The following is a 55,607-nucleotide window of genomic DNA, read 5'->3' on the forward strand; positions in this document are numbered from 1 at the left end:
TGGCCTGGGCGAGCGCGCGCTGGCTGCTCTCCGGGCCGCGCCCCGTACTCACCGAGCCCGCCTCGCACGAGGAGCACCGCCGGCTCATCAGGGCCGCCCTGCACAAGCGGCTGCTGCTGGTGGCCGAGCAGGAGCTGTACCGCGTCGGGCGGGGCAGGATCGGCTCGGGCGAGATGTCGATGACCGACTTCGACGAGCGGCGCGACGCCCTGGAGCAGGCGCTGCGGCAGCACGGCCGGCACCCGGAGACCGCCTTCGCCACGGCCGCCGGATGCCCGCCCTGGCACAACGGCGTGCACGCCTTCGCCGCGAGCCTGCTGCTGAGCCTGCCTTTCGCCATCGTGTACGGGTGGCCGGAGGGGGTCGACCTGACCAGCTTCATCTTCGACGCGCGCTACCTGATCACGCTGCCGGCCTTCGGCTTCCTGTTCGGCTACTTCTACCCGCGCCTGCGCGGCACCCAGCCGATGACCAAGGCCCTCCACCTGATCGCCGCGGCCCTGCTCACGGAGCTGTCCGGCTACCTGTCCACCCTGGTGGAGCCGGACATCGGGGCCTTCGACAAGGTACAGGTGGTGGGGATCGTGGTGGGCCAGGTGACCATGGTCTGCGTGGGGCTGGGGCTGTACTGGGAGTGGCGCCTCATGCACCTGGCCGGGGAGCCGTGGGCCCGGGTCCGCAACCTACGCAGCATCCGCAGCCTGGCGGCCCCCGCCCTGGCCATCGTCGTGGCGGCCGGCACCACGGCCGCCACCTCCGCTGCCGGCCAAACCGTCGACCGCATCCTCAAGGGCGACCAAATCACCACCACCGCCCCCCGCTAACCGCGCAACACCCCACCGGCCCGGGTTAGCGGCGGGGGAGTTCGGTGCCGCGGACGTGGGTGCAGAGCCACGCGACCAGGGGGCCGTAGGCGCGCCACGTACGGGAGACGCGCTCGCGCACCTCCACCGTGTGCACCCACGGCTCCGGCTCCCACCGCACCCCCGCATAGAGGGACTTGTGCCGCAGCAGGTCGATCCGGGGATGGTCCTCCGAGAAGCCCCGCGGCTTGGTCTTGAGGCGCTCCCCGCCCAGCTCGTAACCGGCGGACACCAGCTCCCCCGTGATCGACTCCAGGGGCTTGCCCGTCAGGTCCTCGTCCACCGCGGCGCGGTAGCGGGCCACCTGGTCGGGCGCCTGGGTGTAGAAGCCCCCAGCCGTGTATAGCCCGGCCGCGCTCAGCTCCACGTAGAGCCCGATCCCCGGCTGGAGGTCCACGAACGCGCCCTGATGGGTCTTGTACGGCGATTTGTCCTTGGAGAAGCGCACATCACGATAGGGCCGGAAGAGCTGCGCCGCCCCGAACTCGGAGGCCAGCTCGTCCGTGAGCGCGAGCATCGGCTCCCGCACCGCCTCCTCGTAGAGGTGCTTGTGCCGCGTGAAGTAGGTCTTCGAGTTGTCCGCCTCGAGCCCTTCGTAGAACAGGAAAGCCTCATCAGGGAAGCCGCTGAAACCCATGCTCCCCAGGGTGCCACGCCGCACCGACAGCTCGGGTCACCGCTCGGTGTACGTCCGCCCCGGCGACGGCGTCCTGCCGTAGAGCTCCGAGACCGTGACGAACGTGAAGCCCTTCCGGTCAAGGAAGTCGAGAATGGCGGGCACGGCCTCGACCGTCGTGCGGTGGATGTCATGCATGAGGACGATCGATCCGGGCTTGGCCTCACCGGCCCGCCGGGCCACGGCCGCGGGGACCCGGTGCAGCCAGTCGAGGGTGTCGACGCTCCAGAGGATCTCCGCCAGCCCCTCGTGGCGCGCCTCCGCGGCGACGGCGGCGTTGGTCGACCCGTACGGCGGCCGCATGATGTGCATCCGCACCCCGGTCAGCTTGAACACGAGGTCGTTGGTGTGCTGGAGCTGCCGCCGCACGTCGTCGTGCGACAGCCCGGCGAGGGCGGGGTGGCTCCAGGAATGGTTGCCGAGCTCGTGGCCGTCCTCGACGATGCGCCGGACCAGCCGGCCGCCCTTGTCGGCCGCCACCATCTGCCCGATGACGAAGAACGTGGCCTTGACGTCACGCTTGCGCAGCATGTCGAGCAGCCGCCCGGTGTACTCGCCGGGCCCGTCGTCGAAGGTCAGGGCCACGCACTTGAGCTTCGCGCAGTCGAACCTGCGGCTGCGCGGCCAGCCGGAGCCGTACTGCATCGACACCAGCCGCTTGGCGAGCACCGCCGGATCGACGACGGCCGCCTTGTACGGCACGATCGGCGGCTCGGGCTGATGGCGGCGCGCCACCGAGTAGGTGATGCAGATCGCCAGAGCGAGCAGGGCCAGCGGCAGAGCCCATACGCGCATGGTTCCCCCCGAAACGCCGCGCGCGGGGGCCTACGGATAGTCCTGGACCGGTTTCCCCCGCAATTCCCTGGCCAGGTCGTCCCACCAGAGTGGGATATCGGCCTGCAGTTCCTTGTAGCGGCGCGCCACGCGCATGGCACATCCGACCGGATCCGTACCCAGATGCCGACGTTTCACCGGTCCTTCCTGCCAACGGTAAAAACCATCTCTATACCGAACGACCAGGCCTATCCATACCGAGATGGTCGCTCCGTCCCCTACGTCGTACGCGCTGGTGACGCCCAGAGCGCGAAGCTCCGACTGGAGCTTCTCCGTCGCCGCGAGGGCCTCACTCACACGCCACCCCCTGCCCACATTCCGCCACACCAGAGATGTACCCAACAACGGGTATCAGCCGTCCAAAGCATGAAGTACTCGTCACCGACCGCCGGTGGCGGGTGCCCGGTTGACGGCAGCCCGGCCCCAGGGGGCGACCGCAAACATTACTGGCTGTTACCAAGGTTTTCCATGCCGTTGCGGGAAGGAGAAGCAGCGGTTATCGATCATCGGTGTCGCGCGGCTCCGCGACGACCATCACGAACCTGAGGTCCTCGGCGCCCCGGTTGGCGTAGCGATGCGGCCGGTCGGCCGTGAAGAGCACCGCGTCGTCCTTGCCGATCACGTAGCTCTTGCCGTACACGGTGAGCGTCAGCTCCCCGTCCAGGACGGTCAGCATCTCGCGGGTGCCCGGCGGGTGGGCGTCGCCGTCGTGGTGCTCGCCGGGCGGCAGCCGCCAGTCCCACAGCTCCAGGATCATCGGCACGTCGGCGCCGACCAGCAGCCGCGCCCGCACGTCCCCCTGGTCGAACGTGACCACGTCACTCTTGCTCACGATCCGCACCGTCGGCACGTCGGCGACCTCGACGAGCCGGGCCACGGTGACGCCCAGGGCGGAGGCGATCCGGGTGAGGGTGGAGACGCTCGGGTTCGTCCTGCCCTGCTCCACCTGGACCAGCATGCCCCTGCTCACCCCCGACCTGGCGGCGAGGGCGTCGAGCGTCAGCCCTCGGTGTGCCCGCTGGGCCCGGACGTTGTTGGCGATGGCCTGGTTGATCAGGTCGGGATCTTCCACGCAGTGCAGTCTAGTGAAGTGGATTTGCAATGGAATGTACTCTATGTGTTGTACTGACAGTGCAACCTGTTGAACCAGAGGAGGCTACCGGTGACCGTGATCCTGGCGACCGCCTGCGCGGTGGTGTACGGCACGGCCGACTTCTTCGGCGGCCTGGCCACCCGCCGATCCCAGGTGCTGTCGGTCGTCGTGCTGTCGCAGATCGCCGGCCTGGTGCTGATCCTGGCCCTGCTGCCGGTGCTGCCCGGCACGGCCGGCGCCGCCGCACTGTCGTGGGGCCTGGCGGCGGGCCTGTCGGGCGCGGCCGGGCTGGTGCTGTTCTACCGGGCGCTGGCCACGGGCGTCATGTCGGTGGTCGCCCCGACGACCGCGGTCACCTCGGCGGCGCTGCCCGTGGTGTTCGGGCTGGCGGCGGGCGAGCGGCCGGCGTTCTGGGCGCTGGTGGGCGTGGCGCTGGCGCTCTGCTCGGTGCTGCTGGTCAGCCAGGACAGGTCCGCCGAACGCCGGGGCTCCCGCGCCTCGGTGCTGACCGCGCTGGCGGCCGGGGCCGGGTTCGGCGGGTTCTTCATCCTGCTGGCCATGGCGCCGGACGATGCCGGGCTGTGGCCGCTGGTCGGCGCCAGAGTGTCGTCGATCACGACGGTGGCGCTGCTGGCCCTGGTCACGCGGCGCGCGCTCAGGCCCGGCCCGGGCTCGCTGCACATCATCGTGGCGGCGGGCGTGCTGGACATGGCGGCCAACGTGCTCTACCTGCTGGCCCAGCAGGACGGCCTGCTCAGCCTGGTCGCCGTGCTGGTGTCGCTGTACCCCGCGAGCACTCTGCTGCTGGCCAGACAGGTGCTGGGAGAGCGGCTGCGGGGCATCCAGGTGGCCGGTGTGGCCTGCGCGCTCGGGGCGGTGGCGCTGATAGCCGTTGCGCAGCACCTCTAGCGCTTGCTAGGTTTCGCCCGTGCGCCCTGACCGGGCACGTTCGGACGGCGAGTCGCTACGGCACATCGCGGTGCCGCACGACTCGGACGAGACCTTTGTGAGGCTCGCCACCCCGCGCGTGCGCTTCGCCCTCGACGAGGGCAGGCACGTGCTGGTGATCACGTGCGCGGACAAGCTCGCGCTGCTGCACGACGCCCTCGGCCGCGACGCCGGACGCATCGACAGCCGGGTCTCGACCGGCTGGTACGGCCACCCGTACCGCACCCTGGCCGCCTACCACGAGTACACCCGCGACCGCCGCACCCTCGTCATCGGCGAGCCCGACTGGGAGGGCAGGAGCGAGCGCGACATCAGGGAGCTGATCCGCTACGAGTCGGTGGTCAACGCCGCGCTCCGCCCGGCGGCGACGATCATGATGTGCCTGTACGACGTGCGCCGCGCCCCCAGGGCCGCGCTCGACTTCGCCCCCGTCAGCCACCCGCTCCTGCTGGGCACGGATGGCGAGGTGGCCAGCGCCCGCTTCGTCGAGCCCCACGAGCTGGTCCTCAACGGCGACCGCGCGCCCCTGCCCGCGCCCGCCGATGACGCCGAGGCCATCCCCTTCACGGCCCGGGAGCTGAAACGGCTGCGCCAGAGCGTGGGCGACTACGCCAGAGCGGCCGGCATGGACCGCAACCTGATCACCTCGCTCGTGATCAGCGTGTCCGAGATCGCCGCGAACAGCATCGAGCACGGCGCCGGGCACGGCATGGTCACGATGTGGGTGAGCGGCGGGGAGCTGGTCTGCGAGATCGCCGACCCGGGCGGCGCACTGGACGACCCGTTACCCGGCTACATACCACCCGAGCCCGAATCCCCTCGGGGATACGGGCTCTGGATCAGCCGGCAGCTCTGCGATCTCGTGCAGCTGCGTAATGAAGGCGGCGTGTTACGCGTCCGCCTTCATTTCATGATGGGGTCATAGGGGGCTTTCAGGCGGCGCGCTGGGCGGGGAGCCGTACGGCGCCTTCCTCGCGGGCGTACTCCTCCAGCATGCCGCGCAGCTGCCGGCGGCCCCGGTGGAGGCGGGACATCACGGTGCCGATGGGGGTGCCCATGCGGTCGGCGATCTCCTTGTACGCGAATCCCTCCACGTCGGCCAGGTAGACGGCCACGCGGAAGTCCTCGGGCAGCGAACGCAGGGCGTTCATCACGACGCTGTCGGGCAGCCGGTCGAGCGCCTCGGTCTCGGCCGAGCGCAGGCCCGTCGAGCTGTGCGACTCGGCGGCGTGCAGCTGCCAGTCCTCGATGTCCTCGGCGGCCGACAGCTTGGGCGAACGCTGCTTCTTGCGGTAGTCGTTGATGAAGTTGTTGGTGAGGATCCGGTGCAGCCACGCCTTGAGGTTGGTGCCCTCCCGGAACTGGTGGTACGAGGTGTACGCCTTGGCCACCGTCTCCTGCACCAGGTCCTCCGCGTCAGCGGCGTTGCGGGTCAGGCGCATGGCGGAGGCGAACAGCTGCGACGTCACGGGCACGACATCGCGCTCGAACCAGTCCTGACGCTGCTCATCGGTCATAGTGATCAATTCATTCCCCCTTGCGCTATCCCCCGTTTCGGCACAAGCCGCCTGCGGGCGGTTTCCATCATGGCAAGTCCCAGGTAAGGGACGCGTTAGAGGATCCGCCTTGGTCAGAGGGGGTTTCCGTCCATCTGCTCGCGGCGTGTGTGGTCACGTCCACGGCCGGACAAGTCTCAGTATCATAACACTACCCACCCAATTTCGCAGGAATAGTGGCAAGAGTCACATGGGATAGCGTATGGGCATGAGTTTTGTGGACCGTCACGACCTCGCCTCGCGCCACTGGGTGACAGACGCCATACGCAAGGTCGAGGCCGATGCCAACCGTAGTTGCGACACACATCTGCACGTCTTTCCGCTTCCCTCGCACTGGGGTGTAAACCTCTACTTGAAAGACGAATCGGTACACCCGACGGGTTCACTCAAACATCGACTTGCTCGGTCCTTGTTCCTCTACGGCCTGGCGAACGGCTGGATCGGGCCCACCACGACGATCGTGGAGGCGTCCAGCGGGTCCACCGCCGTGAGCGAGGCGTACTTCGCGCGCCTGCTGGGCCTGCCGTTCATCGCGGTCATGCCCGCGTCCACGTCGCCGGAGAAGTGTCACCTCATCGAGTTCTACGGCGGGAAGTGTCACCTCGTGACCGACCCCGGCGCGATCTATGAGGAATCTCACCGGCTGGCCGCCGAGACCGGCGGCCATTTCATGGACCAGTTCACCTACGCGGAGCGGGCGACCGACTGGCGCGGCAACAACAACATCGCCGAGTCCATCTATTCCCAGATGTCCATGGAGCCCCACCCGGAGCCCTCCTGGATCGTGGTGGGCGCCGGCACCGGCGGCACGTCGTCGACCATCGGCCGCTACATACGCTACCGCCGCCACCCCACCCGCCTGGCCGTCGTCGACCCCGAGGGCTCGGCCTTCTACCCGAGCTGGGTCTCCGGCGACACCACGGTCACCGCGCGGGGCTCCCGCATCGAGGGCATCGGCCGGCCGCGCGTGGAGCCCTCGTTCCAGCCGTCCGTGATCGACCGCATGATCGCCGTCCCCGACGCCCGCTCGATCGCCGCCATGCACTGGACGCGCGAGGTCACGGGCCTGGACGTCGGCGGCTCCACGGGCACGAACATGGCGGCCTGCGTGGACCTCATCCAGGAGATGCGCTCGGCGGGCGAGCAGGGCAGCATCGTCACCCTGGTCTGCGACAGCGGCGACCGCTACCGGGGCACGTACGGCAACCCCCAATGGCTCGCCGACCAGGGCCTGGACGTCGAGCCCCACCTGGACGAGCTCCGCGCGTTCCTCAGCGCCTCATAGCCGGATCAGGCCCTGGCGGGGTCGACGGAGAAGAGCTCGGCCACGTCGTCCAGGATCGCGTGCGCCCCCTGGATGCCCACCGCGGTCATCCAGGTCAGGTCGGCGACCTCGTGCTTGTCGCCCTTGAGCTTGCCCCAGAGCGGGTTGTTCACGAACTTCTCCTTGGGCCCCTCCGCCGACGGATCCTGATATGTCGAGACGAAGATGTGGTCGGCGTCCAGGTCCGCGATCCGCTCCTGGCTGATGTCCACCGCGATGGCGTCCTGCTCGGTCGGCTGCCCCTCGGGCCGCGGGAACCCGACGTCCTTCAGCACCAGCCCGGAATAGGACTTCTCCACATAAAGCCTCACTGTCGGCTCGCCGGCGAACCGCACCACCGAGATCGTCGGCAGCTCGCCGTCCTTCGCCTTGATGGCCGCGCCGATCTTGGCCGCTCGCCCCTCGTACTCCTTGATCCTGGTGTCGGCGAGCTGCTCCTTGCCCAGGGCCTGTCCCATGAGCCGGAGGTTCTCCTTCCAGATGGCCCCGGTGGTCTCGCTGAAGACGGTCGGCGCGATCTTGGACAGCTTGTCGTACAGGGCCTCGTGCCGGACCTTCGCCGAGACGATCAGGTCGGGCTTCAGCGCCATGATCTTCTCCAGGCTCGGCTGCTCCAGCGAGCCGACCGGGGTGGCCTCCTTGCCGTACTGCTCGGCGACGGTCCCCAGATAGGCGGGCAGCTTGTCGTCGAGCGACCGGTACGTCGTGTACCCCACCACCGGCGTCTCCAGCGTGAGCACCGCGTCGACGAAGCTCTGGTCGAGCGCCACCACCCGCTTCGGCTGAGCGGGGATCACGGTCTCGCCCATCGCGTGCTTGACGGTCCTGAACGCGGAAGAGGCGGCCTCCGGCGGTTTCCCGGCGGAAGAACCAGCGGAAGAACCAGCGGAAGAACCACAGGCGGCGAGCCCCGCCATCAGGACAGCACCGGCCAGCACGCGCAACGATCTCATCAGATCCCTTTCCCGGACCCCAGAACTTAGGCAAACCTAAATTAGGTTAGCCCTGCCTAAGCTGGCATACTTCACCAGGACCGATCAAACATTGAGGAGGACGTGGGTGAGTGCGACCGCCGTGGCCCCGCGCCTCCATGGCATCCGGCACAGGCGGCTCACCGTTCTCCTCGCCCTGCTGGCCGCCGTGCTGGTCGCGATCGTGCTGAGCATCACGGTCGGCTCCAAGTCCGTGCCGCTCGCCGACGCCTGGCACGCCCTCACGGCCTCCACCGGGACCGAGAACGACATCGTCATCCGCTCCCTGCGCGTCCCCAGGACCGCCCTGGGCGTCCTCGCCGGGATCGCGCTCGGCGTGGCGGGCGCGCTCATGCAGGGCCACACCCGCAACCCGCTCGCCGACCCGGGACTGCTCGGCGTCACGCAGGGGGCGGCGTTCGCGATGGTGTCCTCGATCATCCTGCTCGGCACCTCCAGCCTGCTCGCCTACATCTGGTTCGGCCTGGCGGGCGCCCTGATCGCCAGCGTCGGGGTGTTCGCGCTGGGCATGGTGGGCGGCAGGGGCGGCCCCACCCCGGTCACGCTGGCGCTGGCGGGCACCGCCGTGAGCGCCCTGCTGTACGCGCTGACCTCGGCCATCGTGCTGCTGGACGAGCAGGCGATGGACGTCTTCCGCTTCTGGCAGGCCGGCTCGATCGCGGCCAGGGGCTCGGAGGTGGTCTGGCAGGTGCTGCCGTTCATCCTCGTGGGCCTGGTGCTCGCGATGGTCAACGCGCCGGGCCTGAACGCGCTCTCCCTCGGCGAGGACGTGGCCAGGAGCCTCGGCCAGAACATCTCCACGACCCGCGCCGTCGGCGTCGCCGCGGTCACCCTGCTGTCGGGCGCGGCCGTCGCGGCCTGCGGCTCGCTGGCGTTCGTGGGCCTGATCGTGCCCCACCTCGCCCGCTCGCTGTCGGGCACCGACCACCGGTGGCTGCTGCCGTTCTCGGGGCTGATCGGCGCGGCGCTGCTGCTGCTCGCCGACGTGATCGGCCGCGTGGTGGCCCCGCCGGGAGAGCTGGAGGTGGGCGTGGTGCTCGCGCTGCTCGGCGCGCCGTTCTTCGTCGCGCTCGTCAGGCGCAGGAAGCCCGTGCGACTGTGATGACCACTCTCTCCCTGCGCGTCGGCACCCTGTCCTGGCGGCTACGGCTGCGCGGCGTCGCCGTCTCCCTGATCGGCCTGGCCCTGATCGTCCTTCTCATGGCCATGAACATGCGCATCGGCGAGATCCCGATGACGCTTCCGGAAGTGATCTCCGGCACGTTCGACGTCAACAGCGCCGCCCACTTCGTCATCATGGAGCTGCGCCTGCCGCGCGCCCTCACCGGCGCCCTCGTCGGCGCGGCGCTCGCGCTGTCCGGCGCGATCATCCAGTCCATCGCGCGCAACCCGCTCGCCAGCCCCGAGATCCTCGGCGTCACCACCGGCGCCTCGGTCACGGTCGTGGCCGGCGTCGTGGCCGGCGGCAGCGTGTACGGCGGCGCCAGCGGCCTGCTGGCCACCGTCGGCATCCCCGCGCTGGCCCTGCTCGGCGCCCTGGTCGGCGCGGCCGTCGTGTACGGGCTGGCGTGGCGGCGCGGCCTGGACGGCTACCGGCTGGTCCTGGTCGGCATCGGCGTGGCCGCCGTGTTCACGAACATCAAGTTCTGGCTCCTGACCGTCGGCGACGTCAACGACACCGGCCGCGCCATGGTCTGGATCAGCGGCTCGCTCAACGGCCGCGGCTGGGAGCACGTGCTGCCCACCGCGCTGGCCCTGGCCGTGCTGGTGCCGCTGACCCTGCTCGGCACCCGCTCCCTCGACGCCCTGCGCTTCGGCGACGACACGGTGACGGCTCTCGGCGTCCGCACCAACCTGGCCCGCGCGCTGATGATCCTGGCGGCCGTGCTGCTGGCCGCCGTGGCCACCGCCTCCGCCGGCCCGATCGCGTTCGTGGCCCTGTCCTCGCCGCAGATCGCGCTCAGGATCACCCGCTCGGCCCAGCCGCCGCTGCTGTGCTCGGCGGTCGTGGGCGCCGTGCTCACCACCGCCGCCGACCTGATCGCCAGGACCGCGTTCTCCCCGCTGGAGCTGCCGGTCGGCATCGTCACGGCCGTGCTGGGCGCCCCTTACCTGATCCACCTGATCTGGAGGTCACGCAAATGAGGCTGCAGGCCGCCGGCGTCAAGCTCGGGTACGGCGAACGCCTGGTGGTCGACGGGCTCGACCTCGGCATCGAGGCGGGCACGGTGACCACGATCATCGGTCCGAACGGCTGCGGCAAGTCCACGCTGCTGCGCGCGCTCGGCCGCCTGCTCAAGCCGCAGCGCGGCGAGGTGCTGCTGGACGGCAAGCGCATCGACAAGATCCCCACCCGCGAGGTGGCCAAGATCCTCGGCGTGCTCCCCCAGGCGCCCAGCGCCCCCGAAGGGCTGACCGTGGCCGACCTGGTGGCCAGGGGCAGGCATCCGCACCAGACGTGGTACCGGCAGTGGTCCTCGGACGACGAGGGCGCCGTCGCGGCCGCCCTGGACATGACGGGCCTGGCCGACCTGGCGGAACGGCCGCTGGACGAGCTGTCGGGCGGGCAGCGGCAGCGGGCGTGGATCTCCATGGCCCTGGCCCAGGGCACCGACCTGCTGCTGCTCGACGAGCCGACCACGTTCCTGGACCTGGCGCACCAGGTGGAGGTGCTGGAGCTCGTACGGCACCTGCACCAGGAGGCGGGCCGCACGGTCGTCATGGTCCTGCACGACCTCAACCTGGCCGCCCGCTACGCCGACCGGCTGGTGGCCATGCGCGCCGGGCGGGTGGTCGCCGCGGGCACCCCGCACGAGGTGCTGACCGAGGACCTGCTGGGCGAGGTGTTCGAGCTGGACGCCAAGGTCATCGAGGACCCGGTGGCGGGGACGCCGCTCGTGGTCCCGATCCGGCCGCGTTCGCACCCCGCCGAATAGCGTCCGCCCGCCAGGTCACGCCTCTGCCAGCGCCCGCCCGATCTCCTCGTCGTCGGGAGCCAGCTCCGCGGCTCTGAGCAGGTCGTCCCTGGCCTTGTCCGCCAGCCCCGCGGCCCGGTAGACCACGGACCTGTTGAACAGCAGCTCGGCCGTCTCCGCCAGCTTCAGCGCGTGGGTCAGGTCGGCCAGCGCCGCGTCGTGGTCGCCGCCCTCGAAGGCCAGCTCGGCCCGGCCCGCCCAGGCCGCCACCAGCTCGGGGTCGGCCTCCAGCGCCCCGTCGAACGCGGTCCGCGCCTCCGGCCGCCGGCCCTCGGCCAGCTCCACCTGCCCGAGCACGCACAGCAGGTGGGGGTCGCGGGGCGTCAGCCCCAGCCCGCGCACCACGTCCTGCCTGGCACTCGCGTAGTCCCCCATGACCACGTCGATCCCGCTGCGGTTCACGTACGCGGGCGCGAACTCGGGGTCCAGCTCCAGCGTGTGGTCCAGGTCGGCGCGGGCCCCGTCGAGGTCGCCCGCCGCGAACCGGACCTCGGCCCGGTTGTAGTACGCCTCGGGGAAGGGCGGGCTGAGCCGCATGACCGCCTCGTAGTCGGCCAGCGCCTTCTCCGACCGGCCGAGCCGGTGCAGCAGGTTGCCGCGTTCGAGGTAGTAGTCGGGGTAGCCGGGATCGGCCTCGACGGCCCGCGTGTAGTCGGCCAGCGCCTCCTCCGTCCGGCCCGCCATGGCCAGCAGCTGCGCCCTGTTGGCGTGGAGCACGAGCCGGTGGATCGGGTGCTCGCCGGCCAGGTCCGTCTCCGCCAGGTCGATGGCCTGCCGCACGAGCTCCATGGCCGCCTCGGGACGGCCCCTGCGTACCTCGACCAGGGCCTTGCCGTTGAGGTCGAACCCGAGGTGGAAGGCCCGCTCGCGGCGGTCAGGCAGCAGCGACGTGATCGTGATCGCCTCGTTGATCCAGGCCAGGGCCTGCTCGGGGTCGCGCCGGGCGGGGTCGTGGTGGCGTACGAGGATCATGGCGGTCGCGTACGCGACGGTGGCGCGGTGCTTGGGGTCGGTGCTCACGCGCCTGGCCCGGTCGTAGAGCTCGCGGGCCTCGTCCTCGCGCTCGATGGCCTCCAGGGCGCCGGCGACGCGTTGCAGGAGGAGCTGCCAGCCCTCCGGGTCGTCCTCGTACGCCATCCCGCGCAGCACGGCCAGGCCCGACTCGGCCATGGCGTGGTGGAAGCCCTCGTCGCGGTAACGGTCGAAGTCGGCGCACAGCGGTCCGGCGCTCGGGGCCGGCGGGCCCTCGTCGATGCGCAGCAGCCCCGGGTCGAGCCTGCGCCGCAGCACGGCCACCAGCTCGGTGTCGGTGTGGTCGGCCGTGCCCAGGTTCGTCACGGTGAGCACCAGCGGGCCCGCGTCGCGCAGGTGGTCGCGGACGAACTCGGCCAGCCCGTTCGCGATCCTGAGGCTGCGCCGGGCGCCGGGCACGAGGATGCGCTGCCCTCGGGGCAGGCGGCCGGCCAGCGAGCTCCGGCGCTCGGGGACGGACCCGCGCAGCCGCGGCGCGGCGGCGCGGATCTCGATGTCGTGCGCGGCGACCAGCTCGGGCCGGCGCTCCAGCGCCCGGGGGACGAGGTGGCCGAGGAGCCCGGCCGCGAGAGTGTAGGGGCCGCCGATCCGGCGGTCGGCGTCAAGGGAGATCGTGTCCACGAAAGGCCTTTCCGTGCTGGCCGGCGCCCCACGAGACGCCGGCCGGGCGGCTCAGGCGCTGTGCCTCGGCGCGGCCGCGGCGGTCGGCTTCACGGTTCCTGGCCGGTGAACGACGATCTTCTTCATGGCGCCCCTTTGCGCGGAACGAGCGATCATTTGATGACCGCTACATGTCAGCACGGGACAGCCCTTCGAACAATTGTTTATCTGGTAATGGCTATTCCCCGGACAATTACCGCGCGCCCGAATCGTTTCGCATCACTCCCCCAGGATCGCGTCCACGAACACCTCGGGGTCGAACGGCGCCAGATCGTCGGGCCCCTCGCCGAGCCCCGCGAGCTTGACCGGCACCCCCAGCTCCCGCTGCACGGAGATCACGATGCCGCCCTTGGCGGTGCCGTCGAGCTTGGTCAGCGCGATGCCTGTGATGTTGACCACCTCGGCGAACACCTGGGCCTGGCGCATGCCGTTCTGGCCCGTGGTGGCGTCGAGGACGAGCAGGACCTCGTCGACCGTGGCCTTCTTCTCGATGACCCGCTTGACCTTGCCCAGCTCGTCCATGAGGCCGGTCTTGGTGTGGAGGCGGCCCGCGGTGTCGACGATGACCACGTCGACCTTCTCCTCGATCCCCCTGGCGACGGCGTCGAACGCCACGGAGGCCGGGTCGCCGCCCTCGGGGCCGCGCACGACGTCGGCGCCCACCCGCTCGCCCCAGGTCTGGAGCTGGTCGGCGGCGGCCGCGCGGAACGTGTCGGCCGCGCCGAGCACGACCTTCTTGCCGTCGCCGACGAGCGAACGGGCGAGCTTGCCGGTGGTGGTGGTCTTGCCGGTGCCGTTGACGCCCACGACGAGGGCCACCGCGGGCCGCTCGCCGTGCTTCTGGATGTGGAGCGTGCGGTCGAGGTCGGGGTTGACCTGGGCCAGCAGCTCCTCGCGCAGCAGGCCGCGCAGCTCCTCGGGGGTGCGGCTGCCCAGCACCTTGACCTTGGTGCGCAGGTCGTCGACGATCACGCGGGTCGGCGCGACGCCGACGTCGGCGGTGATCAGCTTCTCCTCGACCTCGTCCCACACGTCGTCGTCGAGGCGGTCGCGGGAGAGCAGCTCCAGCAGGCCGCGCCCGAGGGCGCTCTGCGAGCGCGCCAGCCGCGAGCGCAGCCGCACCATCCGGCCCGCGGACGGCGGCGGCACCTCGATCTCGGGCGTGACGACGGCCGGCTCGGCGGGCTTGACCGGTGGCGGCAGCGTGGTGGTCGCGCCCTCGCCCTCCTCGCCCGCCACTCCCGCGGGCCGCTCCTCCTGCTCGGGAAGCACGGGCTGCTCTGGCGGTTTGACCGGCGGGGCCGCCTTGCGACCCGGCTTGAAGTACAGCAGAAGACCGCCGGCCGCCAGCAGGGCGACGACGGCCACGATCACTATGACGCCGAGGTAACCATCCACAAGATGTCAGTTTTCCAGATCGACCGGCATGGTCATGCCCAAGGCACCACCGATCAGGCCCAACTCGCGCCCGCGGACCGGCTGTCCGGCGCGCCGCCACCGCTCGCTGAGCCGCGGTGTCAGGCGGGCTCGCGTTCGCGCAGCCGCTGGCTGACGACCTGCGTCACGCCGTCCCCGCGCATCGAGACGCCGTAGAGCGCGTCGGCGATCTCCATCGTGCGCTTGTTGTGGGTGATGACGATCAGCTGCGAGCTCTGCCGCAGCTCCTCGAACAGCGTCAGCAGCCGCTGCGTGTTGGTGTCGTCGAGCGCCGCCTCGACCTCGTCCATCACGTAGAACGGCGAGGGCCGCGCCTTGAAGATGGAGATCAGGAACGCCACGGCGGTCAGCGAGCGCTCCCCGCCCGACAGCAGCGACAGCCGCTTGACCTTCTTGCCCGGCGGCCGCGCCTCGACCTCGATGCCGGTGGTCAGCATGTCGGCCGGCTCGGTCAGCACCAGCCGGCCCTCGCCGCCCGGGAACACCCTGGTGAAGATCTGCTCGAACTCCCGGGCCACGTCCTCGTACGCCGAGGCGAACATCTGCTCCACCCGGTCGTCGACCTCCTTGACCACGGTCAGCAGGTCGCGCCTGGTCTTCTTGAGGTCCTCCAGCTGCGAGGTGAGGAACGCGTGCCGCTCCTCCAGCGCCGCGAACTCCTCCAGGGCGAGGGGGTTGACCTTGCCGAGCTGGTTCATCTGTCGCTCGGCGGCCCTGGCCCGCTTCTCCTGCTCCTCGCGCACGTACGGCACGGGCGGGTCGCCGGGCACCGGGACCTCGGGCCCGTACTCGGCGATCAGGGCCTCGATCTCGACCCCGAACTCCTCCAGCGCCCGCTGCTCCATCTGCTCCAGCCGCAGCCGCTGCTCGGTGCGGGCGACCTCGCTGCCGTGCACGCGGTTGACCAGCTTGTCCAGCTCCTGGCCGAGCTCGCGGACGCGCAGGCGCACCTGCTTGAGCTCGGCGTCGACGGCGACCCTGGCGAGGTCGGCCTCGTCGCGCTCCCTCGACGCGAGCCGGATGGAGGACTCGAGCTCCCTGAGCACCTGCTTGGCGCCCTTGCTGACGGCCTCGGCCACGGCGGCCTGCTGCCGGCGCCTGGCGCGCTGGGCGGCGGCCTGGGCGCGGTCCTGGCGCTCGCGCTGGGCGGCCCGGACGAGCCCGTCGGCGCGGCCCTCGATGCCCTTGACCCGCTCCTCGGCGGTGCGGACCTGGAGGCGGGTGTCCATCTCGCGCTGCCGGGCGGCCTCGCAGGCGCCGGCCAGGTCGTCGCGGAGGTCGGTGGTGGGCTCGGACTCCAGCTCCTGGGCGTATTCGGCCTCGGCCAGGCGGATCTCCAGCTCGGCCAGCTCCTCCAGCCCTTCGGCGCGGGCCTCCTCCGCCTTGGTGACGCTCACGGCCAGGCGCTCGGCCTCGTCGTGGGCGGCGGTGGCGGCGGCCTCGAGCTGGGCCAGCCGCTTGGCGGCGGCGGCGTTGCGCTGGTCGGCCTCCCGCTGGCGGCCCCTGACCTGGTCGAGGGCCCCCTGGGCGGCGCTCACGCCCGCCTGGGCGGTGGTGACGGCGGTCTGGGCCTCGTTGACCTTCGCCTGGGCGGCCTCCAACGCGGCCTGGGCCGCCTGCTCCTGCTCGACCGCCTGGTCGAGTGCGACGGCCGTCTCCTCCGCCCGGCTCTCGGCCTCCTCCAGGTCCCTGACGGCCTCGTCGAACGCGGCCCGCACCTGCAGCACGGAGGTGCCGCCCTCGGAGCCGCCGCTGGCCAGGTGCGTGCCCACCAGGTCGCCCGCCCTGGTGACCGCCCTGAGCCCGGGGTGGCGCTCGACGACCGCGCGGGCGGCTTCGAGGTCCGCCACGACCACGACGTCCGCGAGGACGTGGTCGAGGGCGGGCCGCAGGTGGTCGGGGACCGTGACGAGGTCGGCGGCCCACTGGCCGCCCTCGGGAGCCGCCGTACGGGCGCGCCGGGCCCTGTCCTCGTCCGCCCCCACCAGGAGGGTCGCCTGGCCCGAGCCCTGGGTGCGCAGCAGGTCGAGGGCCTCGACGGCGGTGTCGAGGGTCTTGACCGCGATGGCCTCGGCGATCGGGCCCAGCACGGCCGCCACCGCCGGCTCCGCGCCGGGCGTGACCTGCATCGAGGCGGCCAGCGGCCCCAGCACCCCGGCCAGGTCGGCCTCCAGCAGGGCCGCGCCGCCGTCGCCCTTGGCGAGCCCCAGCTCCAGGGCGTCCCGGCGAGCGATCAGCGCGGCCACGGACCGCTGGGCCTCCTGGTCGGCGGCGCGTGCGGTGGTCATCGCGGACTTGGCGGCCTGCAGGGCGGCACGGGGCGCGTCGAGGCCGGCCTTGGCCTCCTCGGCCGCCGCGCGGGCCTCGTCGGCGACCGCCTTGGCCTCCTCCACCAGCGCCTGCGCCGTGGCCAGCTCCTCGGCGAGCGCGGGATCGACCGCGGGCTCCTCCAGCCGCTGCGCCTCCAGGTCCTCCCTGGCCCGCCGCTCGCGCCCGGCCGCGTCGGCCACGGACTGCTGGAGCCGCCCGATCTCCTCCTCGGCGGCCCGCGTGCGGCTCCGTACGGAATCGACCTGGCCGCGCAGCTTGGCCAGCCCTTCGCGGCGGTCGGCGGCGGCCCGGGCGGCCAGGGCGAGGCGGTGCTCCTCGGCGCTCAGCTCGGCCTCGGCCTCGGCCCGCCGCTGGACGGCCTCCTCCAGCAGCTCCTGGGCCTGCTCCAGCTCGGCCCTGAGGATCAGCTCCCGCTCGCGCACCTCGGCGGCCTCGCGCTCGAGGTCCTCGGGGTCGCGGCCGCGGCGCTCGATGGCGGCGGCGTCGAGCGCGTGGCGGTGGCGCTCGGCGGCGAGCTGCGCCAGGCCGGTGATGCGCTCGCGCAGCGACGAGAGCCGGAAGTACGTCTCCTGCGCGGCGCTCAGCCGCGGCTGGGTCTCGGCCTCGGCCGTCTCCAGGGCCGCCTCGCGCTGCTGGCCTTCGGCCAGCTCGGCCTCCACTTGGTTGCGCCTGGTGGTGATCGCGGCCTCGTCGGCGGCCTCGCGCTCCAGCGTCGTACGCAGGATGCACACGTCGTCGGCCAGCAGCCGCAGCCGGGCGTCACGCAGGTCGGCCTGGATGACGGCGGCCTTGCGGGCGATCTCCGCCTGCCGGCCCAGCGGCTTGAGCTGGCGGCGCAGCTCGGTGGTGAGGTCCTGTACGCGGGTCAGGTTGGCCTGCATGGAGTCGAGCTTGCGCAGCGCTTTCTCCTTGCGCTTGCGGTGCTTGAGCACGCCCGCGGCCTCTTCGATGAACGCCCGCCGGTCCTCGGGGCCCGCGTGCAGGACGGCGTCGAGCTGGCCCTGGCCGACGATCACGTGCATCTCGCGGCCGATGCCGGAGTCGGACAGCAGCTCCTGGATGTCGAGCAGGCGGCAGGTGTCGCCGTTGATCGCGTATTCGCTCTGCCCCGACCGGAACATCAGCCGGCTGATCGTGACCTCGGTGTAGTCGATCGGCAGCGCGCCGTCGGAGTTGTCGATGGTCAGCGTCACCTCGGCGCGCCCGAGCGGCGGCCTGGAGGAGGTGCCGGCGAAGATGACGTCCTCCATCTTGCCGCCGCGCAGCGACTTGGCGCTGTGCTCGCCCATGACCCAGGCGAGGGCGTCGACGACGTTGGACTTTCCCGAGCCGTTGGGGCCGACGACGCAGGTGATGCCCGGCTCGAGACGCAGGGCGGTCGCCGAGGCGAAGGACTTGAAGCCGCGCAGGGTGAGGGTCTTCAAATACAAGCGCGGCCCCCTTCTGCCTGATGCGGACTCCGGAAAGCCTACTGGTCCTCACTGCCCGACGCGGGCCGGTGCCGTCCACGCCGGCCCGACCTGGGCAAAGGAAGCTTTCCGAAGATGCGCAAATAACAAGGGACGCCTCTTCGAGACGTCCCTGGGGTCTTGCGCTCCGATCACTCTCAGGTGAGTGCCGGCTCGCGCTCTTGCATGCGGCTTAGTGCCTCGTCGCGGGTTTGCGCCGCAAGAGCGTCATTGGTGGCCTGAAGTCGGATGAGTTCTGCCTCCAGATCCCGGATACGCTGCTGCAGGCGGCGCATCTCCGAGACCATCCGAGGGTCAGGACCGCCGACGTGGCCGAGTAGAGCCTTCGCCATGGTAAAGGGTCCTCCACGCTGAGTGACCAGACTGGTTCGCGCACTTCTATTCCGCGGGAGGGGTGCGCGTGGTACCTAACAAGAGTCGCACCGGCAGTGTGGGCGGTCAAGTCGAACGAACCGCTGAGCCCTACTGATGGGCACTCCCGACATACAACTATACCCTATTTGGGCGGTTTAACGGAAGCCGCTACCGCTCCACAAAGCCGCCCAAACTACCTCGGGGTTCACTCCAACGTTCCACTACTCCATCGACCCTGCCCGGCGTGTCGCAACCTCTGAGCAGCGCCAGCAGCTTGACGCACGCCTCGCGCGGGCCCTCCGCGACCACCTCCACCCGTCCATCCTCGGTGTTGCGCGCCCATCCCACGAGCCCCAGCTCCAGTGCGCGCGCACGGGTCCACCAGCGGAACCCCACTCCCTGGACTCTGCCCCGTACCCAGGCGGTCAGCCGTGAGTTGTCATTGTTTTCCGGCATTTCATCTCCCCTCAGGCCACCAGGGACTCCGCCCGGTGTGCGTGCCCCGCGGCCGCCTCCCCGAACGCCAGCACGGCGGCGGTCTCGGCCGCCTTCACCCAGGCCAGGCCCATGATCGACGGGCTCAGCCCGGCGACGGGGACGAAGCTCACGTCGGGCCGCCGGTGGTGGGCCGCCGTCGGCGTGCAGAACAGCATGCCACCCCGGTCGAGCGCCACCTGGGTCAGGCCCTCCTGGCTGGTCGCCACGGTGCCGGCGCGGGGAATCGGACGCCCGGAAGGGGTTACGGACGGTGCGATCAGTTCGCGGTAGGCACGCGGGGCGGGGCCGTCCAGGCCGATCAGGGGCACGTTCGCCAGCTCTTCCGCGGCGATGCCGGCGCGGGCGGCCAGCGGATGGCGGGTGGAGACGCCCAGCTGGTAGGAGACCTCGTTCAGCCCCTCGCCGCTCGCCAGGTCCGGCTCGTTCACCGGGAGTAGCGTGAACGTGAGATCCACCTGACCGGCCCGCAGCTTGCCGAAGGGGTCGGAGAGCGGGATCTCGACCAGCTCCACCTCGCACTCCGGATACCGGCGCTCGAAGGCCCGCACGCTGCCGGTGACGACCTCCGTGGGCGTGGCCAGGAAACCGACCCTGAGCCGGCCGGTCACCTCCCGGGCGGCCGCCTTGGCCCGGTGCACCGCGTTCGCCAGGCCGTCGTAGGAGGGGCGCAGGTCGGCCAGGAAGCGCTCGCCGAGGGGCGTGAGGCGCACCCTGCGGCTGGTTCGCTCGAAGAGCCTGCCGCCGATCCTGGTCTCCAGCGAGCGCATGAGCTGGCTCACCCTGCCGGGCGACAGATAGAGGCGCTCGGCCGTACGCGCGAAGTGCAGCTCCTCGCTGAGCACCACGAAGCACTCCAGTTCCCTGAACTCCATCCCCATCACCCCGGATCGCTTAGCCTGCCTAAACCAAGCCTTCGGACTTCGTCATTGTTCCCGCCCGCCGCCGGACCCGAGGCTGAGGGGCATGACCATCACTGATGTCTCCCCCGCCACCCGGGCGCGCTGGCTCGCCGTGTCGTCGGTGGCGGTGGGCACCTTCACCGTCGTGACCAGCGAGATGCTGCCCGTCGGCCTGCTGACCTCGATCGCCGCCACCCTTGAGGTGTCCGACGGGACGGCCGGGCTGATGATGTCGGCCCCCGGTCTGGTGGCCGCCGTGTCCGCGCCGGTGCTGGCGCTCACCGCCCGCCGGCTCGACCGGCGGGCCATCCTGATCGGGCTGATGGCGCTGCTGGCGGTGGCCAACCTGGTGGGCGCGTTCGCGACCGGCTATCCCGTCATCCTGGCCGCCCGGGTGCTGACCGGCGTGAGCATCGGCGGGTTCTGGGCGTTCGCGGCCGGCCTCGGGACGCGGCTGGTGCCGGAACGGTCCGTCGGGCGGGCCACGTCGATCATCCTGTCCGGGGTGTCCGTGGCGTCGGTGCTGGGGGTGCCCGCGGCGACGTTCGTGTCGTCGTTCGCGGGTTGGCGCAGCGCGTTCGCCGCGATGGGGGTGGTGGCGCTGGCCCTGGCCGCCGTCCTGTACGCGACCCTGCCGCCCCTTCCGGGCCAGGCCCCTGCCCAGACCCCGGGATCCCGGCGCGGATGGCTCTCCGGGCCGCTCAAGACCGTCCTCGTCATGACCGTGCTCGTCGTGTCCGGCCACTTCGCGGCCTACACCTACGTCCGGCCGTTCCTGGAGCAGGTCTCGCACGCCGGCCCCGCGCTCGTCAGCACGATCCTGCTCATGTACGGCGCCGCGGGCGTGGCGGGCAACTTCGCCGCCGGCGCGTGGGCGGCCAGGAACCCCAAGCCGGTCCTGATCGCTCTGGCCGCCCTCATCGCGCTCGCCACGGCGGCCCTGGCCTCGATCGGCCTGCCGCTGGTCGTGCTGCTGGTGTGGGGCTTCGGCTACGGAGGCGTCGGGGTGACCCTGCAGCTGTGGATCATGCGCTCGGGCGGCGGGGAGCTCGGCACGGCGCTCTTCGTCGGCGCCTTCAACGTCTCCATCGCGCTCGGCGCGTTCGCCGGCGGCCGGGTCGTGGACGGGGTCTCGATCTCCGCGGTGATGTGGCTGGGCTCCGGGCTCGCCGTGCTCACCGCGGTCGTCGCTGGCATCTGGGGCAGAAGTAGGACGAGCGGTTCATGAACGGCTCGCGCCTGATCGCGGTGCCGCAGCGGGAGCAGGGCAGGTCGCGCCGGCCGTACGCCTCCAGCGAGCGCTCGAAGTAGCCGCTCTCGCCGTTGACGTTGACGTACAGGCTGTCGAACGAGGTGCCGCCCTGCTCCAGCGCGGAGGACATGACGGCGCGGACCCCGGCCAGCAGCTCGGCGACCTTGGGACGCGTGAGCGTCTGTGTCTGCCGGGCCCAGTGCAGGCGGGCGATCCACAGGGCCTCGTCGGCGTAGATGTTGCCGACGCCGCTGATCAGCGACTGGTCGAGCAGCGCCCGCTTGATCTCCGTGCGCCTGGCCCTGAGCCTGCGGGCGAACTCCGCGTCGTCGAACACCGGCTCGAACGGGTCGGGGGCGATGTGGGCGATCGGCTCGGGGACGCCCTCGGCCAGGCCGGTCAGCATGACGTGACCGAACGTCCGCTGGTCGACGAAGCGCAGGTCGGGGCCGCCGTCCTCGAAGCGGAGGCGTACCCGAAGGTGCTTCTCCGGCGGCGAGTCGGGCTCGACGACCAGCAGCTGGCCGCTCATCCCCAGGTGGGCCAGGAGGGCCTCCTCGGCGCCCGACATCGGGAGCCACAGGTATTTGCCGCGCCGCTCGGCGGACAGCACCGTGCGGCCCTTGAGGCGCGCGGTGAACTCGTCGGCCCCGGGCGCGTGCCGCCTGATGGCGCGGGGATGCAGCACCTCCGCCGCGGCGATCTCGCGCCCGGTGACCCACTGCGCGAGGCCGCGCCTGACGACCTCGACCTCCGGTAGCTCAGGCACCTCTGACCCTTTCGTGTGGCTCGCGCCGGGCGGCCGTTCAGCCCGCGGGCTGGCTCTCGCGCTGCTCCCGCCGGGCCCTGATCCGGGTCCAGGCCGCCTCGGCCGCCTGCTGCTCGGCCTCCTTCTTGCTGCGCCCGGTGCCCGAACCGTACGACTCGCCGCCCACCCGCACCATGGCCGTGAACGACTTGGCGTGGTCGGGGCCGCTCTCCTCGACGTGGTATTCGGGCACGCCGAGCGCCTCGGAGGCGGTCAGCTCCTGCAGGGAGGTCTTCCAGTCGAGCCCGGCGCCGAGCGAGGCCGAGCGGACGATCAGCGGGTCGAACAGCAGGTGCACCACCCGGAACGCCTCGTCGAGCCCCTTGTCGACGTAGACCGCGCCGATCAGCGCCTCGAGGGTGTCGGCCAGGATGGAGGACTTGTCGCGCCCGCCGGTGCCCTCCTCGCCCCTGCCGAGCCGCAGGAACCGGCCCAGGCCCAGGTTGCGGGCCACGTCGGCCAGCGCGCGCATGTTGACCACCGCGGCACGCAGCTTCGCCAGCTGGCCCTCGGGCAGGTCGGGGTGGTTGCGGTAGAGGGTGTCGGTGACCACCAGGCCCAGCACCGAGTCGCCCAGGAACTCCAGGCGCTCGTTGGTGGGCAGGCCGCCGTTCTCGTACGCGTAGGAGCGGTGCGTCAGCGCCCGCTCCAGGATGTCGGGGTCGAGGCCGACCGCCAGGACCCGCTCCAACTCGTCTCGGGCGACCTCTACGGCCACCGGCTTAGGACCTGTGCCCACGTGCTTTCCTCCTCGGACATCTTCGCAATGGTGCGCGACTGCGGAAGATGCCCGAAAACGTGGTGGGCGTCGGGGTAACGGTGTAGCCCCGGCGTCCACCACGGCCGCGGGCGAACCGCCGCCGCACGCATCTGAGACGGTAACGCCGACCGAGGCACCATCGCACCCGGTCGGCATCACGTCAACTGCTGACGGATCAGGCGGACGGCTCGATGACCTGACGCCGGTTGTAGGTGCCGCAGGTGGGGCACGCAATGTGCGGCTGCTTGGGCGAACGGCACTGCGGGCAGCTCACCAGGGCGACAGCAGTCGTCTTCCACTGGGAGCGACGGTGGCGGGTGTTACTCCGCGACATCTTTCGCTTCGGGACGGCCACGTCACTTCTCCTGATCGTTATCTTTGTCGGTAATCAGACCTTGCAACGACGCCCAGCGGGCATCGATCTTCTCGTGCCGGTGATCCTCGCCGGCCTCGGCCAGCTTGATCCCGCACTCCGTGCAGAGCCCTTCGCAGTCCTCACGGCAGACGGGGCTCAACGGCAGTGCGAGCACCACCGCGTCACGGAACGTCGGCTCGAGGTCGAGCAGCTCGCCGTCGAGCAGCGAATCCTCCTCCGAGGCGTCCTCGTCGGAGTAGAAGAACAGCTCCTGCAGGTCGACCTCGAGGTCCGAGGCGACGGGGTCGAGACAGCGAGCGCACTCCCCGGCGAGCGGGGCCTGCGCCGTGCCCGACACGAGCACGCCTTCCATCACTGCTTCGAGCCGGAGGTCCAGCTCGACTTCGGCGTCTTTGGGGACACCGATCATGTCGACGCCGAGATCCGCCGGTGCCGGGAGGGTCAGAGTCATCCGCCGCATCGTGCCCGGCCGCTTTCCCAGGTCATGAGTGGAGATCACCCACGGGGAGCGGGGGTCGAGGTGCTGAGTCATCCTGCTCTCGCTAGGCATGGCGAGACGATCGCCGTCGTACAAGGCCGAAATGAAAGGATAGCAGGTCGCGCTCAGCCCCTGAGCCGCTCGATGAGGAGCTTGTGCACGAGATCGGGTACGAGGCCCGAGACGTCGCCACCATACCTGGCGATCTCCTTCACCCTGCTGGAGGACAGGAACGAGTATTCGGGGTTGGTCGGCATGAACAGCGTCTCGACCCCCGACAGGCGGTAGTTGAGCTGCGCCATCTGCAACTCGTAGTCGAAGTCGCTGACCACCCTGATGCCTTTGACGATGGCGGGGATGTCGTTCTGCCTGCAGAAGTCGACCAGCAGCCCGTGGAATTTCCGCACCTTGACGTTCGGATATTCCTTGGTCACGGTCTGCAGGATCTCAATTCGTTCGTCCACCGTGAACAGGCTGCTTTTCTCGACGTTGATCAGGACTGCCACGGTCACCTCGTCATAGAGCCGGGCGGACCGGCCGATGATGTCGAGGTGGCCATTCGTGATGGGGTCGAACGACCCCGGGCAGACTACGCGGCGCAAGACGCCTCCCAGGTCTACGGGTTCCCGGCGGCGCGACCGTACCAAACGGACGCTTCGCCATAACGACGGACCCTCTCCTCAACGTAGCCTTCCGGCCACATCAGTGCCTTTCCCCTGCTTTCCCTCTCGAATGCCACCAACGCCTCATCCAGCAGCCAGCCGTTGTCGCGCAGCGACTCCAGCGTCCGCTGGACCTCCTCGTCGGACACGGCGTAGGGCGGGTCGGCGAAGACGATGTCGTACGGCTCGGCGGGGGGCTTGGCGAGCACGCGCTCGACCTTGTCCGCGATCACCGTGGCGCCGTCGAGACCGAGTGACCGGACGTTCTCCTTGATCGTCCTGACGGCCTTGGGGTCGGACTCCACCAGGACGGCCTCCTTGGCGCCCCTGGACAGCGCCTCCAGGCCGATCGCCCCGGACCCGGCGTACAGGTCGAGCAGGCGGGCGCCGGTGAGGCCGTACAGGGAGTCGAGCGTCAAGAAGATGCCTTCTCTGGCCCTGTCGCTGGTCGGTCTCGTCCCCCGCCCCGACGGCACCGCCAACCGCCTGCCACCCGCGCTGCCTGCGATGATCCGCGTCATGTGACCCATTGTTCCGCATGTTCGCGCAGGTCAAGAGTGGACAAGTGTCTGCCTCGAGTGCGCAAGGGTGATTCACATCGGCGAGACGGGCCCGCATGATGAGTTCTGCGGCCTTCAAGGTGACCCACATGAAGGCCGACCGGCGTGATCGTGAGCCCTTCCGCACGCCGGTTCCCTCGGCACCTGACCCGAGGGTGGGCCCAGCCGGGGACGGCATTCGGGGGGAGGCCGTCCCCGCGGCTGGGCCTTTCAACTGCGCCGTGGCTACCCACCGCGCCCCCGCCCCCGCCCCAGGCATCGCGTCGAGCACCACCATGCCACCCCGCCGCACGCATTGCGCCGAGCACCGCCACACGCCACCCCGCCGCACCGGCGCCCGAAACCCCCAGCGCGCCCACCGGACGACTGCAAGCACCGCACCGACGCCGCACGGACCGCGTAGGCGAAGCACCCCACACCGCTCACGGCCCCCGGCCCCCGGCCCCACCCCGCCGCACCGATGTCCGAAATCCCCCTGCGCCACCGGACGGCCGAAATGCGCCTGGCGCCGCACGCCGCGGACGGCCGTAACCCCCACCAGCCCCGGATGGCCGTAACCGCCGCACGCTGCTCCCCGGGCCGGTGCGTCAGGCCGGCCCCACAAGCGGGGTCAGGTCTTCTCCAAGTACTCCGCGCGTTCATCCGCCAGCAGCCGGGCGATCTCCGCCCGCAACCCCTCGTACGACGTCAGGTCCGGATCCTCCTCCAGAAGGGCGGCCGCCTCGTCGCGGGCCGTGGCGATCACGTCCTCGTCCCGCAGGAGCTGCAGCAGCTTGAGCGACGACCGCTTGCCCGACTGCGCCGCCCCCAGGACGTCGCCCTCCCGCCGTTGCTCCAGGTCCACGCGCGACAGCTCGAAGCCGTCCAGGGTGGTCGCCACCGCGTCGAGGCGGGCGCGGGCGGGGGTGCCCTCGGAGAAGTCGGAGACCAGGAGGCACAGCCCGGGGAGGCCGCCGCGGCCGACGCGGCCGCGGAGCTGGTGGAGCTGGGAGACGCCGAAGCGGTCGGCGTCCATGATGATCATGACGGAGGAGTTGGGGACGTCGACCCCGACCTCGATGACCGTGGTGGCCACCAGGACGTCGAGCTCGCCCCGCGTGAAGGAGCGCATGATCGCGTCCTTCTCCTCCGGCGGGAGCTTGCCGTGGAGCGTGCCGACCCGCAGGTCGTGGAAGGGGCCGCTCTTCAGGAGCTCGGCCACGTCGAGGACCGCCAGCGGCGGGCGGCGGTCGTCGCCGGCCGCCGCGGCCGCCAGGTCGCCCTCGTCGCCTTCCAGGTCGCCGATGCGCGGGCACACGATGTACGCCTGCCGCCCCAGCGCCACCTCCTCCCGCACCCGCTGCCAGGTGCGTTCGAGGTAGTGGGGCTTCTCGGCGGCCGGGACGACGTGCGTGGTGATGGGGGCGCGGCCCGCCGGGAGCTGGGACAGCGTCGAGACCTCCAGGTCGCCGAAGACGGTCATGGCGACCGTGCGCGGGATCGGGGTGGCCGTCATGACCAGGACGTGCGGCCGGCCGCCGGCGGCCTTCTCGCGCAGGGCGTCGCGCTGCTCCACCCCGAACCGGTGCTGCTCGTCCACCACGACCAGCCCCAGGTCGGCGAACTGCACGTGCTCCTGCAGCAGCGCGTGCGTGCCCACGACGATCCCGGCCGTGCCCGAGGCGGCGTCCAGCAGGGCCGCGCGGCGGGCGGCGGCGCCCATGGAGCCGGTCAGCAGCGTGACCGACGTGCCCCCGAACATGCCCCCCTGCGCCAGATCCCCGAGCATGCCGGTGATCGAGCGATGGTGCTGCTGGGCCAGCACCTCCGTGGGGGCCAGCAGCGCCGCCTGGCCGCCCGCGTCGACCACCTGGAGCATCGCCCGCAGCGCCACCACCGTCTTGCCCGCGCCGACCTCGCCCTGCAGCAGCCGGTGCATCGGGTGCTCGAGCGCGAGGTCGGCGGCGATCTCCTCGCCGACCTGCGCCTGCCCCTCCGTCAGCGAGAACGGCAGCCGCGCGTCGAAGTCGGCCAGCAGTCCGTCGTCGCGCCTTGGCCGGGCCTTGGCGGGCAGCGCGGTGGCGGCCCGGCGCCGCTGCAGCAGCACGGCCTGAAGCACGAACGCCTCGTCGAACTTCAGCCGCTTGCGCGCCCGCCCCACCTCGGCGAAGTCCTTCGGCCGGTGGATGCCCACCAGCGCCTCGCCCAGATCCTGCAGCCCGTGGCGGGCCCGCAGCTCGGCGGGCAGTGGGTCGTCGAGCGGGCCCAGCGTGTCGAGCACGACGCCGACCGCCCGCCGGATCGCCCACGGCGTGACGTCCTTGCCCGCCGGATAGATCGGCACCGGCGCCGCCGCGAACTCCTCCGCGCTCGCCTCGCCCTCCTCGAACAGCTCGAACTCCGGGTGCGCGAGCTGCCAGCGCGGCTTAGCCCGCGCCCCGAACAGCCCCACCTTGCCCGCGAACATGCCCCGCTGCCCGGGCTTGAGCCGCGACTCGGCCACGTGGGAGCCCTTGCCGAAGAACGACAGGTAGAGCTTGCTGCCGTTGCCGTCGACGACCTCGACCTCCAGCCAGGTGCCGCCGCGGTTGCGCATGGGCTTGCGCATGAGCCGGGTCACCTCGCCGACCACGGTGACGTGCTCGTCGACCTCGAGCGCGTCGAGCGTGGTCAGCTCGCCGCGCTCGGCGTAGCGCCGGGGATAGTGGCGCAGCAGGTCGCCGACCGTCTCCAGGTCGAGCACGCTGTGCAGCAACTTGGCGGTCTTCGGGTCGAGCGCCTTCGTCAGAGGCTCGTCGAAACGGCTCACGGCATTAAGTTCTACCGCGTCGGCCCGACAGGAATCCCGTCCATCGGCCTCACTCCACGCCGATCAGGAGCGGATAGCCGCCCTGCTCGCCGTCGTACACGACCAGATCCACGTCGGGCCGCGTGCCGCGCAGCTGCTCCGCCAGCCGCGCGGCGAGCCCCGGCGGCGCCTGCGCGCCCGTGACCAGGGTCACCAGCTCGCCGCCGCCGGCCACCATCCGGTCCACGACCATGGTGGCCACGCGGTCGAGGGAGCCGCCGATCACGGCGACGTCCCCGTCGATCATGCCGAGCACGTCTCCGGGACGGCACAGCCCCGCGCTCGTCATCGCCTCCCGGTCCGCCACCGTCACGTGCCCGTAGCGCGTGTGCCCCGCGGCGTCCGTCATCGCCACCACGTCGTCGTCGAAGCGGCGCAGCGGATCGTGTACGGCCAGCGCCGCCAGCCCCTGCACGGTCGCCTTCGTCGGCAGCACGCTGACCACGGCCCCGTCCTCGCGGGCGATCTCCGCGGCCGCGGCGGCGACCGACCTGACGCCCTCGTCGTTCGGCAGGACCGCGACCTCGCTGCCCGCCTGCCTGATCGCGGCCAGCATGGCGGGCAGGGTGGGCCGGGTGCCGGGCTCGCGGCGTACCACGACCGCGCCGCACTCCTCGAACAGCGCCGCGATCCCGTCCCCCGCGGCCACCGCCACCACGCCCCGGCCGGCGCTGCCGCGGTGGGTGCGTTCGGCCAGGTACGTGATCCTGATCCGGTGCGGCCGCCCGGCCCGCAGCCCGGCCTCGACGGCGGGACCGGCCTCGGCCACGTGGACGTGCACGTTCCACAGCCCGCCGCCTCCGACCACGACCAGCGAGTCGCCCATGGCGTCGAGCTCCTCGCGCAGCGCGGCCACCGCGTCGTCCTCGGCGTCCAGCAGGTACATCACCTCGTACCCCGCCCCCACCTCGGCCATCGGCGTGACCCGCGAGGTCGGCGCGGGCACGTCGTAGCGATCGCTGTAGGAGCCGGTGATCACGGAGGCCAGGGTCTCCAGCACGATCGCCGCGCCCGCGCCGCCCGCGTCCACCACGCCGCTGCGGGCCAGCACGTCCAGCTGGGACGGCGTACGGCGCAGCGCGGCGCGGGCCTCACCCGCCGCCTGCCGCGCCACCTCCCGCAGATCGCCCGAGTCCACGTCCTGTACGGCTCGCGCGGCGGACTCCAGCACGCTCAGCACCGTGCCCTCCACCGGCCTGGCCACCGCCTCCCTGGCCAGCACGGCGGCCCTGAGCAGCCCGGCCCGCAGGTCGGAGCCGTCCTTCAGCACCTCGGCGAGGCCGCGTAACGCCTGGCTGACGATCACGCCCGAGTTGCCGCGGGCCCCGACGAGCGCGCCGTACGAGAGCGTCTGCCACACCACGGCCGCGTCCACGTCGTCGGGCAGCGACTCGACGGCCTCGGCCGCGGACAGCATGGTCAGGTGCAGGTTGGTGCCGGTGTCGCCGTCGGCCACGGGGAACACGTTCAGCGCGTCGATCTCGGTCCTGGCCCTGCCGAGCGTGTCGGCGGCCAGGCGGGCCCAGCGGCGCACCGCGGGCGGGTCGAGGATCTTCATCTGCACCCTCCCGGCTCCCGGCGTGGCCCGAATGCGCTACGGTTGTCGATGGAGAATATCGCCGCCGGACCACCGGTCCAGCGTTCCAGTTCGCGCCCATCGGTGTGGATCGGATATTCTCGTCTGGCTGGCCGGTTGTCCCGGCATGCCCTCCGCCCGGAAAGCATCAGCGGACAGGGCTACATCGACTGTTTTAAGGAGCGAACCGTGGCTTCCGTCTGCGATGTCTGCCGCAAGGGCCCGACCTTCGGCAACAACGTGTCCCACTCCCACCGCCGTACCCGTCGTCGTTGGAACCCCAACATCCAGACGGTCCGCGCGGTCGTCGGCGGCACGCCTAAGAAGCTCAATGTGTGCACCTCGTGCATCAAGGCGGGCAAGGTCACCCGCTAGTCCACACTTTCGCGCAAGCCCGTAGCTCCCGAGGGAGCCGCGGGCTTGTGTGTTTTCCTCCCTGAGGTCAGCGCCAGCGCCAGGCGTGGTCCACCGGGCCGATGCCGCTTCCCAGGGGGAAGCCGCGCGCGATCGCGCCCGTCACGTACTCCTTGGCCTTCCCCACCGCCTCCGGCACGTCGTCGCCCAGCGCGAGCCGGGAGGCGATGGCCGAGGCCAGCGTGCAGCCCGTGCCGTGGGTGTGGCGGTTGTCGAGGCGCTCGGCGGCGAAGCGGTATTCGTCCGTGCCGTCCGTGAGCAGGTCCACCGGCGCGCCCGGCAGATGGCCGCCCTTGATCAGCGCCCATCTGGGACCGAGCTCCAGAACGGCCTCGGCCGCCGTCCGCAGCCCGCCCTCGTCCTCCACCTTGACGGAGGTGAGCTGCTCCACCTCCCACAGGTTCGGCGTCACCACGGTGGCCACGGGCAGCAGCCGCGTCCGCAGCGTGTCGACGGCCTCGGGCGCGAGCAGCGGGTCGCCGTGCTTCGACACGCCCACGGGGTCCACGATCACCGGCGCGGCGTACGAGCCGAGCGCCTCGGCCACGACCTCGACCAGCGCCGGGGAGGCCAGCATGCCGGTCTTGACCGCCTGGGCGCCGATGTCGCCCAGGACGGAGTCGAGCTGCGCGCGTACGGCCTCGGGCGGCAGCTCCCAGTAGCCCTGGACGCCCAGGGAGTTCTGGGCCGTCACCGCGGCGATGACGCTCATGCCGTGGACGCCCATGGCCAGCATGGTCTTCAGGTCGGCCTGGATGCCCGCGCCGCCGCCGGAGTCGGAGCCGGCGACGGTCAGCACGCGTGGAGGGGTCGAAACCGTCATGTCCCCCATCCAACCACTCAGCTGATGGCGCAGTCCCCGCTGACCATTCCGCAGTTGGCGGCCTTCTGGCCCTTGCCCGTGGCGGTGAACGAGACCTTCACCGAGTCACCGGCCGGCAGCGACGCCGACAGATCGAGGATCAGCAGATCGCCGTCCTGCGTCCATTGGGCGCCGGTCACGGTCATGACCTCGCCCTCGACCGGGACGGAGACGGTCGGGTTCTCCAGCGTCTCCTGGGAGGAGTTCGAGAGCGTCATGTCGGCCTGGTAGCTGAGCAGGCGCTGCTTGATGGTCTGCCGGATGTTCATGGCGCCGCTCTGGCCGCTGGACCCGAACGTGTTCGTGGCGGACGGGATCGGGGTGCTGCCGCCGCTGGTCGTCCCGCTGCCGGTGTCGGAGTCGTCCAGCGTCGAGGGCTCCTCGGTCGGCGTCTCGGAGGCGAGCTCCTCGACGGGCGGCGTCGGCTCCTTCGTCGGCTTCGTGGACGTCTTCACCCTGGTCTTGGTGGGCGTCGGCGTCGCGGAGGCGGTGCGGCGGGGAGGCGTACGGGCGCTGTACGAGGCCGTCGGCGACGGGGTCTGGGACGGCTTCGGCTCGTCCGCCGACTCCTCCTCGGACGGCTCCTCCTCCGGCGTGGTCTCCTCCTCGGTCGGTTTGGAGGCCGCGGGACCGGGCTGGTTGTTCGTCGCCTGGACGGCGGCGCAGGTCGCGCCCGCGCACTTGTCGGGCGTGCCCGACGAGCTCATGAACTTGACGCCCGCCACGGTGCCACCGAGCACGACGGCGACCGCCGCGACCGACAGCAGCGCGACCCGGCCCTTACCGCCACCCGACGACGGGGGCGGGGTGAGCACGTCGTCGCCGCCGCGTCCGCCCTTACGGCGCCCGCGGCGGCCCTTGGGCTCCTCCGGCTCGTCAGGGCCGGGACCGGCCGCCCAGTCGGAGGCGAGGAAGCCGGTCTCGGCGTTCGCCCAGGCGGGCGCCTGCACGGCCGTGGGCTCCCCGGCGACCTTGACGTCCCCGGGCTCGGGCGGTCCGGACGACATGGGCACCGCGCCGGTACGGTCGCCGGGCCCGTCGAACGGCCCCTCGAACGGCCCGGGCCGTTCGCCGGGAGGTGGTCCGCCGAAGGCGCCACCGGGCACGTCGGGGCCGTCGAAGAAGGCCGTACGCTCCATGGGCCCGTCAAAGGGACCAGGCGTCTCGAACGGGCCTCGACCGCCGGCCGGGCCCGGACCCGGACCTCCAGGGCCGGGCGGAGCGTCCGGGCCGCCGAAGAAGGCCGTACGCTCGGCGGGCCCCTCCGCGGGAGCCGCCGCGTCGAAAGGGCCCCGCCCGGCGGGCGCGCCCGGGGGGCCGTCGAAGAAGGCAGTGCGTTCCATCGCCCCGTCGAAGGGGCCGGGACGGTCGGCGTCAAAAGGGCGGTCGCCCGGCTGGCCCCACTCCGGCGGCCGGGCGAAGGCGCCCGTCGTCTCGAACGGCCCGGCCTCCTCCCCAGGACCCGGCTGCGGGAAGCCACGCACGGGGTCGTTGGCCGGGGGGAAGCCGCCGTCGGAGTTGTCGGGCAGCGCGAAGGCACCGGTGGTCTCGAACGGCTCGGACTGCGGCCCGCGCGGAGGCGGTCCGTCAGTGCGCCGAGGCATGGGGGCCCACTGGCCCGTCACCTCGGGTGCGTCCGGCAGCGAAGGCCAGCCCGGCGGCTCGGCCTGCTCGTCAGGACCCCAGAATGCGCTGTTGTTCCCCCGTTCATCCCCGTCGTCGGATCCACCTGTGCCGTGGCGGCCCATGGCTGCCCTTTCTCGCGGTTACAGTGGCCGCCAATCTTCATAACACCTTTGCGACACCCTTGTCACAGCAATCCCCGTAGTCCCACCACAAATCCGGAAAATGTCACTTAAATCGGGACAAGTCATTACCGAAAGTGATCCCAGCCGCGGCGGCCGATCTCGCGCCCGTGCACCAGCACGCCTTCGCCCTCGACCACCCGGCCCACGACCTGCCACGACGGCGGCAACCGTACCTCTGAAGGGAAGACCGCGGCGAGCGCGTGATCCTCACCACCCGTGAGCACCCACTCCAGCGGATCGACCCCGAGCTCCTTGGCCGCGACCGAAACCGGCTCCCCCACGGCGAAGGCCCGCGGATCCAGCTCGATCCGCACGCCACTGGCCTCGGCGACGTGGCCGAGGTCCTGCAGCAGCCCGTCGCTGACGTCCAGCATCGCGCTCGCGCCCAGCTCGGCCGCCCCCGGCCCCATCGCGTACGGCGGCCCGGGCCGCCGATGCGCGACCACGACCTCCTCCAGGACGGGGTTCTCCGGCACTCCCGCCTCCAGCAGCGCCCACCCGGCGGCGGCGTACCCCAGCCGCCCGGCCACCGCCACCACCTGCCCGGGCCGGGCGCCCGAGCGCGTCACGGGAGCCCGCCCGCCCAGGTCGCCCAGCGCGGTCACCCCGATGACCACCAGGTCGCACCGCGTGATGTCGCCCCCGGCCACGCTCGCCCCGACCACCGCGCACTCGTCGCGGAACCCGTCGGTCAGCCCGTCGAGCCACTCCAGCGGCAGGTCGGCGGGCACGCCCAGCCCGACCACGAGGGAGGTCGGCACGGCGCCCATGGCGGCCACGTCGGCGAGGTTCTGGGCGGCGGCCTTACGTCCCACGTCGTAACCGCTGGACCAATCCCGCCGAAAATGTCTACCCTCGATCAGCAAATCCGTTGAGACCACGACCCGGCCGTCGGGCGCGCCGACCACGGCGGCGTCGTCTCCCGGGCCGAGCATTACCGCCGCACCCTGGGGCAGACGTCCGGTAATCCGATTTATCACTCCGAATTCGCCGAGATCTCCGACTGTGATGACGCACCTCCTGACGCACACAGGGTACGGTGGCCCTTCGGCGTGATCCAATCGCCCGGGAGGACGTGATGGTGCAGGCCTACATCCTTATCCAGACCGAGGTCGGCAAGGCCGCTGCCGTGGCTCGCGAGATTTCCGGGATTCCCGGGGTCACTCAGGCGGAAGACGTGACGGGGCCCTACGACGTGATCGTGCGCGCGGAGGCCAACAACGTCGACGAGCTGGGCAAGCTCGTCGTGGCCCAGATTCAGGCGGTGGAAGGGATCACACGTACTCTTACGTGTCCGATCGTCCACATTTGAAGGTAGTCGTCGCATGCGTGCCGCCGCCGCCCTGCTCGTTCTCCTCGCGCTCGCCGGTTGCGGCGGCACCGTACAGGTCGATCCGCCCTCGCCGACGGGGGAGGCCGTGACGGCCTGCGGCAAGCTGGCGACGCTGCTGCCCCAGACGCTCGACGGCGACCGGCGTGGCACGTCCACGCCCGAGTCTCCGTACGTGGCCGTCTGGGGCGACGGGGCCATCGCGCTGCGCTGCGGCGTGCCCAGGCCGGCCAGGATGGCGCCCACCGACCAGCTCCAGGAGATCGGCGGGGTGGGCTGGTTCGCCGATCCCGACAGGCCCACGTTGTTCACCGCGGTCACGGACGCGGCCTACGTGGAGGTCACGGTCGGCGGCGAGCACGTGGCCGCCGAGGTGCTCGCCGACCTGTCGAAGCCGATCTCCCAGGTCTCGCCGCCGTCCCGGTGATCGCGCGGTCTCAACGCAGGCCCGCCGAGCGCGACAGCGCGAGCTGGATGAGCCGGTCGACCAGCGCCGGGTAGTCCAGCCCCGAGGCGGCCCAGAGCTGCGGCGCCACCGACAGCGACGTGAACCCGGGCATCGTGTTGATCTCGTTGAAGACCAGCCGGCCCTCGGGGGTGTAGAAGAAGTCGACCCGCGCGAGCCCCTCGCAGTCGAGCGCCTCGAACGCGCGCACAGCCATGGCGCGCAGCTGCTCGGCCGTCTCCTCGGGCAGGTCGGCGGGCACGGTGAGCGACATCTGGTCCGGGTAGTACTTCGCCTCGAAGTCGAAGAACTCCTGCCCGCCCTCGACCTTCACCTCGCCGGGCCGCGACGCGACCGCGGGCTCGTCGCCGAGCGACTCCAGCACCGCGCACTCGATCTCGCGGCCCACGATGGCGGCCTCGATGAGCACCTTGGGGTCGTGCTGCCTGGCGAACTCCACGGCCGCCTCCAGCTCGCCCAGGTCGTTGGCCTTGGAGATGCCCTGCGAGGACCCGGCCCTGGCGGGCTTGACGAACACCGGCCAGCCGAGCCCCTCCGCCTCCTTCAGCACGCGGTCGCGGTCGAGCCGCCAGTCGCGGTCGCGTACGACGACGTGGCGGCCGATCGGCAGCCCGGCGGCGGCCATCACGGTCTTCATGTGGGCCTTGTCCATGCCGACCGCGCTGGCCAGCACGCCCGAGCCGACGTAGCGCACCCCGGCCATCTCGAGCAGCCCCTGGATGGTGCCGTCCTCGGCGAACGGGCCGTGCATCACGGGGAACACCACGTCCACCGAGCCGAGCTCCACGGGGATGCTGCCGGGGTCGTACGCCACCAGCGAGCTACCGCCGGACGGCAGCGCCAGCGCCGCGCCCGAGGTGTCGACGACCGGCAGCTCGCCCGACTCGATGGCGAACCGCTGGTCGGAAGCAGCCAGCACCCACCTGCCGTCCTGGGCGATCCCGATGGGGATCACCTCGTACTTGCTCCTGTCGATCGCATCCAGCACACTTCCCGCGCCCATCAGGGACACGGCGTGCTCCGAATTGCGGCCTCCGAAAACAACGGCGACGCGTGGCTTGCTCATGGTGTCCGAATCTACCGGGGCGTCCGGGTCACAGCGAGCCGAGCACGCCGTAATCAGGACTTTCTCCCACGCTCATACCCCGTAACGCTCAGGTTTGGGCGATCGGGACATGAGCAACATGCCCGCCTCGGTCGGGGACATGCCGTCGTGCACGACCCCGACGACGACCTCGGTGATCGGCATCTCGACGTCGTGCTTCCTGGCCAGCTCCAGCACGGACTCGCAGGACTTCACGCCCTCGGCGGTCTGCCTGGTGGCGGCCACGACCTCGGCGAGGGTCATGCCCCTGCCCAGGTTCTCGCCGAAGGTGCGGTTGCGCGACAGCGGCGAGGTGCAGGTCGCCACGAGGTCTCCCATGCCCGCGAGCCCCGCGAAGGTGTGCTGGTCGGCCCCGAGGGCCGCGCCCAGGCGGGAGATCTCGGCCAGCCCCCTGGTGATGAGCATGGCGCCGACGTTGTCGCCCATGCCCATGCCCGCGGAGACGCCCACGGCCAGGGCGATCACGTTCTTCACCGCGCCGCCCAGCTCGACGCCGACCACGTCGTGGTTGGTGTACGGGCGGAACCACGGCGGCAGGTGGCAGATCGCCTGCAGCCGGGCGGCGACCGACTCGTCGGTGCAGGCGACGACGGTGGCGGCGGGCTGGCGTTCGGCGATCTCCTTGGCCAGGTTGGGCCCGGAGACGACCGCGACCCGCTCCTCGGGCACCTCGGCGACCTCGCGGATCACCTCGCTCATCCGCTTGGTCGTGCCCAGCTCGATGCCCTTCATCAGGCTCACCAGGACGGCGTTCGGCGGGATGTGCTCGCGCCAGGCGGCCAGGTTGGGCCGCAGCTGCTGCGACGGCACCGCCAGCACCACGAATTCGGCCCCTTCGAGCGCCCGGGCCGGGTCGGTCGTGGCGCGCAGCTTCTCCGGCAGGGGGATGCCCGGCAGGTAGTCGGGGTTGACGTGGTCGCGGTCGATCGCCTCGACCAGCTCCCGCCTGCGCCCCCAGAGCGTGACCTCGTTGCCTGCCTCGGCCAGGATCATCGCGAACGTGGTCCCCCACGAACCGGTGCCGAAAACGGCCGCCTTTGTCATGCCATCACCCCTTGGCCGGGTCATAGGGAGTCTCGGGGGCCTTCTCGCCGCGCAGCTCGGCGAGCTGCTGGGTGATCGCGGCCGTGATGTCGGCCGTCGCCGCGCGCAACACCTCCGCGTGCAGCGGCTGGCCCTGGTACTTCGACAGGTCCACCGGTGGGCCCACCGTCACCTTGAACGTCTTGCGCGGGAACAGTCTGGGCTTCTTCTCCCCGTACGGCAGCAACTCATGCGCGCCCCAGTGGGCCACCGGGATGACCGGCGCGCCGCTCTCCAGCGCCAGCCGGGCCGCGCCCGTCTTGCCCACCATGGGCCACAGATCGGGATCGCGGGTGCAGGTGCCCTCGGGGTAGAACAGGATCGCGCCGCCGTCCTTGAGCCGCTGAGCCGAGATGTGCAGGGACTTCGCCGCCTCGGCGCTGCCCCGGTCGACGGGGATGGCCAGGAGGGCCGTCACCGCCCTGCCCAGGAACGGCACCTTGAACAGCGCGGCCTTGGCCAGGATTACCGGCCAGCGCCCGTTGTTGTAGAGGAAGTGCGACAGCAGGACCGGATCAGTCCAGGAGAGGTGATTGGCCGCGATGATCACACCGCCGGTGCGCGGGATGCGCTCCCCACGACGCCAGTCCCTCTTGACCAGGAGCCGGGACAGCGGTTTCACGACGACGACTGCCAGGGTTTCCCAGAAACGTGACGGTCGCGCGGGGCGGCTCATGGTTTCCTCCAACACGTGCGGGATGCGCCCCAAGTCTCCCGGTTGGCCGCGCGGGATGTCGAGGCGGGATGCTTAAGACTATGAGCATCCGCTGGTCGCTGGTCATCCCTGTGAAGACGCTGGTCGCGGCGAAGACGAGGCTGGCGGCGGCCACGGGTCCGCACCGGACCAGGCTGGCCGTGGCCGTGGCGAGTGACACGGTGGCGGCGGCGCTCTCGTGCGCGCGGGTCGCCCGGGTGATCGTGGTGACGGCCGATCCCGCCGCGGCCGGACCGCTGGGCGCGCTGGGGGCCGAGGTGGTGCCCGACCCGGACCGCGGCCTGAACACCGCCCTGCGCACCGGGGCCGCCCATGCCGTACGCGTCGCGCCCGGCGACGCCGTGGGGGCGCTCCAGGCGGACCTGCCCGCCCTGCGGTCGGCGGAGCTGGGGACGGCGCTGGAGGCCGCCGCCGAGTTCGACCAGTCCTTCGTGCCGGACGCGCTCGACGTCGGCACGACCTTCTACGGGGTACGGCCCGGGATGCCGTTCACGCCGAGGTTCGGCGGGGAGTCGCGGGCCAAGCACCTGGCGGGCGGGGCGAAGGAGCTGTGCCCGCCGGGGATCGACTCGGTGCGGCGGGACGTGGACACGCCCGACGACCTGCGCGCGGCCATCGCGCTGGGCCTCGGCCGCCACACGGCCGCGGTGGTCGCCGAGCTGTGGCCCGGCTCATGACGTCTTCGCGGAGATCCTCATGATGGCGGGCGAGGTCGCCACCGCCAGGTGCGACAGGCCCACCAGGGCCACGCCCGCGGCGAAGACCGCGTACCCGCCGAGCCACTCCCCCAGCGCGCCGCCGGCCAGCCCGCCCAGCGGGTAGGCGCCCCACATGAGGAAGCGCATGCTGGCGTTGACCCGGCCCATCAGGTGGTCGGGCGTGATGCGCTGGCGGTAGCTGAGCTGGGTCACCCCGAAGATCGAAGTGACCACGCCGAACAGCGACGAGGCGATCGGGAAGATCAGCAGCTGCCAGCCGGGGCCGGTCGCGAGCGCGGGCAGGTAGAGCACGGTCGCCAGGACGGCGGAGCCGTACAGGGTGGGGCCGGTGCCGAAGCGCGCGGTGGCGCGGGCCACCAGCGTGGCGCCCACGAGGGAGCCGACGGCGGCGGCCGACAGCAGCAGCCCGTACTGGGCGGAGCCGATCCCCAGCTCCTTGACCAGGTAGAGCGGCATTCCGACGGCCGAGATGCCGTTGGCCGTCATGACGAGCGCGCCCCCGACCGCGACCCTGCGCAGCACCGGCTCCCCCGCGACGAACCTGATGCCCTCCGCCACCTCCTGGCGCAATCTCCGCTCGCCTCGCCGCGGGGTCTCCTCGGCCCGCACGCCCGACAGCAGGAGCGCGGAGAGGAGGTAGCTGGCGGCGTCGGCGAGCAGCGCGATCGGCGCGGTGAGCACGGCCACCGCCCAGCCTCCGACACCCGGTCCGGCGAGCAGCGAGGTGTTCCTGGTGACCTCCAGGACGCCGTTGCCGCGTTCGAGGCGCTCCTTGGTCACGATGGCGGGCAGGAAGCTCATGTGGGCGACGTCGAAGAAGACCGTGCCCACGCCCAGCACCAGGGCGACCGCGTACAGCTGCGGCAGCGTCAGCACGTCGAGCCAGGCCGCCACCGGGACCGACAGCAGCGCCACGCCACGCGCGACGTCGGACCAGATGAGGATCGGGCGGCGCCGCGACCGGTCCACCCACACGCCCGCGGGCAGCCCGATCAGCAGGAAGGCGAGCGTCTCGGCCGCCGCCAGCAGGCCGAGCTGGAAGGCTCCGGCGTGCAGGAGGAGGAGCGCCGTCAAGGGCAGGGCCACCACCGTGACCTGCGTGCCCATCTGCGTGATGGCGTTCGCCCACGCGAACCGCCAGAAATCGCCCGTACGCCCCATGTTGCTCGATCTTTGCCGTCTGGCCGGGCGAGGGGCAAACGAATTACGCTGATCAGCGTGCAGGGAACGGTACGCAGCTTCGACGAGGCCACGCGCTCGGGGACGGTGTTCCTCGACGACGGGACCGTGCTGGAGTTCGGCACGCCCGCCTTCGACGCGGGCCCGCTGCGGCTGCTGCGCACGGGGCAGCGGGTCAACCTCGGGATGTCCGGCGGGCAGATCGCCTACGTCACGCTCTCGACCTTCCCGGTCCCCGACGCCTTCCGCGACCGGCCGCCGGCGGGCGATTCCGAGTAACTTTTGCCGGTCGCGGCCCGGCCGATTGCGGGCCGAAATGCGAAACGCCCGGGCCGATGGCCCGGGCGGAAGCGCGTGCTGGGTTTACTTCTTCTTTCCGACTTTCTTGCCGCCCTGGTTGACCAGTTCCTTGAAGTCGGATCCCGGGCGGAACTTCGGCCCCCAGCTCTCGGGAACGTTGATTTCCGCGCCGGTCGACGGGTTCCTGGCCGTGCGGGCGGGCTTGTTCACCATCTCGAATGCGCCGAAGCCCGTGATCGAGACCTTGTCGCCGCTCGCCACGGCTTTCTGGATGGTGTCGATGACCGCGTTCACGGCCTCGGTGGCCGTCTTCCTGTCGCCCACCCGATCAGCGATGGCCTCGACGAGTTCTCGCTTGTTCATGAAAGTCCTGCTCCCCCAGTTACGGCTCGGGGTTCCAGCTCACGAGTTCGCCCTAGAAACCCCTTACGGGCTTGAAAGTAGGCGGGATCGCGGGTGAACTCAATCACCTGGCGCGTTTTCCTCACTACGTGGCGTGTCGAGCGCGGCCAGAAACGCGTCGAGGCGGGTGGCGGCCCTTTCCGGATCCCGCTTCGCCAGATCGCAAATCGCGAGGTAGCGGCGGGCCAGCCGATCCTTCTCGGCCGCGGGGAGCATGCGGACGCGGCGGTGCGCCTCGCGCAACCGCCGCGCCAGTTCGTCGTCTTCTAGACGGTCGTCGGCAGCCATGGCTGCCGACCATTCTCGTACGCCGCCACTTCGTCGGCGTGACGCAGGGTCAGCCCGATGTCGTCGAGGCCCTCCATGAGCCGCCAGCGGGTGTAGTCGTCGATCTCGAACGGCACGGCCTCACCCGCCCAGCGGACCTGGCGTTCGACCAGGTCGACGGTGACCTCGAGCTTCGGGTCCGCCTCGACGGCCGACTGCAGCGCCTCGACCTTGTCGCCCGGCAGGACGACCGGCAGCAGGCCCATCTTCGTGGAGTTGTTGCGGAAGATGTCGCCGAAGCGGGCGGCGATCACGACGCGGAAGCCGTACTGCTGCAGCGCCCAGACCGCGTGCTCGCGCGAGGAGCCGGTGCCGAAGTCGGGGCCGGAGACGAGGATCGAGCCGCCCTCGTAGGACGGGTCGTTCAGCACGAACGTCGGGTCCTCGCGCCAGGCCGCGAACAGGCCCTTCTCGAACCCGGTGCGGCTGACCTGCTTGAGCCAGACGGCCGGGATGATCTGGTCGGTGTCGACGTTGCTGCGGCGCAGCGGCACCGCCGTACCGGTGTGGGTGGTGAATGCTTCCATCGGTCCGGATCTCCTTACAGGTCGGCGGGCGCGGTCAGGCGGCCGGTGACGGCGGTCGCGGCGGCGACCTGCGGCGACACCAGGTGGGTGCGGCCACCCTTGCCCTGGCGGCCCTCGAAGTTGCGGTTGGAGGTGGAGGCGCTGCGCTCGCCGGGCTGGAGCGTGTCGGGGTTCATGCCCAGGCACATCGAGCAGCCGGCCTCGCGCCACTCGGCGCCGGCGGCCTTGAACACCTCGTGCAGGCCCTCCTGCTCGGCCTGCAGCTTGACCAGCATCGAGCCGGGCACGATCAGCGTGCGGGTCTTCACCTGGCGGCCCCGCAGGATCTCGGCGGCCGAGCGCAGGTCCTCGATGCGGCCGTTGGTGCACGAGCCGACGAACACGGTGTCGACCTCGATCTCACGCAGCGGCGTGCCGGCGGTCAGGCCCATGTACTCCAGCGCCCGCTCGGCGGCCGAGCGCTCGACCGGGTCGGCGAAGCTCTCCGGGGACGGGACGGACTCGCCCAGCGGCAGGCCCTGGCCCGGGTTGGTGCCCCACGTGACGTACGGGGTCAGCGTCGAGGCGTCGATCTCCACGACCTTGTCGAACACGGCGTCGTCGTCGGTGCGCAGCGTCTTCCAGTACTCGACGGCCTGGTCCCACGCCTGGCCCTCGGGCGCGTGCGGGCGGCCCTTCAGGTACGCGAACGTGGTCTCGTCCGGCGCGATCATGCCGGCGCGGGCGCCCGCCTCGATCGACATGTTGCAGACCGTCATGCGGCCCTCCATGGAGAGCTTGCGGACGGCCTCGCCGCGGTACTCCACGATGTAGCCCTGGCCTCCGCCGGTGCCGATCTTGGCGATGATGGCCAGGATCAGGTCCTTGGCGGTCACGCCGGCGGGCAGCTCGCCGGAGACCTCGATCGCCATCGTCTTCGGCCGGTACGCGGGCAGCGTCTGCGTGGCCAGCACGTGCTCGACCTCGGAGGTGCCGATGCCGAACGCGATGCCGCCGAACGCGCCGTGCGTCGAGGTGTGGGAGTCACCGCACACGATCGTCATGCCCGGCTGCGTCAGCCCGAACTGCGGGCCGATGATGTGCACCACGCCCTGACCGGCGTCGCCCATCGGATGGAGCCTGATGCCGAACTCGGCGGCGTTCTTGCGCAGCGTCTCGACCTGCGTCTTGGACACCGGGTCGGAGATCGGGCCGAGCACGGTCGGCACGTTGTGGTCCTCGGTGGCGATCGTGAGATCGGGCCGCCGCACCTTCCGGCCGGCGAGACGGAGCCCGTCGAACGCCTGCGGGCTGGTCACCTCGTGAATGAGGTGCAGGTCGATATAGAGCAGGTCCGGTTCGCCCTCGGCACGACGGACTACGTGTTGCTCCCAGACCTTCTCGGCCAGTGTGCGGCCCATGATCTCCTCCTGTTTGTTCGCGATGCGCCATCGCACCGCTGGCTCAGGCCCGATCCCGCCGGTCGCCGCCCCGGGGGACCAGCGCTCCCCTCGCACCTTCTGCGATGCTTCGCATCGCGGCCCGGTCGCTCGGGTCCGGCCTCTTCGCTCCTCAGTCCAGAGACCGGCACTCCTTTGCGGGGGAGTTTGCCTCCGACTTGCCTTCTCATATGTCGAGACGGCAGTATCGGTGTATGGACAACTCTAGCGGAGTCGGAGTACTCGACAAGGCCGTTCTTGTACTCAATGCCCTCGAAGCGGGACCCGCTTCACTGGCGCAGCTCGTCCAGGCCACCGGTCTGGCCCGCCCCACGGCCCATCGGCTGGCCGTCGCACTTGAGCACCACCGCATTGTGAGTCGTGACACACAGGGCAGGTTCGTCCTGGGTCCCAGGCTTTCCGAGTTGTCCACCGCGGCCGGCGAGGACCGGCTGCTGGCGGTGGCCGCCCCCGTGCTGATGCAGCTCAGGGATCTCACCGGGGAGAGCGCGCAACTCTACCGCCGCCAGGGCGACGAGCGCGTCTGCGTCGCGGCCGCCGAACGCGCGAGCGGCCTGCGGGACACCGTACCGGTGGGCTCCGCGCTGCCCATGGGGGCGGGCTCGGCCGCGCAGATACTGCTGGCGTGGGAGGAGCCGGACCGGCTGCACCGTGGTCTGCGCGGCGCCAAGTTCAGCGCCGCCACCCTCGCTTCCGTACGGCGCCGCGGCTGGGCCCACAGCGTCGGCGAGCGCGAGCAGGGGGTGGCCAGCGTGTCGGCGCCCATAAGGGGCAGCGGCGGCAAGGTGATCGCGGCCGTGTCGGTCTCCGGCCCCATCGAACGGCTCACGAGAGCACCGGGACGGCTCCACGCGGTGCCCGTTATGGCGGCCGCCGAACGTATAACGGAGGCAATGCGTCGCACGTCATGATCGGCGAAAGCAGGTATTTGGGGAGCCGAGTGCCTCGTGGGCGCACTAGCCTGAGTGCGTGACAGATCGCATCGAGGTAGCCGCCACTGAGCTGCGACCCCTGCTCGAAGAGTTCATCATGTGGGCGCGTGCGAACGCCCCCGGAAGCGACCCCGAGCTCGTGGGGCCCGCCGCACTGTGGCACCGTCTCGCCTTCTCGCAGGACCTCGGCACGTGGAAGCGTGCTGACCTGCGCAACCTGCTGCTCGACCGCATGCCCAAGGTCGTGGAGGATCCCGACGCCGCCGCCGACGGGATGCTCCCGGCCGTGGACGCGTACCTGACGTTCCTCTCCCAGACGGGCAGGCTGGCCAAGGGCTCGGACTCCCTCGCCGATCTGCAGGCTGAGCTCGACGACGTCGAGGACGAGTTCGTCGACCTCATGGAAGAGCTGCTCGACGACGCCGAGGGCGACGACGAGGAGGAGGACGAGGTCGGCGACCTGGGCGATTTCGAGCCGTTCGCGGACGACCTCGCCGAACTCGACACGATCAGGCTGCGGCCCGACTCGGAGCTGGCCGCGGCAGCGCGGCAGGCGCCGCTGGTGACCAAGGCCCGCGACCTCGCCCTCTGGGTGGGGTCCGGGCGCCGGGTGGGCGAGGACACCCTGCTCACCGACGCCGAGGTGGAGGAGGCGCTGGCGGCCGTCGGGCTGCCCAGGCCCGACACCGGCGGCCCGGTCGCCGAGGCCGTCCCGCAGCTCTGGAACATCTGGAACCTGGCCGTGGACCTGGAGTTCCTCCAGCCCGGCGAGGGCAACACGGTCGCGGTGCAGGACGACACCTCGGAGTGGCCGTTCGACGACGACGAGGACGTGCTCGACGCCTGGATGCTCGGGCTCCACTCGGTCGACTACGGCGACCCGGAGCTGAGCGACGAAGACCTCACGATGGCGCTCGCGGGCCTGACCCGGGGCCTGCTGGTCAGGCTGCTGCTGGCGGGCGGCTCGCGTGACCTCGACGACCTGGCGCAGGACCTGGCCGAGTCCGCCGCCGACCTCGACGAGCTGGGCTCGGACGCCTGGGAGGCGGCAGGCGACCCGCTGGCTCCCGCGATCGACTGGCTCGTCGGGTACGGCATGGTCGAGGTCGACGGCAACACCCTGCGCCTGACGCCGCTCGGCACCGAGGGGGTCGTCCACCTGGTGGACGACGCCGACATCGAAGTGGACGCGCGGCCCGCGATCGAGTCCATGAGCGCTCACGAGCTGCTGGCGCTCAGCGCCGAGCTGCCCGAGGAGGAGGCCGACGCGGAGTTCGCGGCCTGGATGCGGCTCCGGGAGCCGGGCAAGGCGGCCGAGGAGCTGCTGGAGGCGGCGGCCGAGGACGAGAGCGACGCGCTGATCAGGGTGCAGGCGGCCAGCGTGGTCGGCACCCTGGGCGAGGCCGCCATCCCGGCCTGGCAGGCGGCACTCAAACAGTCCTCGCTGCGTCCGTACGCGGCCACGCACCTGAGCCAGCTGGGGGTCGAGGGGGCTCCCGAGCCCACTCAGGACGACACCCACTGGCTGATCCTGGACATGTGGACGATCTCGGCCGGGCTGGGGCGTTCCGAGTTCGTGAGCAGCCTGCGGGACATCGGGCCGGAGATGGTCAACGAGCTGCTCGAGGTGATCTGGCGGATTCCGCACGCGCACGTGGAGGAGCTGCTGGACCTGATCTCCCAGGTCCACCCGGACAAGCAGGTCGCCAAGGCGGCCCGCCGCGCGCTCTTCAAGGCCCGCTCGGTGTAACCCACCGCTCGGTGGAGGCCCTCGCCAGCGCTCTTGCGGCGGGGGCCTTTCCATTTCAAGCGGCTTTCTCCTCGGACGGGCAACCCGCCACACGAGGCCCGGCCTCCCGGGCTTCGCACGCTCGTGAGGAGCAGCCCGCTCACCGCGCACAGCCAGACGGCCTCAGGCGGGCAACCCACCGCACATGGCCCGGCCTCCTGGGGTTTCACGCTTACGACGAGCACCCCGCCCGCCGCAAGAGCCGGACGCTTCGAGCCGGCAACCCATCGCACAGGGCCAGGCTCCGTAGGGCCTCGCACGCCCACAGCGAGCGCCCGCCACACGCGACTGGATGCCTTGGGTCGGCAACCCCCGCACGGGGTGGGTGGTGGGCGAGGGCGGAAAGCAGAAACGCTCCGGGGCTGTGAGCGCCGGAGCGAGTGTGGTAGACGTAGTCCCGACCGGATTCGAACCGGCGCTACCGCCTTGAGAGGGCGGCGTCCTGGGCCACTAGACGACGGGACCTTCGCGGGCTTGTGACAGTGGTAGTCCCGACCGGATTCGAACCGGCGCTACCGCCTTGAGAGGGCGGCGTCCTGGGCCACTAGACGACGGGACCCTGTCCACAAGCTGCTGGCGCCGGGATCTCCCCGGCAACGCAGGTAACTCTACCGCACCCCGGAGACCACTCCAAACCGCTTAACGGCCCATCAGGTCGGGCCTGTGGCGGCGTACCCAATCCCCCATCGCCCCGCCTGCCCACAGCGGGTCGAACTCCCCGAGCGGGATCGCCACCTCCGGCCGGCCGGTGGCCGGGTCCGTGGGGACGCGGGCCAGCCGCTCGCGCATCCAGCCCGGCACGCGCGGCGGCACCCTACGCTCGCCCCACCCGACGAGCCCCACCGAACGCAACGGCTCCACCCGTACCCGCACGCCGCCCGGACGGCCGATGCGCCTGGGATTGGCCAGCTGGGTGTCCACGACGTCGATCCTGGTGATGTCGGGCCAGCGGAGGTGGACGCGGAAGCCGTACGAGTCGGTCAGCTCCACGCCGTCGGCGGAGAAGCGGACGACGGTGCCGGCGGTCAGGCGGCGGTGCTTGGCCACGAGCACGGCCAGGAGGCCAGCGGTGGCCAGGCCCCCTATGGCGGCGCCCAGCGGGGTGCTGCCGGTGAGGATGGCGCCGAGGAGCAGGCAGACGACGAAGAAGAGGGCGAGCGGAGCGACGAACGGGGCGGCGAAGCGCGGGAAGTTGCCCGCGCGAATACGAAACTCATCCATAAGCCGGGCGGACTCTACCCAAACCACTGCCGTGACTCCACCCTCACGTTCCTCAGCCGGTGAGGAGGCCGCGGCGGTAGGCCTCGGCCACGGCGGAGGCGCGGTCGCGGACGTCGAGCTTGGCGTAGATGTGCAGCAGGTGGGTCTTGACGCTGGCCTCGCTGATGAACAGGCTCGCCGCCGCCACCTTGTTCGTCGCTCCCCCCGCCACCAGGCGCAGCACCTCCAGCTCCCGCTTGCTGAGCCTCCCCCTGGTGGGCTTGCGGAGGGCCGCCGCGAGCCGGCCGGCCACGGCGGGGGCGAGGACGGTCTCGCCCCGGTGGGTGGCGCGGACGGCGCGTACCAGCTCCTCCGGCGGGGCGTCCTTCAGCAGGTAGCCGGTGGCGCCCGCTTCGAGGGCGGGCAGGACGTCGGTGTCGAACGTGGTCAGGACCAGCACCCGCGGGCCCGTGCCGCTGAGGCGGCGGATGGCGGTGACCCCGTCCATCCCCGGCATGCGCAGGTCCATGAGGACGATGTCGGGCTCGAGCTCGGCGGCCAGGCGTACGGCCTCCGCGCCGTCGGCCGCCTCGCCGACGATCTCGAGGTCGGGCTCGCCGCCGAGTGCCGCGCGCAGGCCGTCGCGCACGATGGGGTGATCGTCCGCTATCAGCAGCCTCAGCCGCATCTCTCCCCTTCCGGCCGGCACCTGTCCCTCGTCAGGGTCTCATCCATCGCCCGTCCAGGGGTCGATCGACCACGCGCCCGCCGGGCAGGGCGCTGCCGGGGCACCTCAGGCGTGCCCACGACTTCTCAGGGGAAGGGGCGGAAGAAGCGCTGGGCGGGGCGGGCGGGCGTCGGGGACGGTGGGTGAGGCACGGCGTGGCTGTCTCATGGATCATGGATGGTCGTCTGCGGCGGGGATCGTGGGGATGGCGGCGGCCACGGCGGTGCCCTGGCCGGGGGTGGACTCGACGTGGAGGGTGCCGCCGACGGCGCGGACGCGCTGGCGCATTCCGTCGATGCCGAAGCCGTCAGCGGGCTCCTGCGGGGTGAAACCGGCGCCGTCGTCTCGAATGTCGAGGAGGATGGTTTCGTCCGTGTACGACAGGGTCAGGCCCGTCCTGGAGGCCCTGGCGTGCTTGGCGACGTTGGCCAGAGCCTCCTGGGCCACGCGGAACAGCGTGTCCTCGATGGGGGCGGCCAGGGCGACCGGGGTGCCGGTGATCTCGAGGATCAGGTCGACGCCGGCCGACCGCGACCACGACTCGGCCAGGTCGGTGATCGCCTCCGGGAGCTTCGAGGTCTCCAGCGGCTCCGGGCGCAGGGCGCGTACGGACCGGCGGGCCTCGGAGAGGCTGCGGCGGGCCAGCTCGGCGGCCTGGTCGAGGTGGCCGCGGCGGGCCTCGGGCCGGGAGGCGCGGTCGGCGGCGTGGAGCTGGCCGATCAGGGCGACGAGGTCCTGGGCGACCGTGTCGTGGATCTCGCCCGCCACGCGGTGCCGCTCGTCGAGCACGCCCGCCCGCCTGGCCTGGTCGAGGAGCCGGGCGTTGAGGGAGGCGTTCTCGGCCATGGCGGCGCGCAGGCGCTCGACCAGGCGGCGGCGCCTGTCGTGCTCGCCGGAGACGTACCAGCCGGCCAGGACCAGCGGCAGCGCCACGCCCGCGATCACGGTGAGCAGGGTGCCCCGGGCGCCCGGCCCTGCCTGGGCCGTCACGATGACGATGGCGGTGAGCGTCACGCCCGCCATGGTCAGCCGGGCCGGGAGCAGGGCGCTGGCCAGCGGGTAGCCGATCGAGGCGAACACGATGAAGGCGGGGCTCGCGGCCGTCAGCGCGGCGGCGAGCGCGATCAGCACGAGGAAGTGGCCCACGACGAGCGCGCGGCGCGTGTCCCGGCGGCGGTGGAGCCAGCCGATCGGCGCCACCCACACCGCGGCGGCCAGCGCGACCGCCGGCCACCACGGCGCGAGGCCGCCGCCCGCCGCCCACCCCGGGCCCGCCGCGCCGGCGAGCCAGGCCGGCAAGGGGCCCGCCAGCCAGCGCAGGAGGGGCCAGGGCGCACCGGCGGCCGGCGCATCCGCGAGGGCGGCCGCGGTCGAGGAGATCCCGAGCAGTCCGGAGGCGAGGCACAGAAAGACCCCGCGTTCGCGCCCGTCGAGCCAGCTCATGAGGTCAAGCCTGGCATGGCGTCAACCGATCGGTGGATGCCGGACCTCCACCGCACGACGAGCCGGGCAGGCGATGCGCACCCGCCCTGAGCTGGACGAACATCGAGTCATGAGCTTTCCGACCCGTAGGGACATGTTTCAGTACGCCGCCGTCGCGGGCGCGGGCGCCGTGGGCGCCCAGGCCGCCGGACCGAGGCGGGAGGTGACCACGTACGTCTTCGTGACCGGCGCGAACGGCGTGGCCGGCGGCGACTCCGAGCTGGCGCTGCGCGGCCACCGCACCGTGGGCGTGACGCTGCCGGGACACGGCCCCGAGGAGCAGTTTCGCCTCGCCTACCAGGCCCCGCAGGACCTGGAGAAGCTGGCCACGCTGCCCTCGCCGGTGGCGGGGGTCACGCTGGACGACTATGTCGAGGCCACGGTGGACGCCGTGCGCCGGGTCTCCGGCTACGGCCCAGTGATCCTGGTGGGCGGCAGCCTCGGCGGCTCGACCATCACGAAGGCGGCCGACGCGGTGCCCGACCTGATCGACCTGATCGTCTACGACACCGCGTTCTGCTGCACGAACCTGAGCTCGCCCAACGACTATCTGTCGACGCCGGAGGGCAAGGAGAGCCTGGCGGGCAGCGTGGCGGCGGGCATCATCGCCGACCCGAGGGTGATCGGCGCGATCCGCATGAACTGGCGGACCAACGACAGGAGGTTTCTGGACGCGGTCAAGGCCGCGTTCATGGCGGAGGCGAGCGAGGGCGAGCTCCTGGCCATGCTGAACACGTTGCTGCCGGATGAGAGTCTCCTGGTGGGGAGCGCCGACGCCCGGGGGCGCAAGGAGGCGTGGGGACGGGTGCCGCGCGTCTACATCAGGCACACGCGGGACAGGGTGATCCCGCTCGCGCTGCAGGACCGGATGATCAGGGAAGCGGATGCGGCCACGCCAGGCAACAAGTTCAAGATTTACTCGGTGGAGGCTTCGCATGCGCCGACGGCGAGGACGTACCGGCTGATTACCGAAATCCTGCACAAACTGGCGAAATGATAATGCTGGGGTACCAGGACTCGAACCTAGACTAACTGAACCAGAATCAGTCGTGCTGCCAATTACACCATACCCCACCGCTTGCGACCCCTGAGGGCGCTCTCGGCGACGTCCGAAAGAATAGCCCAGCTCGGGGGGTAAGACCAAAACGAATAGCCAACGAACCCTCCACCGCCCACAGCACCGGCCCTCACGTGCCAAGCTGAAGGGGACAAAACACCACGTGGAGGAGCCCCACCGTTGGCCGGTAACCCGTTCTTCACCTCTAGCGACCTGCCGTACGAACTGCCGCCCTTCGCCGACATCCGCGAGGAGCACTACCTGCCCGCGTTCGAGCGCGGCATGGCGGAGCAGCTGGCGGAGGTCGACGCGATCGCAGGCAGCGGCGAGGCGCCGACGTTCGACAACACGATCGCCGCGCTCGAACGGTCGGGACGCATCCTCGACCGCACGGCCACGGTCTTCTTCAGCATCGCCGCCTCCAACACCACCGACGGCATCATGGAGATCGAGAAGGCGATCTCTCCCCAGCTGACCAGGCACGGCGACGCGATCCGGCTCAACCGGGCGCTGTGGGCGCGCATCAAGCAGGTCTCCACGGAGGATCCCGAGGAGGCCTGGCTGCTGGAGAAGTACCGGGAGGACTTCATCAGGGCGGGCGCCGACCTGTCGGAGCCGGACCAGGACCGGCTCCGGCAGCTCAACGAGGAGCTGTCGAAGCTCTCGACGGAGTTCGCGCAGACGCTGCTGAAGGCCTCGACGGAGTCGGCGCTGGTGGTGTCGGACCCCAAGGAGCTCGACGGCTTCGACCAGGCCAAGATCGATTCGCTGCGCAAGGACGGCAAGTACGTCCTGCCGCTGCTCAACTTCACCGTCCAGCCGGGCCTGGCCCAGCTCACCGACCGCGACGTGCGCCGCAGGCTGTACGAGCTGAGCGTCGGGCGGGCGCCGGGCAACTTCGGGCTGGCGGCCAGGATGGCGGCGCTGCGGGCCGAGCGGGCGGCGCTGCTGGGGTTCCCCAACCACGCGGCGTACGTGGTGGCCGACCAGACGGCCAAGACCGTCGAGGCGGTCGAGGAGATGCTCGGCCAGCTCGTCGCCCCCGCCGTGCGCAACGCGCGCAAGGAGGCCGAGGCGCTGTCGGAGCAGGCCGGGTTCGACATCGAGCCGTGGGACTGGTCGTACTACTCCGAGAAGGTGCGCCAGGCCCGCTACGACTTCGACGCCGCCGAGATGCGGCCGTACTTCGAGCTCGACCGCGTCTACCGTGACGGCATCTTCTTCGCGGCCGGGAAGCTGTACGGCCTCACCTTCACCGAGCGGCCCGACCTGGGCGGTTACCACCCCGACGTGACGGTGTACGAGGTGTTCAACGAGGACGGGAGCCGGCTGGGGCTGTTCGTGCTCGACCCGTACGCGAGGGAGACCAAGCGCGGCGGCGCGTGGATGAACAACCTGGTCGACCAGTCGTTCCTGTTCGGGCAGCTGCCGGTGGTCATGAACAACCTCAACGTCACCAAGCCGGCCTCGGGGCCGACGCTGCTGACGTACGACGAGGTCAACACGGCCTTCCACGAGTTCGGGCACGCGCTGCACGGGCTGTTCTCCCAGGTGCGCTTCCCGCGCGTGTCGGGCACCCACGTGCCGCGCGACTTCGTCGAGTACCCGTCACAGGTCAACGAGATGTGGGTGACCTGGCCGGAGGTGCTGGCCAACTACGCCAAGCACCACGAGACGGGCGAGCCGATGCCGGCTGAGCTGGTGGAGAAGCTGCAGGCGGCGGAGAAGTTCAACCAGGGCTTCAAGACCGTCGAATATCTCGCCGCGACCCTGCTCGACTGGGCCTGGCACAAGCTGGCGCCCGGGGAGACGGTGGCCGACCCCGAGGCGTTCGAGTCCGCGGCCCTGGAGGCCGCCCAGATCGCCATGCCACAGGTGGGGCCGCGTTACAGGACCAACTACTTCGCCCACATCTTCTCCGGCGGCTACAGCGCCGGCTACTACTCCTACATCTGGAGCGAGGTGCTCGACGCGGAGAGCGTGGAGTGGTTCAAGGAGAACGGCGGGCTCACCAGGGCCAACGGCGACCATTTCCGCCGCGAGCTGCTCTCCCGCGGCGGCAGCCTCGACCCGCTGACCGCGTTCCGCAACTTCCGCGGCCGTGAGCCCAGCATCCAGCCGCTGCTGGTCCGGCGCGGCCTCGACTGAGGCCGTCCACCGGGCCTTATCGCCGCGTCTTGCCCGCGCCCCTCCCTCCACCGACTTCGGCAGAGGTTTTCGGAAGAAGGATCAAGGGGCGCGGGCGACGCGCCCGAGGCGCCCGGGGTCAGCCTTTCAGGCGGGCCAGCGCGGCGCGCAGGCGCTCCTGCGCCCGCCCGCGGCCGAGCACCTCGATCGACTCGAACAGCGGCAGGCCCACCGTCCGGCCGGTGATCGCCACGCGGACCGGCGCCTGGGCCTTGCCGAGCTTGAGCCCGTACGCGGTCCCGACCTCCTCCAGCGCCTCCTTGAGCGACTCGGGGTCCCAGCCGACCGTCTCCAGCCGCGACAGGTAGTCGGTGAGGATCTCCACCGGCGAGTTCTTCATCGCCTTGTCCCAGGACGCCTGGTCGAAGACCGGCTCGTCGAGGAAGAGGAAGTCGACGTTGTGCCGGATCTCCGACAGCACCGCGATGCGGGTCTGGGCCAGCGCCGCGACCTTGCTGAACAGCTCGCGGTCCCAGGACACGTCGAGGTAGGGCGCGCAGCGCTCCTCGAACGTCTCCAGCGGCAGCGCCCGGATGTACTCGCCGTTGAACGCGCGCAGCTTCTTCTCGTCGAAGAACGCGCTGGCGGAGTTGACGTCCTCCAGCCTGAACAGCGGCATCATCTCCGACCACGGCATGATCTCGCGGTCCTCGCCCGGCCCCCAGCCCAGCAGCATCAGGTAGTTGACCATGGACTCCGCGAGGTAGCCCTCGGCGCGGTAGTCCTCCAGGGCCACCTTGTCGCGGCGCTTGGACAGCTTCTTGCGCTGCTCGTTGACGATCACCGGCAGGTGCGCCCAGACCGGCGGCGTGGCGCCCAGCGCCGGCCACAGCAGCATCTGCTTGGCCGCGTTGCCCAGGTGCTCCTCGCCGCGGACGACGTGGGTGATGTTCTGGGTGATGTCGTCGACCGCGTTGGCCAGCACGTAGAGCGGCGAGCCGTCGGTGCGGGCGATGACGAAGTCCTCCTGCGCCTCGTTGGGGAACTCCACGTTGCCCCGGATGAGGTCCTCGACGACCGTGACGCCGTCGTCGGGGGTGCGGAAGCGGACCGCGCCCTCGGTCAGGCCGCGCTCGCGGCAGTGGCCGTCGTAGCCGCGGTGCTCGGAGCCGGTGCGGGCCACCAGCAGCTCGCGCGTGCAGTCGCAGTAGTAGGCCCGGCCGTCGGCCAGCAGCTTCGCCACCGCCTCGCGGTGCTGGGCCTCGTACGCCGACTGGAAGTAGGGGCCCTCGAACGCCGGGTTTCCGCCGTTGATGCCGATCCAGTCGAGGGCGGAGATGATGCCCTCCGTCCACTCCGGCCGGTTTCGCGACGCGTCGGTGTCCTCGATGCGCAGCACGAAGCGGCCGCCGGACTGTTCGGCCAGCGCCCAGTTGAACAGCGCCGTGCGGGCACCGCCCACATGGAACATGCCGGTTGGGGACGGGGCGAACCGCACCCGTACTTCAGTCACGGGAGACCACCTTGTTCGTGAGTGTGCCGATGCCTTCGATGCCGACGCTGACCTCGTCGCCGATCTCGAGCGGGCCGACGCCCGCGGGGGTGCCGGTCAGGATGACGTCGCCGGGGATCAGGGTCATGACCGCGCTGACGTAGGCCACCAGCGCGGGGATGTCGTTGATGAGCTGGCTGGTGCGGCCGCTCTGCCGGATCTCGCCGTTGACCGTGGTCGTCAGCGCCAGGTCGCTCGCGTCGAGATCGGTCTGGATCCACGGCCCCAGCGGGCAGAACGTGTCGAACCCCTTGGCCCGGGTGAACTGCACGTCCTTCTTCTGGAGATCGCGGGCGGTGACGTCGTTGGCGCAGGTGTAGCCGAAGATCACGTCCTTGACCCGCTCGACCGGCACCTCGCGGCACAGCCTGCCGATCACCACGGCCAGTTCCCCCTCGTAGTCGACGCGGTCGGACAGCGTCGTGGGGTACGCGATGTTCTCGCCGTGGCCGATCACCGACGTGGACGGCTTCATGAAGATCAGCGGCTCCTCGGGCACCTCGTTGCCCAGCTCGGCCGCGTGCTCGGCGTAGTTTCTGCCGATGGCGACCACTTTGCTCGGCAGCATCGGAGCCAGCAGCTTCACCTGGGACAGCGGGTGGCGCTCGCCGGTGAACTGCACCTGGCCGAACGGGTGACCGGCGACCGCGGAGATGACCTCCTCGCCCGGGCCGCCCTCGACCACGCCGAACGACACGCCTTCGCCTGTGGAGAACCTCGCTATACGCACCTGACAAGGCTATCGCCGCCACCGCCAGGCTCCGCCCAACGCGTCCCCCGTGCCGCGCCGGACCAGGAGCGGGACCCCGGGACCGCCCGCGTTAGTCTGGTCGTGTCGCTGACGAGAGGGGTCCCGTTGTCCGTCGTGAAGATCAACGTCCTGAACGTGCCCGCCGACATGCGCGAGGAGCTCGAACGGCGCTTCGCCAACCGGGCGGGCATGGTGGAGTCGGCCGACGGGTTCGAGTGGTTCGAGCTGCTCAGGCCGGTGGAGGGCACCGATCGCTACCTCGTCTACACGCGCTGGCGCAGCGAGGAGGACTTCCAGAACTGGCAGCAGGGCGAGGCCTTCCGGCGCGGGCACGCCCAGGCGGCGCAGGCCGCCCAGGAACAGGGACAGGGCCACGGGCACGGGCACGGGCAGGGGCCCGCGGCGACCGGCTCGGAGGTGTGGACCTTCGAGGTCGCCGAGAGCACCGGCCCCAAGTCCTAGCCGATCCGGCCGCCAGGATCAGTCGTCCAGCGGGTTGCGGGCGATGCGCTCCACGATGCCGGCGCGGACGAACTGGCCGGCGAGGCTGGACGGCTTGCGCGCGCCCTGCTCCGAGATGCACGCCCCGAACTCCTTGGCGATCTCCAGCCTCGGGTGGCGCTCCAGGACCTCCCGCCTGACCGCCTCGGGGATCTCCTCCGTACGGCGGCCCGAGATGTCCATGCCGGTCGAGAGCTCCAGCAGGTGGCCCTCCGGGTCCTCCTCCAGCGGCACCTCGTCCCACATGTGCCGGATGATCACCTCGCGGGCGCGTGCCCTGCGCTCGGGCGACCAGCCGGCGCCCGCGCAGAACACCCAGGCCACGTCGCCGCCCGCCTCCTCGAACGGTACCGAGTGGCTGTCGAACTCGGCCGCCAGCCCGAGGTCGTGCAGCATGGCCGACACGTAGAGCAGCTCCGCGTCGAACGCGATGCCGTGCTCGCGCGCGTACGCGGCCGCCCACAGGTAGGCCCGGATCGAGTGGTTGAGCAGCGAGGGCGTGTGGTAGCGGGCCGCCACCTCCAGCGCTCCGCGGCAGGCGGGTGTGTCCGGGATCACGAGGTCGTCGAATGTCACCGCACCAGCATGTCGTGCCAGGTACGCCTACCGCCATCCGGGACACCGGTGGCGCATCGAGCATCTAACGAATCCGCCACTCAACTTGACCCATTGATCGCGATTCGGAAAGCATGTTCCACCTTCACTTTTTGTCCCGAAAGGAACTGGCGTGCGCCGGCTCGCGATACCTCTTGCCCTTTTGCTGGCGCTCAGCGGGTTAGCCAGCCCCGCGCATGCCGACAAGGTGACCCGGACCGCGGAGTGCCAGGGCGACTGGCTGCCCGGCACGCCCACGGCCGACGACGTCATGAAGGGCGAGATCTCGCTGGTCGGGCTGCCGGCGTACAAGCTCGGCAAGAAGATCAACTGGAGCGCGAGCCCGTACCGGAACCGTTCGTGGGAGTTCGTGTTCCAGTCGCTGCGCTGGATGGGCACGCTGGTCGTCGCGTACGAGAACAGCGGAGAGCGGAGCTACCTGGATCGTGCCACCGAGATCACCAAGGACTGGGTCGCGAACAACAAGCCCGGGGCCCGCGGCACCCAGCCGTACACGTGGAAGGACCACCCGGTCTCGCTGCGCACGCAGCCGCTGCTCTGCCTGAGCATGCACGTCAAGGAGAGCTGGCTGAAGGACAGCCTCGCCGACCACGCCAAGCTCCTGTCGAACTCGCGGCTCTACAAGAAGGGCCACAACCACGGCATCGACCAGGACATCGCGCTCATGGGCATCGGCTGCAGGTACAGCCGCAAGGACTGGTCGGACCTGGCCTCCCGCCGGCTGACCGGCACGGTGAAGCTCGACGTCGACTCGCAGGGCGCGCTCATGGAGCAGGCTCCGCGCTATGCGGTGTACGTCTACAGCCGACTGCAGGTCGCGATGGCCAACATGAAGGCGTGCGGCAGGAAGGTGCCCGGCGAGATCGCCAGGCGGGCCGAGGCGATGAAGGACTTCATCGCCCACGCCACCATGCCGACCGGCTACATGGTGCCCATCGGCGACGGCACCGCCGAGACC

At 71.2% G+C, this 55,607-nt stretch carries 56 protein-coding genes and 3 tRNA genes (2 of these 59 cut by a window edge); 19 read left to right on the forward strand and 40 right to left on the reverse strand.

The genetic code is table 11. The annotated features are described in order from the left end of the window. A protein-coding gene (locus HD596_RS04640; protein ID WP_185068050.1) for a hypothetical protein crosses the window boundary here: on the forward strand, positions 1-824 show its 3' portion. 1,690 nt of this gene lie to the left of the window's left edge; only the last 824 of its 2,514 coding nucleotides appear in the window; its start codon lies beyond the left edge, outside the window; its stop codon occupies positions 822-824. Between the two features lie 25 nt (positions 825-849). Here HD596_RS04640 and HD596_RS04645 read toward each other — a convergent pair whose 3' ends face one another. The 4 genes from HD596_RS04645 to HD596_RS04660 all read right to left on the reverse strand — a co-directional run bounded on the left by HD596_RS04645 (position 850) and on the right by HD596_RS04660 (position 3,445). Beyond that, the gene (locus HD596_RS04645; RefSeq protein WP_185068051.1) at positions 850-1,500 is read right to left on the reverse strand and encodes a DUF2461 domain-containing protein; all 651 of its coding nucleotides are present in this window, start codon (positions 1,498-1,500) and stop codon (positions 850-852) included. A 36-nt stretch (positions 1,501-1,536) separates the two neighbouring features. After that, positions 1,537-2,334, reverse strand: a complete 798-nt coding sequence (locus tag HD596_RS04650; protein WP_185068052.1) for a polysaccharide deacetylase family protein — start codon at positions 2,332-2,334, stop codon at positions 1,537-1,539. 30 nt (positions 2,335-2,364) lie between these two features. Beyond that, a complete protein-coding gene (locus HD596_RS04655) occupies positions 2,365-2,670 on the reverse strand; it encodes a hypothetical protein (protein WP_185068053.1) in 306 nt (101 codons plus the stop codon). Between the two features lie 199 nt (positions 2,671-2,869). Beyond that, on the reverse strand, positions 2,870-3,445 hold the full coding sequence (locus HD596_RS04660) for a helix-turn-helix domain-containing protein (protein ID WP_185068054.1): 576 nt from the start codon (positions 3,443-3,445) through the stop codon (positions 2,870-2,872). A 90-nt stretch (positions 3,446-3,535) separates the two neighbouring features. Here HD596_RS04660 and HD596_RS04665 point away from each other — a divergent pair, with 90 nt between their 5' ends. Further along, on the forward strand, positions 3,536-4,375 hold the full coding sequence (locus tag HD596_RS04665) for a DMT family transporter (protein WP_185068055.1): 840 nt from the start codon (positions 3,536-3,538) through the stop codon (positions 4,373-4,375). Between the two features lie 19 nt (positions 4,376-4,394). Beyond that, positions 4,395-5,339, forward strand: a complete 945-nt coding sequence (locus HD596_RS63555; RefSeq protein WP_185068056.1) for an anti-sigma factor RsbA family regulatory protein — start codon at positions 4,395-4,397, stop codon at positions 5,337-5,339. 7 nt (positions 5,340-5,346) lie between these two features. Here the strand turns inward: HD596_RS63555 and HD596_RS04675 are convergent, their stop codons facing one another. Next, positions 5,347-5,931 (reverse strand): sigma-70 family RNA polymerase sigma factor, encoded by a 585-nt coding sequence (locus tag HD596_RS04675; RefSeq protein WP_185068057.1) that lies wholly within the window; start codon positions 5,929-5,931, stop codon positions 5,347-5,349. A 247-nt stretch (positions 5,932-6,178) separates the two neighbouring features. Here HD596_RS04675 and HD596_RS04680 point away from each other — a divergent pair, with 247 nt between their 5' ends. Then, positions 6,179-7,255: a PLP-dependent cysteine synthase family protein gene (locus tag HD596_RS04680; protein ID WP_185068058.1), complete on the forward strand. Its 1,077-nt coding sequence runs from the start codon at positions 6,179-6,181 to the stop codon at positions 7,253-7,255. A gap of 5 nt (positions 7,256-7,260) precedes the next feature. On the opposite strand, the gene HD596_RS04685 is transcribed toward HD596_RS04680, so the two are convergent. Further along, positions 7,261-8,103 (reverse strand): ABC transporter substrate-binding protein, encoded by an 843-nt coding sequence (locus HD596_RS04685; RefSeq protein ID WP_246554134.1) that lies wholly within the window; start codon positions 8,101-8,103, stop codon positions 7,261-7,263. A gap of 250 nt (positions 8,104-8,353) precedes the next feature. Here HD596_RS04685 and HD596_RS04690 point away from each other — a divergent pair, with 250 nt between their 5' ends. From HD596_RS04690 to HD596_RS04700, 3 genes are read left to right on the forward strand one after another with little or no spacing between them, the layout of a single operon-like run. Beyond that, a complete protein-coding gene (locus HD596_RS04690; protein ID WP_313042754.1) occupies positions 8,354-9,388 on the forward strand; it encodes a FecCD family ABC transporter permease in 1,035 nt (344 codons plus the stop codon). Continuing rightward, the gene (locus tag HD596_RS04695) at positions 9,388-10,431 is read left to right on the forward strand and encodes a FecCD family ABC transporter permease (RefSeq protein WP_185068061.1); all 1,044 of its coding nucleotides are present in this window, start codon (positions 9,388-9,390) and stop codon (positions 10,429-10,431) included. The genes HD596_RS04690 and HD596_RS04695 overlap by 1 nt, the downstream gene beginning before the upstream one ends. Further along, complete coding sequence (locus HD596_RS04700) at positions 10,428-11,222, forward strand: ABC transporter ATP-binding protein (RefSeq protein WP_185068062.1); 795 nt, start codon at positions 10,428-10,430, stop codon at positions 11,220-11,222. The genes HD596_RS04695 and HD596_RS04700 overlap by 4 nt, the downstream gene beginning before the upstream one ends. 15 nt (positions 11,223-11,237) lie before the next feature. On the opposite strand, the gene HD596_RS64640 is transcribed toward HD596_RS04700, so the two are convergent. From HD596_RS64640 to HD596_RS04730, 6 genes are all read right to left on the reverse strand, one after another. Then, complete coding sequence (locus tag HD596_RS64640) at positions 11,238-12,914, reverse strand: tetratricopeptide repeat protein (protein WP_185068063.1); 1,677 nt, start codon at positions 12,912-12,914, stop codon at positions 11,238-11,240. Positions 12,915-13,172: 258 nt separating this feature from the next. Beyond that, positions 13,173-14,351 carry a signal recognition particle-docking protein FtsY gene (ftsY, locus tag HD596_RS04710; RefSeq protein WP_185068064.1) on the reverse strand — a complete coding sequence of 393 codons (1,179 nt, stop codon included), beginning with the start codon at positions 14,349-14,351 and terminating at the stop codon, positions 13,173-13,175. Positions 14,352-14,470: 119 nt separating this feature from the next. Next, positions 14,471-18,151 carry a chromosome segregation protein SMC gene (smc, locus tag HD596_RS04715; RefSeq protein ID WP_185068065.1) on the reverse strand — a complete coding sequence of 1,227 codons (3,681 nt, stop codon included), beginning with the start codon at positions 18,149-18,151 and terminating at the stop codon, positions 14,471-14,473. Positions 18,152-18,327: 176 nt separating this feature from the next. Further along, the gene (locus tag HD596_RS04720) at positions 18,328-18,522 is read right to left on the reverse strand and encodes a hypothetical protein (RefSeq protein WP_090938435.1); all 195 of its coding nucleotides are present in this window, start codon (positions 18,520-18,522) and stop codon (positions 18,328-18,330) included. Between the two features lie 190 nt (positions 18,523-18,712). Then, the gene (locus tag HD596_RS04725) at positions 18,713-19,000 is read right to left on the reverse strand and encodes an acylphosphatase (RefSeq protein ID WP_185068066.1); all 288 of its coding nucleotides are present in this window, start codon (positions 18,998-19,000) and stop codon (positions 18,713-18,715) included. 11 nt (positions 19,001-19,011) lie between these two features. Beyond that, entirely contained in the window at positions 19,012-19,914 is a 903-nt protein-coding gene (locus HD596_RS04730; RefSeq protein WP_185068067.1) for a LysR family transcriptional regulator, read from the reverse strand. A 91-nt stretch (positions 19,915-20,005) separates the two neighbouring features. Between HD596_RS04730 and HD596_RS04735 the strand changes: the two genes are divergently transcribed. After that, positions 20,006-21,169: an MFS transporter gene (locus HD596_RS04735; RefSeq protein WP_185068068.1), complete on the forward strand. Its 1,164-nt coding sequence runs from the start codon at positions 20,006-20,008 to the stop codon at positions 21,167-21,169. On the opposite strand, the gene mutM is transcribed toward HD596_RS04735, so the two are convergent. The 8 genes from mutM to HD596_RS04775 all read right to left on the reverse strand — a co-directional run bounded on the left by mutM (position 21,117) and on the right by HD596_RS04775 (position 29,222). Then, positions 21,117-21,962 carry a bifunctional DNA-formamidopyrimidine glycosylase/DNA-(apurinic or apyrimidinic site) lyase gene (gene mutM, locus HD596_RS04740; protein WP_185068069.1) on the reverse strand — a complete coding sequence of 282 codons (846 nt, stop codon included), beginning with the start codon at positions 21,960-21,962 and terminating at the stop codon, positions 21,117-21,119. The genes HD596_RS04735 and mutM overlap by 53 nt on opposite strands. A gap of 37 nt (positions 21,963-21,999) precedes the next feature. After that, positions 22,000-22,740, reverse strand: a complete 741-nt coding sequence (rnc, locus tag HD596_RS04745) for a ribonuclease III (RefSeq protein ID WP_376775821.1) — start codon at positions 22,738-22,740, stop codon at positions 22,000-22,002. A 196-nt stretch (positions 22,741-22,936) separates the two neighbouring features. Continuing rightward, positions 22,937-23,116 carry a 50S ribosomal protein L32 gene (gene rpmF, locus HD596_RS04750; protein WP_139632166.1) on the reverse strand — a complete coding sequence of 60 codons (180 nt, stop codon included), beginning with the start codon at positions 23,114-23,116 and terminating at the stop codon, positions 22,937-22,939. A gap of 1 nt (position 23,117) precedes the next feature. Then, complete coding sequence (locus HD596_RS04755) at positions 23,118-23,687, reverse strand: YceD family protein (RefSeq protein ID WP_376776140.1); 570 nt, start codon at positions 23,685-23,687, stop codon at positions 23,118-23,120. Positions 23,688-23,740: 53 nt separating this feature from the next. Beyond that, positions 23,741-24,217, reverse strand: a complete 477-nt coding sequence (gene coaD, locus HD596_RS04760) for a pantetheine-phosphate adenylyltransferase (RefSeq protein ID WP_185068071.1) — start codon at positions 24,215-24,217, stop codon at positions 23,741-23,743. 14 nt (positions 24,218-24,231) lie between these two features. Next, positions 24,232-24,753 carry a 16S rRNA (guanine(966)-N(2))-methyltransferase RsmD gene (rsmD, locus tag HD596_RS04765; RefSeq protein WP_313047509.1) on the reverse strand — a complete coding sequence of 174 codons (522 nt, stop codon included), beginning with the start codon at positions 24,751-24,753 and terminating at the stop codon, positions 24,232-24,234. 694 nt (positions 24,754-25,447) lie between these two features. Continuing rightward, a complete protein-coding gene (gene recG, locus HD596_RS04770) occupies positions 25,448-27,625 on the reverse strand; it encodes an ATP-dependent DNA helicase RecG (RefSeq protein ID WP_185068073.1) in 2,178 nt (725 codons plus the stop codon). 49 nt (positions 27,626-27,674) lie between these two features. Next, positions 27,675-29,222 carry a fatty acid kinase ATP-binding subunit FakA gene (locus HD596_RS04775; protein WP_185068074.1) on the reverse strand — a complete coding sequence of 516 codons (1,548 nt, stop codon included), beginning with the start codon at positions 29,220-29,222 and terminating at the stop codon, positions 27,675-27,677. A 207-nt stretch (positions 29,223-29,429) separates the two neighbouring features. On the opposite strand from HD596_RS04775, the gene rpmB reads away from it, so the two are divergent. Next, entirely contained in the window at positions 29,430-29,615 is a 186-nt protein-coding gene (rpmB, locus tag HD596_RS04780) for a 50S ribosomal protein L28 (protein ID WP_043618345.1), read from the forward strand. Between the two features lie 67 nt (positions 29,616-29,682). On the opposite strand, the gene thiD is transcribed toward rpmB, so the two are convergent. The 3 genes from thiD to HD596_RS04795 form a co-directional block, all read right to left on the reverse strand. After that, the gene (thiD, locus tag HD596_RS04785) at positions 29,683-30,486 is read right to left on the reverse strand and encodes a bifunctional hydroxymethylpyrimidine kinase/phosphomethylpyrimidine kinase (RefSeq protein WP_185068075.1); all 804 of its coding nucleotides are present in this window, start codon (positions 30,484-30,486) and stop codon (positions 29,683-29,685) included. 8 nt (positions 30,487-30,494) lie between these two features. Next, a complete protein-coding gene (locus HD596_RS04790) occupies positions 30,495-32,120 on the reverse strand; it encodes a flagellar basal body-associated FliL family protein (RefSeq protein WP_185068076.1) in 1,626 nt (541 codons plus the stop codon). Between the two features lie 269 nt (positions 32,121-32,389). Then, positions 32,390-33,355 carry a thiamine-phosphate kinase gene (locus tag HD596_RS04795; RefSeq protein WP_313042770.1) on the reverse strand — a complete coding sequence of 322 codons (966 nt, stop codon included), beginning with the start codon at positions 33,353-33,355 and terminating at the stop codon, positions 32,390-32,392. Positions 33,356-33,402: 47 nt separating this feature from the next. On the opposite strand from HD596_RS04795, the gene HD596_RS04800 reads away from it, so the two are divergent. Beyond that, entirely contained in the window at positions 33,403-33,636 is a 234-nt protein-coding gene (locus HD596_RS04800; RefSeq protein ID WP_106249262.1) for an Lrp/AsnC family transcriptional regulator, read from the forward strand. Between the two features lie 13 nt (positions 33,637-33,649). After that, on the forward strand, positions 33,650-34,081 hold the full coding sequence (locus tag HD596_RS04805) for a DUF3515 domain-containing protein (protein WP_185068077.1): 432 nt from the start codon (positions 33,650-33,652) through the stop codon (positions 34,079-34,081). Between the two features lie 10 nt (positions 34,082-34,091). Here the strand turns inward: HD596_RS04805 and HD596_RS04810 are convergent, their stop codons facing one another. From HD596_RS04810 to HD596_RS04820, 3 genes are all read right to left on the reverse strand, one after another. Beyond that, a complete protein-coding gene (locus HD596_RS04810) occupies positions 34,092-35,186 on the reverse strand; it encodes a D-alanine--D-alanine ligase family protein (protein WP_185068078.1) in 1,095 nt (364 codons plus the stop codon). Positions 35,187-35,258: 72 nt separating this feature from the next. Beyond that, positions 35,259-36,269 (reverse strand): NAD(P)H-dependent glycerol-3-phosphate dehydrogenase, encoded by a 1,011-nt coding sequence (locus HD596_RS04815; protein ID WP_185068079.1) that lies wholly within the window; start codon positions 36,267-36,269, stop codon positions 35,259-35,261. A 4-nt stretch (positions 36,270-36,273) separates the two neighbouring features. Next, positions 36,274-36,930 (reverse strand): lysophospholipid acyltransferase family protein, encoded by a 657-nt coding sequence (locus HD596_RS04820; RefSeq protein ID WP_313042774.1) that lies wholly within the window; start codon positions 36,928-36,930, stop codon positions 36,274-36,276. A gap of 134 nt (positions 36,931-37,064) precedes the next feature. On the opposite strand from HD596_RS04820, the gene cofC reads away from it, so the two are divergent. Further along, the gene (gene cofC, locus HD596_RS04825) at positions 37,065-37,700 is read left to right on the forward strand and encodes a 2-phospho-L-lactate guanylyltransferase (RefSeq protein WP_313042776.1); all 636 of its coding nucleotides are present in this window, start codon (positions 37,065-37,067) and stop codon (positions 37,698-37,700) included. On the opposite strand, the gene HD596_RS04830 is transcribed toward cofC, so the two are convergent. Next, positions 37,695-38,903 (reverse strand): MFS transporter, encoded by a 1,209-nt coding sequence (locus tag HD596_RS04830; RefSeq protein ID WP_185068082.1) that lies wholly within the window; start codon positions 38,901-38,903, stop codon positions 37,695-37,697. The two genes, cofC and HD596_RS04830, sit on opposite strands and share 6 nt — an antisense overlap. 57 nt (positions 38,904-38,960) lie before the next feature. Here HD596_RS04830 and HD596_RS04835 point away from each other — a divergent pair, with 57 nt between their 5' ends. Further along, positions 38,961-39,200 (forward strand): hypothetical protein, encoded by a 240-nt coding sequence (locus tag HD596_RS04835; RefSeq protein WP_185068083.1) that lies wholly within the window; start codon positions 38,961-38,963, stop codon positions 39,198-39,200. A gap of 84 nt (positions 39,201-39,284) precedes the next feature. Here HD596_RS04835 and HD596_RS04840 read toward each other — a convergent pair whose 3' ends face one another. From HD596_RS04840 to leuC, 4 genes are all read right to left on the reverse strand, one after another. Continuing rightward, positions 39,285-39,584 (reverse strand): HU family DNA-binding protein, encoded by a 300-nt coding sequence (locus HD596_RS04840; RefSeq protein ID WP_185068084.1) that lies wholly within the window; start codon positions 39,582-39,584, stop codon positions 39,285-39,287. Between the two features lie 99 nt (positions 39,585-39,683). Next, a complete protein-coding gene (locus HD596_RS04845; RefSeq protein ID WP_185068085.1) occupies positions 39,684-39,911 on the reverse strand; it encodes an SCO5555 family protein in 228 nt (75 codons plus the stop codon). Further along, on the reverse strand, positions 39,890-40,477 hold the full coding sequence (leuD, locus tag HD596_RS04850) for a 3-isopropylmalate dehydratase small subunit (protein WP_185068086.1): 588 nt from the start codon (positions 40,475-40,477) through the stop codon (positions 39,890-39,892). Before leuD ends, HD596_RS04845 begins: the two co-directional genes overlap by 22 nt. 14 nt (positions 40,478-40,491) lie before the next feature. Then, complete coding sequence (gene leuC, locus HD596_RS04855; RefSeq protein ID WP_185068087.1) at positions 40,492-41,877, reverse strand: 3-isopropylmalate dehydratase large subunit; 1,386 nt, start codon at positions 41,875-41,877, stop codon at positions 40,492-40,494. A gap of 233 nt (positions 41,878-42,110) precedes the next feature. Here leuC and HD596_RS04860 point away from each other — a divergent pair, with 233 nt between their 5' ends. Continuing rightward, positions 42,111-42,827 carry an IclR family transcriptional regulator gene (locus HD596_RS04860; protein WP_185068088.1) on the forward strand — a complete coding sequence of 239 codons (717 nt, stop codon included), beginning with the start codon at positions 42,111-42,113 and terminating at the stop codon, positions 42,825-42,827. Between the two features lie 58 nt (positions 42,828-42,885). Then, a complete protein-coding gene (locus HD596_RS04865) occupies positions 42,886-44,598 on the forward strand; it encodes a hypothetical protein (RefSeq protein WP_185068089.1) in 1,713 nt (570 codons plus the stop codon). A 431-nt stretch (positions 44,599-45,029) separates the two neighbouring features. On the opposite strand, the gene HD596_RS04870 is transcribed toward HD596_RS04865, so the two are convergent. From HD596_RS04870 to HD596_RS04890, 5 genes are all read right to left on the reverse strand, one after another. Next, positions 45,030-45,102: transfer RNA gene (locus tag HD596_RS04870), tRNA-Glu, on the reverse strand. An 18-nt stretch (positions 45,103-45,120) separates the two neighbouring features. Further along, positions 45,121-45,196: transfer RNA gene (locus HD596_RS04875), tRNA-Glu, on the reverse strand. An 80-nt stretch (positions 45,197-45,276) separates the two neighbouring features. Next, positions 45,277-45,858 carry a hypothetical protein gene (locus tag HD596_RS04880; RefSeq protein ID WP_185068090.1) on the reverse strand — a complete coding sequence of 194 codons (582 nt, stop codon included), beginning with the start codon at positions 45,856-45,858 and terminating at the stop codon, positions 45,277-45,279. Positions 45,859-45,910: 52 nt separating this feature from the next. Next, positions 45,911-46,525 carry a response regulator gene (locus HD596_RS04885; RefSeq protein ID WP_185068091.1) on the reverse strand — a complete coding sequence of 205 codons (615 nt, stop codon included), beginning with the start codon at positions 46,523-46,525 and terminating at the stop codon, positions 45,911-45,913. A 210-nt stretch (positions 46,526-46,735) separates the two neighbouring features. Then, positions 46,736-48,007: a sensor histidine kinase gene (locus HD596_RS04890; RefSeq protein ID WP_185068092.1), complete on the reverse strand. Its 1,272-nt coding sequence runs from the start codon at positions 48,005-48,007 to the stop codon at positions 46,736-46,738. A 109-nt stretch (positions 48,008-48,116) separates the two neighbouring features. On the opposite strand from HD596_RS04890, the gene HD596_RS04895 reads away from it, so the two are divergent. Next, positions 48,117-49,043: an alpha/beta fold hydrolase gene (locus HD596_RS04895; protein WP_246554137.1), complete on the forward strand. Its 927-nt coding sequence runs from the start codon at positions 48,117-48,119 to the stop codon at positions 49,041-49,043. 5 nt (positions 49,044-49,048) lie between these two features. Here the strand turns inward: HD596_RS04895 and HD596_RS04900 are convergent. After that, positions 49,049-49,120, reverse strand: a tRNA-Gln gene (locus HD596_RS04900). Positions 49,121-49,283: 163 nt separating this feature from the next. On the opposite strand from HD596_RS04900, the gene HD596_RS04905 reads away from it, so the two are divergent. Further along, positions 49,284-51,251 carry a M3 family metallopeptidase gene (locus HD596_RS04905; RefSeq protein ID WP_185068093.1) on the forward strand — a complete coding sequence of 656 codons (1,968 nt, stop codon included), beginning with the start codon at positions 49,284-49,286 and terminating at the stop codon, positions 51,249-51,251. Positions 51,252-51,369: 118 nt separating this feature from the next. On the opposite strand, the gene gltX is transcribed toward HD596_RS04905, so the two are convergent. Together gltX and HD596_RS04915 are read right to left on the reverse strand one after the other, a co-directional pair. Next, complete coding sequence (gene gltX / locus HD596_RS04910) at positions 51,370-52,701, reverse strand: glutamate--tRNA ligase (protein ID WP_221520204.1); 1,332 nt, start codon at positions 52,699-52,701, stop codon at positions 51,370-51,372. Between the two features lie 34 nt (positions 52,702-52,735). After that, positions 52,736-53,512: a fumarylacetoacetate hydrolase family protein gene (locus HD596_RS04915; RefSeq protein WP_185068095.1), complete on the reverse strand. Its 777-nt coding sequence runs from the start codon at positions 53,510-53,512 to the stop codon at positions 52,736-52,738. 126 nt (positions 53,513-53,638) lie between these two features. On the opposite strand from HD596_RS04915, the gene HD596_RS04920 reads away from it, so the two are divergent. Then, positions 53,639-53,995: an antibiotic biosynthesis monooxygenase family protein gene (locus tag HD596_RS04920; RefSeq protein WP_185068096.1), complete on the forward strand. Its 357-nt coding sequence runs from the start codon at positions 53,639-53,641 to the stop codon at positions 53,993-53,995. 18 nt (positions 53,996-54,013) lie between these two features. On the opposite strand, the gene HD596_RS04925 is transcribed toward HD596_RS04920, so the two are convergent. Then, positions 54,014-54,610: an HD domain-containing protein gene (locus tag HD596_RS04925; protein ID WP_185068097.1), complete on the reverse strand. Its 597-nt coding sequence runs from the start codon at positions 54,608-54,610 to the stop codon at positions 54,014-54,016. Positions 54,611-54,836: 226 nt separating this feature from the next. Here HD596_RS04925 and HD596_RS04930 point away from each other — a divergent pair, with 226 nt between their 5' ends. Continuing rightward, on the forward strand, positions 54,837-55,607 hold the 5' portion of the coding sequence (locus HD596_RS04930) for a heparinase II/III family protein (RefSeq protein WP_313042799.1). The gene runs 786 nt beyond the window's last position; the window shows 771 of its 1,557 coding nt (coding positions 1-771); it begins with the start codon at positions 54,837-54,839; its stop codon lies off the right edge, out of view.

The sequence above is a fragment of the Nonomuraea jabiensis genome, assembly GCF_014204795.1.
GTDB lineage: Bacteria > Actinomycetota > Actinomycetes > Streptosporangiales > Streptosporangiaceae > Nonomuraea > Nonomuraea jabiensis.

Coding starts and splice junctions, on each gene's coding strand:
- HD596_RS04830 (WP_185068082.1), bottom strand. CDS start 38,903: ATGGGGCGTACGGGCGATTTCTGGCGGTTCGCGTGGGCGAACGCCATC.
- HD596_RS04735 (WP_185068068.1), top strand. CDS start 20,006: ATGACCATCACTGATGTCTCCCCCGCCACCCGGGCGCGCTGGCTCGCC.
- HD596_RS04730 (WP_185068067.1), bottom strand. CDS start 19,914: ATGGAGTTCAGGGAACTGGAGTGCTTCGTGGTGCTCAGCGAGGAGCTG.
- HD596_RS04800 (WP_106249262.1), top strand. CDS start 33,403: ATGGTGCAGGCCTACATCCTTATCCAGACCGAGGTCGGCAAGGCCGCT.
- HD596_RS04880 (WP_185068090.1), bottom strand. CDS start 45,858: ATGGATGAGTTTCGTATTCGCGCGGGCAACTTCCCGCGCTTCGCCGCC.
- HD596_RS04700 (WP_185068062.1), top strand. CDS start 10,428: ATGAGGCTGCAGGCCGCCGGCGTCAAGCTCGGGTACGGCGAACGCCTG.
- leuC (WP_185068087.1), bottom strand. CDS start 41,877: ATGGGCCGCACACTGGCCGAGAAGGTCTGGGAGCAACACGTAGTCCGT.
- gltX (WP_221520204.1), bottom strand. CDS start 52,701: ATGTTCCATGTGGGCGGTGCCCGCACGGCGCTGTTCAACTGGGCGCTG.
- cofC (WP_313042776.1), top strand. CDS start 37,065: ATGAGCATCCGCTGGTCGCTGGTCATCCCTGTGAAGACGCTGGTCGCG.
- HD596_RS04895 (WP_246554137.1), top strand. CDS start 48,117: ATGAGCTTTCCGACCCGTAGGGACATGTTTCAGTACGCCGCCGTCGCG.
- thiD (WP_185068075.1), bottom strand. CDS start 30,486: ATGGGGGACATGACGGTTTCGACCCCTCCACGCGTGCTGACCGTCGCC.
- HD596_RS04815 (WP_185068079.1), bottom strand. CDS start 36,269: ATGACAAAGGCGGCCGTTTTCGGCACCGGTTCGTGGGGGACCACGTTC.
- HD596_RS04725 (WP_185068066.1), bottom strand. CDS start 19,000: ATGCCGGAAAACAATGACAACTCACGGCTGACCGCCTGGGTACGGGGC.
- HD596_RS04680 (WP_185068058.1), top strand. CDS start 6,179: ATGAGTTTTGTGGACCGTCACGACCTCGCCTCGCGCCACTGGGTGACA.
- HD596_RS04685 (WP_246554134.1), bottom strand. CDS start 8,103: ATGGGCGAGACCGTGATCCCCGCTCAGCCGAAGCGGGTGGTGGCGCTC.
- HD596_RS04790 (WP_185068076.1), bottom strand. CDS start 32,120: ATGCCTCGGCGCACTGACGGACCGCCTCCGCGCGGGCCGCAGTCCGAG.
- HD596_RS04775 (WP_185068074.1), bottom strand. CDS start 29,222: ATGAAGATCCTCGACCCGCCCGCGGTGCGCCGCTGGGCCCGCCTGGCC.
- HD596_RS04675 (WP_185068057.1), bottom strand. CDS start 5,931: ATGACCGATGAGCAGCGTCAGGACTGGTTCGAGCGCGATGTCGTGCCC.
- leuD (WP_185068086.1), bottom strand. CDS start 40,477: ATGGAAGCATTCACCACCCACACCGGTACGGCGGTGCCGCTGCGCCGC.
- HD596_RS04840 (WP_185068084.1), bottom strand. CDS start 39,584: ATGAACAAGCGAGAACTCGTCGAGGCCATCGCTGATCGGGTGGGCGAC.
- HD596_RS04645 (WP_185068051.1), bottom strand. CDS start 1,500: ATGGGTTTCAGCGGCTTCCCTGATGAGGCTTTCCTGTTCTACGAAGGG.
- HD596_RS04860 (WP_185068088.1), top strand. CDS start 42,111: ATGGACAACTCTAGCGGAGTCGGAGTACTCGACAAGGCCGTTCTTGTA.
- HD596_RS04885 (WP_185068091.1), bottom strand. CDS start 46,525: ATGCGGCTGAGGCTGCTGATAGCGGACGATCACCCCATCGTGCGCGAC.
- HD596_RS04720 (WP_090938435.1), bottom strand. CDS start 18,522: ATGGCGAAGGCTCTACTCGGCCACGTCGGCGGTCCTGACCCTCGGATG.
- HD596_RS04695 (WP_185068061.1), top strand. CDS start 9,388: ATGACCACTCTCTCCCTGCGCGTCGGCACCCTGTCCTGGCGGCTACGG.
- HD596_RS04890 (WP_185068092.1), bottom strand. CDS start 48,007: ATGAGCTGGCTCGACGGGCGCGAACGCGGGGTCTTTCTGTGCCTCGCC.
- HD596_RS04805 (WP_185068077.1), top strand. CDS start 33,650: ATGCGTGCCGCCGCCGCCCTGCTCGTTCTCCTCGCGCTCGCCGGTTGC.
- HD596_RS04755 (WP_376776140.1), bottom strand. CDS start 23,687: ATGCCTAGCGAGAGCAGGATGACTCAGCACCTCGACCCCCGCTCCCCG.
- HD596_RS04650 (WP_185068052.1), bottom strand. CDS start 2,334: ATGCGCGTATGGGCTCTGCCGCTGGCCCTGCTCGCTCTGGCGATCTGC.
- HD596_RS04810 (WP_185068078.1), bottom strand. CDS start 35,186: ATGAGCAAGCCACGCGTCGCCGTTGTTTTCGGAGGCCGCAATTCGGAG.
- HD596_RS04845 (WP_185068085.1), bottom strand. CDS start 39,911: ATGGCTGCCGACGACCGTCTAGAAGACGACGAACTGGCGCGGCGGTTG.